The sequence below is a fragment of the Catellatospora sp. TT07R-123 genome, from assembly GCF_018327705.1.
Classification (GTDB): domain Bacteria; phylum Actinomycetota; class Actinomycetes; order Mycobacteriales; family Micromonosporaceae; genus Catellatospora.
Genome location: NZ_BNEM01000002.1, coordinates 3205253 through 3262923, shown reverse-complemented (window position 1 = coordinate 3262923; position 57671 = coordinate 3205253). Strand labels below are relative to the sequence as shown.

Genomic DNA, 57671 nt, shown 5'->3' with positions numbered 1-57671 from the left:
GCAACCGGCCGGCCTCGGCCAGCGCCAGGGTCTGCAGGTCGTCGACGATCCGCTGCTGGAGCAGCACCTCCTCGTGCAGCGAGTGGAACAGGGCCGCGTCGGCCGTCACCAGCCCGTCCTCCAGCGCCTCCAGATAGGCGCGCAGGTTGGCCAGCGGCGTACGCAGCTCGTGCGCCACATCCGCGATCATGCGGCGTTGCTGCTCCTCGCTGCGTTGCAGCGAGTCGGCCATGTGGTTGAAGTCCAGCGCCAGCTGCGCCAGCTCGCCGCCGCCCTCGACGGCGACGCGCCGGTCCAGCTCGCCCCGGCCGAAGCGGCGCGCGGCCAGCGTCAGCTCGCGGATCGGGCGCAGCACCTGCCGGCTCAGCAGCAGCGTGCCCAGGATGATCGGCACGGCGACCACGCTCACCGCCAGCGCGACCGGTGTCGCGGAGATCGTCGTCGCGTCGAGGGCGATCGCGAGCTGCAACGGCGCGGGACCCACGCCGCTGATCCGGGTGAGGTACGCCTCCTGGAGGCACGCCTGCACGGCGATGGGGCCGGACCCGTCGGTACGCGGCGTGCTCTTGTCGCCGGGGCGCGCGGCCTCGGCCGACGGGTCGCACCGCGCCACCTCGGTCTGGTCGAGGGCGAGCACCTGCGGCCTGCTGACCAGGCCCTCCCGGCAGTCCGCGACGGCGACGGACGGGGCGTCGTAGTAGGAGAAGGTCGGCACGCCGCGCTGCACGGAGACGGCGACCGGGTCGACGCCGGTGCGGGTCAGGCAGGCGGCGAAGCGGATCTCCTGCCGGTAGCGCTCGACGGCGTCCAGCACGATCAGGCCGCCCTTGCCCCACTCCGCATCGGTCAGCTCCAACTGCGGCCGGGGGTCGACCGGGGCGGTCAGTTCCGCCACGGGGATGACCGGCTGGCCGAGCAGCAGCGCCGTGTCGACGAGGCCGACCCGGGTCGCCTGCGTCTCCAGGCGGATGCGCCTGCCGGTCTGCTGGGCGAGCTGCTTGGCCAGGTCCGCGACCCGTTCCCAGGTGCCGTGGTCGCGGCCGTACTTGGTGATCCGGTCGGCGATCTCGCGCAGGGTCTGCTGCTGCGTCTGGGTCGAGGCGGCCACCTCGTACTCGGCGAAGCGCAGCGTGAGGTAGGTGCTGACGCCCATGGCCACGAGCGCGACCAGGGCGACGAGGATGAAGACCCGGAGCTTGAAGGTCACGCGGGCGCCTGCGGCATCCGGTAGCCGCGGCCGTAGACCGTCTGCACGTATCGCGGTTCGGCCGGATCCTGTTCGAGCTTGCGGCGTAGGTTCATCACGTGCACGTCGACGGTGCGTTCCAGCACGTCCTGGTCGAAGCCGAAGGCGCGGTCGATGATCTGCGCGCGGGTGAACGCGCGGCCCGGCTCGGCGGCGAGCACCTCCAGGATGCCGAACTCCTTGGCGGTCAGCACGACGGGGCGCCCGTCCACCCGCACCTCGAAGCGGGCCGCGTCGACGACCAGGTCGCCGACGACCAGGGGCGCCCTGGCCTCGGTGGCGAGCACCCCGGTGCGGCGCAGCAGCGCGCGGATGCGCGCGACGAGCTGGCGCGGACTGTACGGCTTGGTGATGTAGTCGTCGGCGCCGACGTCGAGCCCGAGCAGGATGTCGTTCTCGGTGCTGCGGGCGGTGAGCAGGATGATCGGCACGTCCGACTCGGCGCGCAGGATGTGGCACACGTCCAGCCCGTCGACCAGCGGCATCATCACGTCCAGCACGACGAGGTCGGGGCGGCGCGCCCGGCACTGGTCGAGCGCGGCGCGGCCGTCGGCCACGGACAGCACGCTGTGGCCCTCGTGCTCCAGGTACATGCGGATGACGTTGGCCTGTTTGGGATCGTCCTCCGCGACCAGGATCCGAGCCGTCACGCCCCACCTCCCCATAGGTCTGCGGGCATTGTGCCCACCCGGCTGTGAAGGACCTGTTAAGGCCTGAGCCGGTGTCGCCGCACGGAGACTATCGACATCGGTCACACATCAGATCTTGATAACCCCTTAACAGGTTGCCCCCTACCTTCCGCTCGATTGCCTGCAACGGGAGGAGGGCACAGGATGTGCGGCTTCGTGGTCTTCATCAGCGCCTTGGGCCAGGGCGACGCGTGCGACGCGGTATCGGCGGGACTGGACCTGATCCGGCACCGGGGCCCCGACGACATGGTCGTCACGGTCCCGCAGCCCGGCGTGACCATGGGATTCCAGCGGCTGGCCATCATCGACGTCGGCGGCAGCCGCCAGCCGCTGACCCACGAGCAGCGCTGGGACCTGTGCTTCAACGGCGAGGTCTACAACTACCGCGAGCTGCGGGAGGAACTGGCCCGCGAGCACGGCGCCGTGTTCGCCACCGCCGGTGACGCCGAGGTGCTCGCGGCGGCGTTCCACCACTGGGGTCCGCAGGCCGTACGGCGGCTGCGCGGGATGTTCGCGTACGTCCTGTGGGACCGCCGGGAACGCCGCCTGCACGCCGGAAGGGACCCGTTCGGCATCAAGCCGCTGCACTACGCGCTGACCCCCGACGGACTGTGGCTGGCCAGCGAACGCAAGTCGCTGGCGGGCGGCGGCGGCACCCTGGACCCCGACGCGCTGGCCCACTACGTGTCGATGCAGTACGTGCCTGAGCCGTACACGATGAGTGCCGACGTGCGCCGGCTGCCCGCCGGATGCTCGCTCACCTATGAGCCGGGCGGTCAGGTCCAGGTGCACCGGCACTTCCAGCCCGCCTTCACTGCGAGCCCCGCCGCCGATGAGAAGGCGCTGGCGGCGCAGCTCGGCGAGGCGCTGCGCGACAGCGTACGGGCGCACCTGGTCGCCGACGTGCCCGTCGGGGCATTCCTGTCCGGCGGCGTCGACTCCAGCGCCGTCGTCGCGCTCGCCGCCGAGGCCAAGCCGGATCTCCAGGTCTTCTCGGCCGGCTTCGACATCGACGGCTACTCCGAACTGGAACTGGCCCGCGACACCGCCTGGGGGCTCGGGCTGCGGTTCACCCCCACCGTCGTCACCGCCGCCGACGTGCTGCGCGAGCTGCCCCGCATCGTCTGGCACCTGGACGACCCGCTGGCCGACCCGTCCCTGATCCCGCTGTACTTCCTGGCCCGCACCGCGTCCGAGCAGGTGCGGGTGGTGCTGTCCGGCGAGGGCGCCGACGAGCTGTTCGGCGGGTACGAGATCTACCGCGAGCCGTTCGCCACCGCACCGGTGCAGCGGCTGCCCCGCCCCGTCCAGGGCGCGCTGCGCCGCGTCTCCGACGCGATGCCCGAGGGCGTACGCGGCAAGAGCTACCTGGCCCGCGCGACCACCCCGCTGGAACGCCGCTACTACGGCAACGCCCGGATGTTCGACGCCGAGCAGAAGGCGCTGCTGCTGCGCGGCCGGGCGGCGGCACCCCGCACCGACGTGACCGACGAGGTGTACGCCCGCAGCGCGCAGCTCGACCCGGTCAGCCGGATGCAGCTGATCGACCTGCACACCTGGCTGCCCGGCGACATCCTCACCAAGGCCGACCGCATGTCCATGGCGCACTCGCTGGAGCTGCGCGTCCCGTTCCTGGACCGCCGCGTGTACGAGGTCGCCGCCCGCATCCCGGCCTCCCTGCGCGTCTCACCCGACAGCCCGCAGACGAAGAAGCTGCTCCGGGCCGCCGTGGCCGGTCTGCTGCCCGCCTCGGTCGCCCAGCGGCGCAAGGTCGGCTTCGCCACCCCCGCCCGGGTATGGCTGCGCGGCGAGATCGGCGACTGGGCCCACGAGCTGCTGTCCACCTCCGCCGCCGACGAGCACCTCGACCTGTCGTACGCCCGCACGCTCCTCACCGCCCACCAGCGCGGCGAGGCCGACAACTCCCGCAAGGTCTGGACCGTCCTGATGTTCTGCCTCTGGCACGCCACCTTCATCGAACAGTCCACCCCCACCCCCCTCTCCTCCCACCCCACCCCCCTCACCCGTCGATCATGAACCTATGGCACGGCTCGACGGCGCGTCGGCGGCACAGCTTCCTGATCACCGCCGACGGTTAGTCGGGGGGCTGGTCAGAAGGTGCGGAAGGTGCGGAGGGGGTGGCGGGGGCCGTATTTGGGGGCGGTGATGCCGGATAGTTCGATTAGGTGGCAGACGCGGCCGCGGTGGCCGGTGAAGGGGGCCAGGAGTTCCAGCATGCGGGTGTCGGTGCCGCGGGGTTCGCCGGCCAGGGCGTAGCAGACGAAGTTGGGCAGGTGGAAGTCGCCGACGCTGACCGCGTCGGGGTCGCCGTGCACCACCGCGGCCGCCTCGGCCGCCGTCCACGGCCCGATGCCCCGGATCGCGAGCAGCCGCGCGGTCAGCGATGCGCTGTCGGGGCACGCCTCCAGGCGCGCGGCCTGCGCGGCGACCCGCCGCAGCGTGTCGGCCCGCTTCTGCTCCAGCCCCAGCGGATGGAACTCCCAGTACGGCGCCGCCGCGATCACCTCCGGGTCGGGCGGCAGGTAGAGGCGCTCCACCGGACCCGGTGCGGCGGTGCTGAAGTGGCGCACGATCGCCGCGTACGCACGGTAGGCCTCGGTGCCGGTGACCTTCTGCTCGCATACGGCGCGCAGCAGGCGGGAGAAGGCGAGGCCGGTGGCGGGCAGGCGCACTCCGGCGAAGTCGCGGGCCAGGCGGGCGACCAGCGGGTGCGCCTGAGCGAGGGTGCGGAAGCCGGTGAGGTCGTCGCGCAGCCCGGCGATGGCGTCGGCGCGGTCGAGCAGCCAGGCGGCGCCCGGCCCGTACCCGGTGGCGGCCAGCCTGCCGTCCGCCTTGCGCAGGCCGAGCGTGCCGGGTCCGTCCGGGGTGCGCGCGGCCAGCCAGTAGACGCCGTCGACCCAGCGGCTGCACGGGTCGTGGCGGCCGAGGCTGAGCTGCGCGAGCGTGCCGGCGATGTCATACCGCTCCGGCAGCTCCCACTCCCTGCTCACCCCCACGAATCTGCCACCTTCCGCCGCCCTCCCGCCCGTCGGGGTGGTGCAGTTTCGGAGAAAGTGCGGGAATCTTGGTCCGGATTCGTGCACTTTCCCAGAAACTGCACGAATCCGCGGCGCGGCGTCAGGCGGCGGGGGTGGTGCGCTGGGCGGCGATGACCAGGTGGCGGTGCAGGAGCTTGCCGTCGCCGAGCAGGTGGCGCAGCTTGCGCTCCAGACCCGCGATGGGTACGAGGTTCTGCGGCGCCCGCGGATCCTTGTACGGCAGCGACGCGTACCGCGGGATCGTGGCCGTCGACAGGTCGGCCAGCTCCACGGCCTCGTAGTCGGGCACCTCCGCCGAGCACTCCACCCGCACGATGCCCGCCCACGGCGAGCCGCCCGCGTGCGGCAGGCGCAGATACCAGGTCAGGCGCTCGTAGACGCCCGTGATCCGGAAGACGGGGGTGCGCTGCGCCGGGCGCAGGGCCGCGACCACGCTGATCAGCCGGTCCGGCAGGTACTGCTTCTGCTGGGTCTTGATGTAGCCCAGCGTGCGCGGCAGCGCGTCGCGGCTGCGCAGCGGCCCGTCGACGATGAGCAGGTCGCCGTCGGTGCGCAGCTGGCGCGACACCGCGATCTCCAGCTCGGTCAGCGCCCGCTGCACACCGTTGGACAGGTCGCCCTCGTCCGCGCCGATGATGGACTCGGCCCGGTAGCGCGCGGCCTGGCCGCAGTCCACATCAGAGGCCCGCTCGGCGGCGGTGAACAGGGTCCGCTCGACCTTCACGCCGGTGACGCTGGCCCCGGCGCGCTCGCAGCGCACCACGCCCGCCGCGTACGAGCAGGCCAGGCCGGGGCGGGTCACGCCGTCGGCGTCCTCGATCCACAGCCGGGCGTCGGTGCGGCGCACGCCGTCGACGAGCAGCACGGTCTCGGGGGCGGCCACGCCGGGCGGGGTGTCCAGGGGACGCCACGCCCCCGCCGGGAGCTCGATCTCGGCGTCGAGCTTGGCGGAGCTGGTCTCGGCCGGGCCGCGTTCGGCGGCGTCGAGGCTGGTGCCGAACCCCGGATCCCAGGCGTCCACATGGAACTTCATGACAGTCTGTGTACCAGAATCCGGCTAACCCAGCCTTTCCACACGGGCTGTTCGCGCATCCTTCGTGATCTCGAAACGTACCGGAATGCGTTCTGCCAGGGCCTGCACGTGCGTCACCACCCCTACCATCCGGTCGCCGCCGGCGGCCAGGTTCTCCAGAGTCGCGGCCACGGTGTCCAGGGTGGACGCGTCGAGGGTGCCGAAGCCCTCGTCGAGCATGATGGACTCCAGGCTCGCCGTCGGCGACAGGCCGCCGAGCTGGTCGGCCAGCGCCAGTGCCAGCGCCAGCGACGCCTGGAACGTCTCCCCGCCCGACAGCGTCCGCACCGTACGCCGCAGTCCCGCGTCGTGGTGGTCCACCACGAAGAACTCGCGGTCGTCGTGGATCAGGTCGTACTGCCCGGCGGACAGCTCGCGCAGGATCGCCGACGCGCCGTCGACCAGCGCGTCCAGCGCCTCCTGGAGCAGCCACGCCTCGAAGTTGTTGGCCCGCAGGTGCTGGGCCAGCGCCGTGGCCACCTGCCGGTCGGCCTCGACCGCGGCCCGCTGCGCGCGCAGCGCCTCGGCCTGGGCGCGCCGTTCCAGCAGCACGTCGTGGCCGCTGACGGCCCGCTCGACCGCCACGGCGGCGTCGCGCTGGTGCGCACCGGGGCGGGGTACGGGGAGCCCGGCCGCGGTGAACAGCTCGTCGAGCGCGGCCAGCGCCGCGGCGGCCCGCTGCCGGGCGGCGTCCAGCCGGACCCGCTCGCCGTCGCGCTCGGCCTGCGCGGCGGCCGCCTGCTCGCGGGCCCAGCCCGCCAGGGCGGACCAGGCCGCGGCCAGGTCGTCGCGGTCGGCCGGGGGCGGGGTCAGCGCGGCGACCGTGTCGCGTACGCCGTCGAAGTGCCGCCAGGCCGCGGCCAGCCGCTCGGTCGCCTGCTGCGACCGGGCCGCCGCCGCCCGCTGGACCTCGCGGGCCTCGCGCAGCCGCCCGCGCGCCTCGGTGAACTCGGCGCGCAGCCCCTCGACCGAGGCCAGGTCGGCGCGCAGCGTCGGGACCGGCGCCGCGCCCTCCAGCATCCGGGCGACCTCGCCCGCGCGCCGGGCCAGTTCCTCGCGGCGGACCGTGGCCTGGTCCAGGCGCTTGGCCGCCTCCAGCACCCGGCGGTCGAGCTCGGCCCGGCCGGTGCGGGCGTTGGCCAGGGCCTGCTCGGCCTCGGCGACGACCTTCTTCGCCGCGTTCATCGCGGGCTGGTCGGGCATGGCCGGGACCTTGGCCACCGGCTGCGTGCACACCGGGCAGTCGTGCCCGGCGACCAGGTCGCGGCGCAGCCAGGCGGCCCGGTCGGAGGTCTGCGCCACCAGCATCGCCTGCTGGGCGCGGTCGAGGCCGTGCTGCGCGGACTGCTCGCGTTCGGTCGCGGTCCGCTGGGCGGCCAGCGCCGACTCGTGCACCTCGCGGGCCTGCAACGCGACCGCGTCCAGCTCGGCGAGCTTGGCCGCCAGCTGCCCCGACTGGACGTGCGCCTCCAGCAGGCCCCGCAGGACGGTCGGGTCGGGTGCGTCGTCGAGCTGCGTACGCAGCTTGTCCTCGGCCTCCTCGGCGGTGCCCGCGACCACGGCCGCGTCCGCGGCGGCGGTGGACGCCTGCTTCGCCGCCCCGGCCAGCGTCGCCGCCTCGGCGGGGGCGACCACGGCGGTGAGCACCGTCAACCGGCGCTCGGCCAGCGTCGTGGCCTCGGCGACCAGGTCGACGTCGCGCTGGGCCTGGGCCAGCGTGGGCAGGGCCGCCTCGACGTCGGCGGACAGCTTGCGGGCGGCGTCCACCCGCTGCTCGGCGGCGGCCAGGGCCTCGTCGGAGGAGGCGGCGGTCAGCTCGGCCAGCACCGGCTCGGTCGCGGCCAGCTTGCCGGTGGCCTCGGTGACCAGGGCGGCTGCGCGCTCGCGGACCTTGTCGTACACGTCCAGGCCCAGCAGGCGGACCAGGATCTCCTGGCGCTCGGCCGGGCGGGCGTGCAGGAACGCGGCGAACTCGCCCTGCGGCAGCACCACGCACTTGATGAACTGGTCGTAGGGCAGGCCCACCACGTCGGCCACGGCGTGGTCCAGCTCGGCCGGGGTCCCGGCCAGCGCCTCGCCCAGCTCGTCGAGCAGGTCGTCGCCGTCCAGGCTGGACGCGTCGAAGCCCGGCGACAGGGCCTGGAGCCCGGCCGCGCGGGTGGCGACCCGGCCCTTGCCGTCCCGGCGGACCACGCGGGTGGCCGCGTACCGGGTGCCGGCCGCCTCGAAGATCAGCCGGACCGCCGCCTCGGACGCCGACGGGGCCAGCGCGTGCGCGACGCTCTTGCCGCCGCCCCAGCGCGGGGCGGTGCCGTAGAGCGCGAAGCAGATCGCGTCCAGCAGGGTCGACTTGCCCGAACCGGTCGGGCCGACCAGGGCGAAGAAGTCGCAGTCGGTCAGGTCGACCGTGGTCGGCTCCCGGAACACCGTGAAGCCGCGCAGGTCCAGCCGCAGCGGGCGCACTAGCCGCTCACCTCCGTGTACAGCCGCTCGAACAGCGAGCGGGTCGCCTCGTCGGCGTGGCCGCGGTGCTTCAGGTAGTCGCCGAACAGCTCCGGGGCGCTGCGGCCGGTGTGCCGGGGACGGGCGTTGCGGGCCGCCGCGTCGGGCAGCATCGACGGGTCGACCCGGATCTCCAGCGCGCGGGGGAACAGCTCCTGCACCTGCTCGCGCAGGCCGGCGCGGGGCGGCTCGGCCACGTACACCCGCAGCCAGGGTTCGTCGTCGAGCTGCTCGGCCATGACCGCGAGGTCGGCGAGCGTGCCGCGCAGCGTACGCAGCGGGACCGCGTCGGCCAGCGGCACCACCCGCGCCTTGGCGGCCGTCTGCGCGGTGACCTCGACGATCGTCACGCTCGGCCGGTTCTCCTCCTCGCCGAAGTCGACGGCGATCGGCGAGCCGCTGTAGCGGACCGGGCACGGGCCGGGCAGCAGCTGCGCCCGGTGCAGGTGGCCCAGCGCCACGTAGTGCGCGTTGGCCGGGAACACCGTCGCGGGCACCGAGTAGCCGAGGATGCAGTGGGCGTCGCGCTCGCCGCCGCCCATGGTGCCGCCGGTGACGGTCAGGTGGGCGGTGACCAGGTTGACCGTGTCCGGCTCGGTGAACGCCTCGGTCGCCAGCCGCCCCAGCAGCCGCGCCAGGTGATCGGCGTACGTCGCCTGCGCCTCGGCCTCGGTCAGCGAGAACATCTCCAGCGCGCGGATCGCGTACCGCTGGGACAGGAAGGGCAGGGCCACGCAGCGCCACTTCTCGCCGCCGGGCGTGGTGCCGGAGACGACGTGGTCGGCGGGGTGCTCGCTGATCCGGCCGCGCAGGATGATCCCGGCCGCGTCGGCCCAGGAGCGCAGCGCGTCCAGGGCGGCGCCGTTGTCGTGGTTGCCCGCGATGGCGAGCACCTCGGCGCCGGTGGCGCGCAGCGCGCTCAGCGCCCGGGTCACCACCTTCGTCGCCTCCGGCGACGGCGCGGCCACGTCGAACAGGTCGCCGGCGACGATGATCAGGTCGGGGCGTTCGGCCTGGGCGACCTGGACCACCGCGTACAGCGCGGTGATCTGCTCGGACACGCGCGAGCGCCCCTTGAGCACCTTGCCGACATGCCAGTCGGAGGTGTGCAGGATCTTCACAGGCGGCCCTCTCAGAAGGGGATCTCGTCGTCGGACAGGCCGTTGCGGGCGCCGGAGCCGACCACCGCGAACGGGTCGGTGGCGCTGACCAGGCTGGCCAGGGTCGCCCGGGGCGCCGGACCGGCCTCGCTGGGCCGGGTCGCCCAGGCCGGGAACGGGAATTCCACCGCCAGCGGCACCGGGATCTCTGGCTGGCCGACGAACATGGTGCCGGGCTTGGCCAGCAGCACCCGCTGGCGCTGCGCCGGGGGCAGGAAGCCGTATTCCGGGCGCCCGGCCTCGGCCGGGTCGAGGCGGCCGACCACGCGGATCGCCGAGTTGCCGACGATGCGCCGCTCCACCTCCGAGGCGGTCTGCTGGGCGCCGATCAGCACCACGCCCAGCGAGCGGCCGCGCTCGGCGATGTCGAGCAGCACGTCCTTGATCGGACTGGAGCCGTCGCGGGGGGCGTACTTGTTGAGCTCGTCGAGCACCACGAACAGCAGCGGCTTGGCCGTGCCCGCCTTCTCCTTGCGCTCGAACTCGGTCTTGAGGGTGACACCGACCACGAACCGCTGCGCCCGGTCCGGCAGGTTGTGCAGGTCGACCACGGTGACCTGGGCGCTCTCGGCGGTGGAGATGCTGTGCGCGCGGCGCTCGGGCAGGTCGCCCCGGATCAGGCGGGCCAGGTCGCGCTTGCTGTTGATCAGGCGCCGGGCGAACGCGTTGATCGTGCCGACGCCGACCGAGCTGCCCGCCCAGTGACCCCGGGTGTCCTCGTCGTTGAGCTGCTCCACCAGGTGGTCGACCAGCTGCTCGTAGCTGGACAGGCGCTTGCCGTCGAGCGTGATGCCGCCGTCGGCGGGCACCGCGTGCTTGGCCAGCTGCGCGGTCACCGAGTGGACCACCATCGTGTACTGCTGCCGCTCGTCGTCGGCGTCGGCGAACACGTACGGCAGCAGCCGGTCGGTGCAGAACTGGTCCAGCGTCCAGTAGAACGGGTCGACGCCGGTGAGGCGGCTGGCCACGTCCGGGCTGCCCGTGGGGTCCCCGGCCCGCGCCGGGGCGAACACGCTGACCTGCGGGAACGGCGCCGCCTCCAGCCCCAGCCGGTGGTACGCCGCGCGCGTCTTCTCGTCCAGGCGGGTGTTCGGGTGGTCGAGGAACAGCAGGTCCTCGCCCTTCACGTTGAAGATCAGCGCCTTGGTGTTGACCGCGTCGCCGCCGAACACCCCGGACCGGAACACCGAGTACAGCAGGAAGGTGGCGAAGCTCGTCTTGGTGGCGACGCCCGAGATGCCGGAGATGGACACGTGTGCGCCCCGGCTGCCGTCGAGGAAGTCGGCGTTGAGGTAGACCGGCGCCCCGTCGCGGCCGGTGCCGATCGGCAGGCGGCGCTGCATCCGGTCGAACGACAGCGCCCCGTCGCGCGCCGCGCCCTCGGCGCGGTAGGCCACGGAGCCGGGCAGCGGTGGCACGTACACCTCGGGGTCGACGCGGGTCACCGTGACCTCGGCCGCCTCCTGCACCTGGGCGGGGAGCATGCCGTCGGCGATGGCGAACACGTCGGAGTCGAAGCTCGCGCCCTCGTGGCGGGCGCGCACGCTCGTCACCACCCCGGCGATGGTGACCATGCCCTGGTCCGGCAGCGGCCGCTGGGTCACCACCACATCGTCGAGCTGGAGGTATGACCCGTCGGCGACCGCGACCCAGAAGGTCAGCGGGCTCGCGTCCTCGGTACCCAGCACCCGTCCGACGGGTGTGCCCGGCTGCTGTCCACTCACCCGCACGACCATAGCGGGCACCGGTGACAAAGCCAGCCTCGAAGCCCCGCCGCAGTGACCAGTACCGCGAAACTGTCGCCCCTCCGACGCAACCTCCAGGTTGCGGGGCCGGGCGTGCTCCGCCGCCATGATCGGTGTCTGCGGTCAGAAGATAGACCATGAGCGAACCTTCGGACCGCAGACATCGATCATGGAAGCAGGCGGTCAGGGGCGGGGCGGCGGGGGTGCGGGCGGCAGCGGGGTGTCCGCCTGGACCAGCAGTTGCCAGGCGCCGGTCACCTGGTCGGGGGTCACCGTGAGCGTGATGTCCCTGCCCTTGCCCGAGTGGTAGGGCGCCAGGGTCAGGTCGACCGTGTACACGTGCAGGTCGGCGTCGTAGTCCCACCAGTCCTCGGTCCGCACGTCGACCCCGTCGACCCGCAGCCGCAGCGACCCGGGGGTCAGCGACTGGCTGATGAAGGAATAGCGGTCGCCCGAGCGCACCGTCACGGTCCGCGGCAGCAGCGGGTCGTCCGGGTCGCTGCGAAGCCACAGCCGGGTGTCCAGGGTCTTGGTGAACGTCCCCGGGCTGGGCGGTGGCAGCGACTGGGGCTCCCAGGCAGCCAGCAGCTGCTGGGGACCGGCGGGTTCGGCCAGGACGGCGGGCCGTTCGGGCAGCGGGTACGCCGAGCGCAGCACCGGCACCCCCACCGCCACGGCGACGGTCGCCCCGTCGGGGAACGCGGCGGACCTGCCCGTGCCGCGCTCGGTGGCGACCACGCGGAGTCTGATGCTCAGGTCCCGTCCCTTCCGGTCCTCCGCGATCTGCCACGTCATGGTCAGGCCGTCGCCGCAGCGGCCGGTCTGGCGGACCTCGCCGCCGACGACCAGCTCCCCTTCGAGGTCGACGCCGGGCGCCCCGGTGCAGTCGGTGAAGACCAGGTACGTGCCCAGACCGGGCGAGACGAAGTCGAGCGTGACGCTGTTCTGCCAGGGCCGGGAGCGGACCGCCGCGATGACGCGGGCGCCGTGCAGGTGCTGCGGGAAACCGGCGGTCGAGCCGGTCTGCTGTGCCGGGCCGCCGTCGCCTGGCGCGGGAGTGAGGCCGTACCCGATCGCGCCCAGGACGAGCACCGCGGCGACGAGTCCGCCGACCCGCTGGCGGCGCCGGACGTCGATCCGCTGGCGTACGGTGCCCAGTCGCAGGTGCTGGACCAGGTCGGCGGGCGGGGTGGACCGCTGGTCGAGCAGTTCCTTGAGGTCGATCATCGCGCCGCTCCCTCCAGCGTCAGCGAGTCGTCCAGCCGCAGCTTGGACAGGGCTTTGGCGTGCTGGCTCTTGACGGTGCCCACGGACACGCCCATGAGCTCGGCGATCTGCGCCTCGCTGAGGTCGTCGAAATACCGCAGCACCAGCACCGCGCGCTGGCGCCGGGGCAGGCGGCCGAGCGCCCGCCAGATCTCGTCCCGGGCGGCCACCTCGTCGCCGTGGTCGGCGAGCACGGACTCGGCCGGGTGCTCGGTCGGGTGCTCGGCCCGCCAGCGGCGCCGCCACCAGGTGGAATAGGTGTTGATCACGATGCGCCGCACGTACGGTTCCGGATCGGCGTCGATCCGGCGCCACGCGCTCCACGCCTTGGCCAGGCTGGTCTGCAGCAGGTCCTCGGCGAGTCCCCAGTCGTGGGTGAGCAGGTAGGCGGTGCGGAGCAGCCGCGGCGAGCGGGTCGCCACGAACTCCGCGAAGGTGTCGCTGCGCGTCACCGGTCCTCCCAATGGATTAGGTCGCCGGTAATACCAGTCGGCCCGATCCGAGGGTTGCCCGCCGCGGCGGGCTGGCGCGCGGCACCGCCCGGGGCCGGCGGATGCTGGTACGCCGGCCCCGGGCGGTGGACTGCCCGCGCTCAGCTGCCCTGGTCGAACTTCTCCCAGGCGCCGATCGCGGCACGGTTGGCGATGAGCGCGGCCGCTCCCGCGTTCTCCGCCACCACGTACTTGCCGTTGGCCTGGGCGCGCAGGCTGATCGTGCCGTCGCTGTTGCGGACCAGGGCGAACGTCTCCCAGGCGCCGACGGCGGCGCGGTTGGCGATCAGCGGGTTGGCCCCGCCGTTCTCGGCGCAGACGTACATGCCGTTGACCTTGGACTTGAGGGCGACGTTGCCGCTGCCCAGGTCGACGAGGTCGAACCGCTCGGCGAGCGTGCCCGCGGTGGCGGCGCTGGCGATCAGGTTGCCGGTGCCGCCGCCGGGCACGGTCACGAACTTGCTGTTGGCGCGGGCCTTGATGGTGGTGCCGGAGACCGGCTGCGAGACGGGCGAGCAGTCGGCGGCGACGGCGCCCGCGGCGATCTGGAGGCCGCCGAGCAGCATCTTGGTGAAGTTGGGGTCGGTGTAGCTGGCCTCGGTGTGGCCGAGGCCGGTGTACCAGGCGCGGCCGCCGCTGTAGTTCTGGCACCAGGTGATCGGGTGGTCGCCCATGGTGCCGCCGGTGTACGACGCCTCGTTGAGGTTCATCAGCACCCGGACGGCCGACCGGGGGTTGGTGCGGTAGTTGTACCACTCGTCGGAGCGGGTCCACACCGACGGCAGGTGCGCCGTCGACACGTTGACCGGCGTCTCGACGCGCACCTGAGCGGTCTGGATCGCCGGGTGCGACGAGAACCAGGCGCCGACCAGGCCGCCGTACCAGGGCCAGTCGTACTCGGTGTCGGCGGCGGCGTGCACGCCGACGTAGCCGCCGCCGGCCGCGATGTAGTTCTGGAACGCGGTCTGCTGCGTCGCGTCCAGCACGTCGCCGGTGGTCATCAGCCACACCACGACCTGGTACTGGGCCAGGTTCGCGGCGGTGAACTGGGCGGCGTCCTCGGTCGCGGTGACCGTGAACCCGTTGGCCGAGCCGAGGGCCTGGATGGCGGCGATGCCGTTGGGGATGGACGAGTGCCGGAAACCGGCGGTCTTCGAGAAGACCAGCACCTTGGTCAGCGGCGCGGCCGCTGCCGGGGTCGCCGGGCCGACCAGCATCGTCGCGGCCATCGCGACGAGTGCGGCGGCCAGGGACAGGAGGCGTTTGCGCATGTGCCCGCTCCTTCGCAGGGAGGTGCCGCGTCCGGCCGGGCGCCGTACGCGGCGGGAGGGGGACGCGCCGGTCTGGCGGCCGGGGTCGGGGCCGGGCAAAAGGGAACGCGGCGACACAGACACGGAGCATCCTTCATGCCGTTCGCGGGCGGGCGCCCGTGAACCGGAGCCGGGTCGCCGATCCGAGGCTCCAAGTGGACATTGACATCCGTGAAACATCCTATAGGGATCTTGGTCGCGAAGGGAAGAGCGGTTCGAGCGCCGCACGGCCGCCGACGGCAGTGGTCTGCCCTATTTTAGCCGTTTCTTCTGTCAGCTAGGCGCGCAGTATTGCCAGCCAGAGGCCAACTTTTGCTAGATCCTGAAAAAGTACGCTCGTCTATCTAGAAACTTTTACCTAGACGGATTTAATATGGCCGCTACTTAGGCGTAACAGGAGGCCCTGTGCGTACTGGACTGTGGCTCGTCGGAGCGCGTGGAGCCGTGGCGGTGACCGCCATCGTCGGCGCGCTCGCCGTCCGCGCGGGACTCTCCGAACCGACCGGCTGCGTGACCGAACTGCCCCCGCTGCGCGACGCCGCGCTGCCCACCCTGGCCGACCTCGTGATCGGCGGCCATGACGTCGTCGAGCTCGGCCTCGACAAGAAGGCCCAGGCGCTGGTCGCGGCCGGGGTGCTCCCCGCATCCGTGGTCGCCGCCGTCGCCGGCGAGCTCGCCGCCGTCGAAGCCGAGGTGCGCTGCGCCCCGCACGGCGCCACCCAGCACGAGACGGCGGTGCGCATCGCCGCCGACCTGGTGGAGTTCCAGCGGCGGCACGGGCTGGCCCGGGTGGTGGTGGTCAACGTCGCCTCCACCGAGGCGGCCGCCGTGCCGCACCCCGCGCACGCCGACCCCGACGCGCTGGCCGCCGCGCTGCACACCGACCAGGTGCTCCCGCCCAGCTCGCTGTACGCGTACGCGGCCTTCACCGCGGGCTGCTCGTACGTGGACTTCACCCCGTCGACCGGGGCGCGGCTGCCCGCGCTGCACGAGCTGGCGCTGCGGGCCGGCACGCCGTACGCGGGGCACGACGGCAAGACCGGCGAGACGCTGCTGAAGTCGGTGCTCGCACCCATGTTCGCGCTGCGCAACCTGCACGTGCGGTCGTGGTCGGGGCTGAACCTGCTCGGCGGCGGCGACGGGGCCAACCTGGCCCGGCCCGACGCCAACGCGGCCAAGGTCGCCAGCAAGCAGCGGGTGCTCAAGGAGACGCTGGGCTACGAGCCGGAGGGGCAGACCCGCATCGACTACGTGCCCGACATCGGCGACCTCAAGACGGCCTGGGACCTGATCACGTTCAGCGGGTTCCTGGGCAGCCGGATGCGGCTGGAGTTCACCTGGCACGGCTGCGACTCGGCCCTGGCCGCACCGCTGGTGCTGGACCTGGCCCGGCTGACGGCCGCCGCGCACGCGCACGGGCACGCCGGGCCGCTGCCGCAGCTCGCGTTCTTCTTCAAGGACCCGCTCGGCGACGTCCCGCACGGGCTCGCCGACCAGTGGCGCGACCTGTGCGAGTGGGCGGGGGGCTGGGATGCGGCTGCGTGATCTGGCCGAACTGGTCCGGGCGCCCGCCGCGCTGTCGGTGCCCGGCGACGCGATCGCCGGGGCCGCCGCCGCGGACAGCCTCGACGGGCGCACCGCGGGCGTGGCCGCCGCGTCGGTCTGCCTGTACTGGGCCGGGATGGCCGCCAACGACTGGGCCGACCGCGACCTGGACGCGATCGAGCGCCCCGAGCGGCCGATCCCGTCGGGGCGGATCGCGCCGAACACCGCGCTGGCGATCGCCGGCGGGCTGACCGCGGCCGGGCTGGGACTGGCCGCCGCGGCGGGCGGGCGCCGCACGCTGGGCACGGCCGCCGTGCTGGCGGCGGCGGTCTGGGCGTACGACGTGAAGGCCAAGAACACCGCTGCCGGGCCCGCCGCGATGGCGGTGTGCCGGGGGCTGGACGTGCTGCTGGGCGCCAGCACCGGCCGGATGCGCCGGGCCGTGCGCCCGGCGCTGACCGTCGCCGCCCACACCTACGCCGTCACCGCGCTGTCGCGCCGGGAGGTGACCGGCGCCGACCGGTCGCTGCCCGCGCTGACCCTGGCCGGGACCGCCGCCGTCGCGTACACGGCGACCGGGCGGCGCGGCTGGGCGCCCGTCGCGCTGGCGGGCTGGTACGCATTGCGGTTCGGGCGGGCGCAGCGCGACGTGCTGCGCGACCCGGCTGCCCGACGTGTGCGCGCCGCGGTCGGAGCGGGGATCACCTCGCTGCCCGCGTTGCAGGGCGCGCTGATCGCCGCGTCGGGGCGGCCGCTGGCCGGGGCACTGGTCGCGGCCGGTGCCCCGGCCGGGGCGCGGCTGGCCAGGGCGGTGTCGCCGACATGAGCCTGCGCTTCGGCTACGGCACCAACGGCTTCGCCAACCACCGCCTCGACGACGCCCTGGCGGTCATCGCCGACCTCGGCTACCAGGGCGCGGCGCTGACACTCGACCACGGGCACCTCGACCCGTACGCCCCCGACCTGCGCGCCCAGGTCGACCGGACCGCGCACCGGCTCGCGGAGCTCGGCCTGTCCACGGTGATCGAGACCGGTGCCCGCTACCTGCTCGACCCCCGGCGCAAGCACAGCCCGACCTTCCTGCACGACGACCCGGCGCCCCGGATCGACTTCCTGAAGCGGGCCGTCGACATCGCCGCCGACCTGGGCGCCCAGGCGATGTCGTGCTGGTCGGGCGTGCGCCCCGGGCACGTGCCCGAGGCGCTGGCGTGGGACCGGCTGGCCGACGGCTGCGCCCAGGTCCTCGCGTACGCGGCGCAGCGGGGCGTGGTGGTCGGGTTCGAGCCCGAGCCGGGCATGCTCGTCGACACCCTGGCCACCTGGCGTGAGCTGCGCGACCGGGTCGGCGACGGGCTCGGGCTGACCCTCGACATCGGGCACTGCCGGGCCAACGAGCCCGCCGACGTGCCCGAGTGCGTCCGGCAGGCCGGGCCGCACCTGGTCAACGTGCAGATCGACGACATGGTCCGGGGCGTGCACGAGCACCTGGAGTTCGGCGACGGCGAGATCGACTTCCCGCCGGTGCTGCGGGCGCTGGCCGACACCGGCTACGACGGGCTGGTCGCGGTCGAGCTGGCCCGGCACTCGCACGCCGCGCCCGAGGTCGCCGCCCGGTCGATCGCGTTCCTGCGCGCGGCCCGGTGGCTCGGCGACGCCCTGGCCCGGGTGCGCCGCGACCCGGCGGCGCTGGCGGTGCTGCTGCCCGCGGTCCGCCGCCACGTCGGCCGCGACGGCGCCGAGGACGCCCGCGTCCGGCTGCTCCAGGTCGCGCCGCTCTCGCCCGAGCAGTCCGCCGACCTGTACCGCTACGGCGACAACGACGAGAAGCGGGCCGTGCTGCGCACCTGGCCCGCCGCCGACCTGCTGCGCGACGCGCTGCGCAGCAACGACACCCGGCTGGTCGCCGCCGCGCTCGGCCAGGGCGCGCACCTGCTGTCCGACGCCGAATGGCGGCAGGCCGTGCTCAAGAGCGTGTTCATGGGCCTGCCGCTGGCGCAGGTGCACGACCTGGACCGCCGGGCTGACGCCGAGCTCGGCCGGATGCTCGACGGCCTGCGGCGCGAGCGCGAAGCCGCCGGCCGGACCATGCCCGCCGACGCCGTACGCCTGCTGGAAAGGCTGCTGTGATGCGCATCTTCGACCCGCACATCCACATGACCTCGCGCACCACCGACGACTACGCGGCGATGGCCGCCGCGGGCGTGCTCGCCCTGGTCGAGCCTGCCTTCTGGCTCGGCCAGCCGCGCACCAACGCGGGGTCGTTCACCGACTACTTCGACGCGCTGCTGGGCTGGGAGCCGTTCCGGGCCGGCCAGTTCGGCATCCGGCACCACTGCACCATCGCGCTGAACCCGAAGGAGGCCAACGACCCGCGCTGCCGCGAGATCCTGCCGCTGCTGCCGCGATACCTGGCCAAGGACCGGGTCGTCGCGGTCGGCGAGATCGGGTACGACTCGATGACCCCCGAGGAGGACGACGTCTTCGCCGCGCAGCTGGCGATGGCCCTGGAGGCCGACCTGCCCGCCCTCGTGCACACCCCGCACCGCGACAAGCTCATCGGCACCCGGCGCAGCATCGACGTGGTCAAGGAGTCCGGCATCGAGCCCGGCCGGGTGGTGCTGGACCACCTCAACGAGCTGACCGTCGCCGAGGTGGCCGCCTCCGGCTGCTGGATGGGATTCTCGATCTACCCCGACACCAAGATGTCGCCGGAGCGGATGGTCGCCATCCTGCGCGAGCACGGCCTGGAGCGGATGCTGGTCAACTCCGCCGCCGACTGGGGCAAGTCCGACCCGCTGCTGACCCTGCGCACCGGCGAGGCGATGCTCGCGGCCGGGTTCAGCGAGGACGACGTCGACCGGGTGCTGTGGCGCAACCCGGTCGAGTTCTACGGCCAGTCCAAGCGGCTCGACCTCGACGGGGTCGGCGGCGAGGCGACCTACGAGGGCAACTCGATCCTGCGCGGGGGGTCGTGATGCGGCTGAGCAGAGCCGACGGCTCCACCGTGCACCTGGCGTACTGCACGAACGTGCACCCGGCCGACGATCTGCCCGGGGTGCTGGCGCAGCTGGACCGCTTCGCGGTCCCGGTGCGCGAACACCTCGGCGCCGACCTGCTGGGGCTGGGCCTGTGGCTGGCCGCGCCGGTCGCGTCCGCGCTGGCCGCCGACCCGGCGCTGCGGCGCAGGGTGCGCGCCGAACTGACCGCCCGGGGGCTGGAGACGGTGACCCTGAACGGCTTCCCGTACCAGGCGTTCCACGCGCCCGTGGTCAAGCACGACGTCTACCGTCCGGACTGGACCGATCCCCGGCGGCTGCGCTACACCCAGGACCTGGCGATCGTGCTGGCCGACCTGCTGCCCGACGACGCGGCCCGCGGCTCGATCTCGACACTGCCGCTGGCCTGGCGCGAGCCGTGGGACCGGCCCCGCTGGCAGGCCGCGCGGGCGCAGCTGCGGGCGCTCGGGCAGAGCCTGGCGGCGAGCGAGCGCGAGATCCGGGTCGCGCTGGAGCCCGAACCCGGCTGCGTGGTCGAGAACGTCGACCAGGCCGTGGCCGCGCTGTCCGGGGTCGGCAGCGACCGCATCGGCATCTGCGTCGACCTGGCCCACCTCGCCTGCGCCTGGGAGGACCCGCGCGACGCCGTCGCCAAACTCGACGCCGCCGGGGTGCCGGTGGTGAAGGTGCAGGTGTCGGCGGCCCTGGAGGTCGACGACCCGCAGAACGCGGCCGAGGTGCTGGCGACTTACGCCGAGCCGCGGTTCCTGCACCAGACCCGCAGCGCGAACGGCGCCGTCTTCGACGACCTGCCGCAGGCGCTGGCCTCCTCGGCGGGCGGCCCGTGGCGGGTGCACTTCCACGCCCCGCTGCACGCCGCCCCGCCCGCCCCGCTGGCCGCGAGCACGCCCGTGCTGGCCGAGGGGCTGGCGGCGCTGCTCTCGGGCAGCTCGTGCGACCACTTCGAGGTGGAGACGTACACCTGGGAGGTGCTGCCGAAGGCGGCCCGCCCGACCGACGACGCCGGGCTGGCCGCGGGCATCGCCGCCGAGCTCGCGTACGCCCGTGCCCAGATGTCGACCTGTGGGGTGAGCTGAGATGGACCGTCCCGTGGTGGTGCTCGACGTGGTCGGGCTGAGCCCGCGCCTGCTGGAGCACATGCCCCGGCTGCGCGCGGCGTTCGCGACGGGCTTCACCGCCCGGCTCGACCCGGTGCTGCCCGCCGTCACGTGCAGCGTGCAGGCCAGCTTCCTCACCGGGCTGGCCCCGACCGACCACGGCATCGTCGGCAACGGCTGGTACTTCCGCGACCTCGGCGACGTGCTGCTGTGGCGCCAGCACCACGCCCTGGTCCAGGGCGAGCGGGTGTGGGACGCGATCCGGCGTGAGCGCCCCGGCTACACCGTGGCCAACATCTGCTGGTGGTACGCCATGGGCGCCGACGTCGACTGGACCATCACCCCCCGGCCGATCTACCGCGCCGACGGGCGCAAGGAGCCCGACTGCTACACGGTCCCGGCGGAGCTGCACGACGAGCTGCCGGAATTCCCGCTGTTCAGCTACTGGGGGCCCGGGGCGGGGCTCGCGTCGTCGTCGTGGATCGCGGCGGCGGCCGTACACGTGATGCAGACCCGCGACCCGGACCTGACCCTGGTCTACCTGCCGCACCTGGACTACGACCTCCAGCGCTTCGGCGCGTCCGGGCCGCAGGCGGCCAAGGCCGCCGCCGACCTCGACGAGGTGCTCGGCCCGCTGCTGGACGCGACCGCCGCCCGGGGCGCGGCGATCGTGGCCCTGTCCGAGTACGCCATCACCGACGTCTCGAAGCCGGTGCACGTCAACCGCGCCCTGCGCGAGGCCGGGCTGCTGCACGTGCACACCCAGGACGGGATGGAATACCTCGACCCCTGGACCTCCCGCGCCTTCGCCGTCGCCGACCACCAGGCCGCCCACGTGTACGTCCGCGACCCCGCCGACACCGCCGAGGTCGCCAAGCTGTGCGCCGGGCTGCCCGGCGTCGCCCAGGTGCTCGACGAGGCGGGCAAGGCCGCGCACGGCCTGGCCCACGAGCGCAGCGGCGAACTGGTCCTGCTCGCCGAGCCGGACGCCTGGTTCACGTACTACTACTGGCTCGACGACGCCCGCGCGCCCGACTTCGCCACCCACGTCGAGATCCACCGCAAGCCTGGCTACGACCCCGCCGAGCTGCTGTTCGACCCGGCCGGCCCGGGTGCGGCCAAGGCCCGCGCCGCCAAGGCCCTGGTCCGCAAGAAGCTCGGCTTCCGGTACCGCATGAACGTCGTCGGCCTCGACGCGGGCGCCGACGCGATCCGCGGCTCGCACGGCCTGCTGCCCCCGTCGGCCCAGGACGCCCCCGTGCTGCTGTGCTCCGACCCGGCCGCGGCCGTCGACCGCATCGCCGCGACCGAGGTCAAGGCGCTGCTGCTGCGGCTGGCGGGGGTGGCGTCATGACCCTGGCCCCGGCCGTGCCGACGCTGCCCGCCCGGGTGGACGCGGTGCTGGCCCGGTTCCTCACCGCCCGCGCGGTGTTCGGCACCGACGACGACCTGCGCGACCTGCTCGCCACCACGCGCCGGTTCGTCCTGCACGGCGGCAAGCGGCTGCGCCCGGCCCTGTGCTACTGGGCCTGGCACGGCCTGGGCGGCGCCGATTCCGGTGCCGGGACCGGGCTGGCCGGGTTCGACGCCGCCGCGGTGCTGGCCGGGCTGGCCGACACTCCCGCGCCGGGCGGCGACGGTGAGCAGGCGGTGATCGCGGGCGCGGCGCTGGAGCTGTTCCACTGCTTCGCCCTGATCCACGACGACATCATCGACGCGAGCACCTTCCGGCGCGGGCGCCTGTCGTTGCACGAGGAGTTCGCGCAGCGGCACGCCGGGCACGGCTGGGGCGGCGACGCGGCGGCGTTCGGGCGCGGCGCGGCGATGCTCTGCGGCGACCTGTGCGCGATGTGGGCCGAGGAGCTGCTGGCCGAGTGCGGCGCCGCACCCGATCGCCTGCGTACGGCGCAGTCGTTGTTCGCCCTGATGCGCACCGAGGCGATGGCGGGCGAATACCTCGACCTGCTCGGCACCGCCACCGGCCACCGCCCGTCGGGGCCGGACTCGCGGCGGGTGCTGCGGGTGGTGCGGCTGAAGACGGCGCGGTATTCGATCGTGCGGCCGTTGCAGATCGGGGCGGCGCTGGCGGGGGCTGATCAGCGGGAACTGGTGGCGTGCGCGGCGTTCGGGGAGCCGCTGGGGCGGGCGTTCCAGCTGCGGGACGACGTGCTCGGCGTGTTCGGCGACCCGGCGCTGACCGGCAAGTCGGTGCTGGACGACCTGCGGCAGGCCAAGCCGACGATGCTGCTGGCCGAGACGTGGTCGCGGGCGGCGGGGGCGGACCGGGAGGTGCTGCGTACGCACGTGGGGGACGCGGAGCTGGACGAGGCGGGGGCCGACCGGGTGCGGGAGGTGATGACGGGGTGCGGGGCGCTGGCCGCGGTGGAGCGGCGGATCGGCTCGGCGCACCGGCGGGCCCGGCTCGCACTGGCGGCATGGGAGCTCGGCGATCAGGCGCGGCGGGAGCTGTCGGGGCTGGCGGACGCGGCCGTGCACCGATCCCGTTGATAGCACGAAATTTCATGGCGTATCAGAGTTACTTCCGATCACGACTGTAGATCCTATAGGATATTTCATAGATGTGATTCCGGAAACACAGCTGACACCCTCACCCGATCCCCGTCCCCCGGGAGGTCCAGCTCATGCGCCAACGCATTGCCGCGCGCCTGTCGGCCGCCGCCGTGCTGGCGGCGGGCCTGCTCACCGCGGTCCCGGCCAGCCCGGCCACCGCCTCGCCCACCGACGCAGCGTTCAACTCCGGCACCGGCGCCCTCAACGTCGACTACGCCGGCTACCTGTCCAAGCACGACCTCGTCTACAACAAGCCCAACACCAACCCCCTCTACGGCCTGACCGTCGGCAACGGCCGCACCGGTGCCATGGCCTGGTCGGCCAACGGCCTGACCATGCAGGTCTCCGGCGTCGACCTGTCCCAGCAGTCGGCGTTCGCCGCGGGCAACCTGAACTTCAACACCAGCCCGTCGCTCGACAGCGGCTACACCACCTACCAGCAGCGGCTGTCGCTCTATGACGGCACGCTGACCACGAAGTACGACGGCAACCGGACGGTCACCGTCATGGGGTCGCCCAACTCCGAGGTGATGGGCATCCACGTCGACGATTCGCGCGGCGGCGTGGCCGGCGCGACTCTGGAACTGAGCCTGTGGGACCCGAACGGGGTCTCCAACAGCGCCGACGTGCCCAACCTGACCACCTGGCGCACCGTGCAGACCGGCTCGGACTCCTCCGCCGCCTGGTTCAGCCGGGGGCAGGCCGACCCGAACAACTTCGGCTACACCTTCGCCGCCACGGTCGAGGGGGCGTCGTACTCGGCGTCGGTGGTCAACGGGACCCGGGTCCGGCTGAGCATCACCCCGACCAGCAGCTACACCATCTGGTTCACCGCGGCCAGCCGGCTCAACTCGCCGAACCTGGACTCGGTGACCCAGGCCAAGAACCAGCTGGCCTCCGTCAAGTCGACGGGCTACGGCACCACGCTGAACAACTACAAGAACTTCTGGCACTCGTTCTGGCAGAAGTCGTTCGTGCAGTACTCCAACTCCGCCGGCGACGCCGACTACCTGGAGAACGTGTACTACCTGGCCACGTACATGATCGCGGCGGGCGGGTACGGCAACTACCCGTACCACTTCATCAACGGCGTGTTCCGGGCCACCGGCGACCAGACCAAGTGGAGCAACGGCTACTGGTACTGGAACCAGCGCGACGTCTACAACTCGTTCTTCGCCTCCAACCACGCGGACCTGATGGCCGGGTTCAACCGGCTCTACAGCAGGAACTTCAACGCGCTGAAGGCGTACACGCAGACGCGCTACGGCACCGACTCGCTGTGGGTGCCCGAGACGATGGGCTGGGACGGCAACGCCCGCGGCACCGTCGGCAGCGACTTCGTCAACGACATCTACTCCACCGGCACCGAGGCCGCGTACAACATGTACCTCCAGTACCGGTACACCAACGACACCACCTACCTGCGTGATGTCGCGTACCCGTACATGCGCGAGGCGCTGCGGTTCTACCAGAACCGGTTCCAGTTGCAGAACGGCAAGTACCAGATGCCGACGTCGAACGCGCACGAGACCTACTGGGACGTGCACAACGCGATCACGGACCTGGCCGCGGTGCGGCTGCTCGCCCCGCTGACCATCCAGGTCAGCACGCAGCTCGGGCTCGACTCGGGGCTGCGCGCGGGGTGGCAGAACCTGGTCGACAACCTGTGGCCGTACCAGGTGAGCAACAACGCCTGGCTGCCGCACGACCCGCCGACCGCGCAGCAGCGCAACGGCGAGAACGTGTCGGCCGAGCTGATCTGGCCCTACGACCGCACCGGTATCGGCGCCGCCGACTACAGCACGGCGGTCAACACGTGGAACGTGCGGCCCAACCCGTACAGCAACGTGTGGGCCAACGACCACGCGCAGGCGGCCCGCCTGGGCCTGGGCGACCAGGTGCTCAGCGGCATGCGGCTGATGCTCCAGCGCTACCAGAACTACCCCAACGGCATGACCAACAACACCAACGGGGTCTTCGAATACCTGGGCATCCACCTGGTCGCCATGAACGAGTCGCTGCTCCAGAGCTACAACGGCAAGATCCGGGTCTTCCCGGCCGTGCCGACCGACTCCTCCATGGTCACCAGGTTCACCCTGCTCGCCCAGGACGGCTTCCTGGTCAGCAGCGAGCGCGAAGCCGGTGAGATCAAGTACGTCGGCCTGCGCAGCCAGTTCGGCAAGGACGCCCGGGTGGTCAACCCGTGGGGCACCCAGCAGGTCCAGGTGCGGCGGACGTCTGACAACGCGATCATCACCACGTCGTCGGCGGCCGAGGTCACCTTCAGCACCGCGGCCAACGCCGTGTACGTGCTGGAGCGCACCGCCAAGCCGCTGGCGAACTACTCCGCCACCACGCTCACCGGCAGCCCGAACAACGACGTCAAGTCGCTGCGCAACACCGCCTCGACGCTGGGCCTGCCCGGCGGCGCGGTCGGCGGGCTGGTCAACGACACCGAACTCACCTACGACGCGAACTGGTTCCAGACCACGAACCGGGGCTACGGCGACTACAACGACGACACCCACCACACGACCACGGTCAACGCGGCGGCGTCGTACACGTTCACCGGCACCGGGGTCGAGTACCTGTCCGAGCGGTTCAGCGACATGGGCAACGTCGACGTGTACCTGGACAACGTGTTCCAGGCCAACGTCAACCTGAACGTCTCCGGCGCCCGCCAGGCGCAGCAGGTGGTCTGGTCCAAGACCGGGCTGGCCGACGCGCAGCACACGATCCGCATCGTCAACAAGACCACCTCGGTGGCGATCGTGGACGCGCTGCGGATCACCACCGGCGGCACGCAGCCGGGCACCACCTACGTCGCCCTGAAGGCCCAGGCCAACGGGCAGTGGGTGTCCGCGCTCAACGCCACCACCGCGCTCATCGCCAACAAGACCGCGGTCGGCACCACGGAGCAGTTCGAGGTGGTCGACCGGGGCAACGGTTCGGTGTGGCTGCGCTCTCGCGCCAACGGCCAGTACGTCTGTGCCGAGAACGCCGGAGCCAACTCGCTGCTCGCCAACCGGGCCTCGGCCGGGGCCTGGGAGACGTTCACCCTGGTCCGCAACAGCGACGGCACGGTCAGCTTCCTCGCCCAGGTCAACAACCGCTACGTGACGGCGGAGAACGGCGGCGCGGCCGCCCTGATCGCCAACCGCACCGCGATCGGCCCGTGGGAGAAGTTCGACATGATCACCCAATAGCCCCCAAGCCCGCGGGGCCGACCGGCCCACGCGTCAACGACTCTCGGAGCGGTCTTCGGCGACCAGGCTCCGAGGCCGGGACCTCGCCCCGGGTGCAGGCAGCCCTTGCCGCACCCGGGTCGACCCCGGACGTACCGAGGGATCGCGAATGCCATCCGCCTGGTCGCCGTCGCTCCGGACCCTGCCGGTCTCCCGGCTCAGGGGTGCGGGTGGTCCGTGCGTCCTCGGCACGCACCACCACCCCACCCCCACCCCACCGGAGTGTCCCCATGGTCCGAAGTCCACGCCGGGGCCTGGCCGCTACCGCGGCCGCGCTGCTGCTGGCCTCGCTCACGGTCGCCGTCACCGCCGCCCCTGAACCGGCGGTTGCCGCGCCACCGTCCACCACCAGCTTCGAGAAGGTCAAGCTCGACGGCGGCCTGTCGATGGGCGAGCCGATCGAGCTGTCGGTGCTGCCCGACGGCAAGGTTCTGTACATCAACCGGGGCACCAGCTCCGGCGGCGGCCAGGTGCGCCTGTACAACCCCGCCACCGCGACCACGACCGTGGCCCTGACGCTGGCGCTGGACGCCCGCTTCGAGGACGGCCTGATCGGCATCACGCTGCATCCGCAGTTCGCGACCAACCGCTGGGTGTACCTGTTCTACTCCCCGGCGGTGACGCCGCTGGTCAACCGGATCTCGCGGTTCACCTTCAACACCTCGACGCTGGTGCTGGACGCGGCCAGCGAGACGAAGCTGATCGAGTGGCCGACCGAGCGGCGGCTGTGCTGCCACTCCGCCGGGTCGATGACCTGGGACTCCAACGGCAACCTGTACTTCGCCGTGGGCGACAACACCAACTCCGGCGGCGACTCGGCGGGCATGGCCCCGATCGACGAGCGCACCGACCGCGACGCGCAGTACGACGCCCAGCGCACTGCGGGCAACACCAACGACCTGCGGGGCAAGATCAACCGGATCCACCCGGAGAGCAACGGGACCTACACCATCCCGGCGGGCAACCTGTTCCCCGTCGGCACGGCGCAGACCCGGCCCGAGATCTACACCATGGGCAACCGCAACCCGTACCGGATCTGGGTCGACAAGCAGGCGGGCAACACCCTGTACTGGGGCGAGGTCGGGCCGGACGCGGGCGCCACCATCGCCAACCGGGGCCCGGCCGCCTACGACGAGTACAACCGTGCCACCAGCCCCGGCAACTACGGCTGGCCCTACTGCGGCGGCCCGAACACCGCCTACAACGACTGGGACTTCGCGGCCAACGCCCCGCGCGGCTGGTTCCCGTGCGGCGGGTCGACCGGCCCGGTCAACAACTCGCCCCGCAACACCGGCCTCCAGCAGCTCCCGCCGACCCGGTCGGCGCTGGTGTGGGAGCAGCACGGCGGCAGCCGCGAGTGGCCCGCGCTGGACAACCCGGGCGGCTGCGGCTCGCCCAACCACGCCGAGGTCTACCACTACAACGCGGGGCTGAACTCGCCGTACAAGTGGCCGGCCTACTACGACAACAAGCTGATCATCACGGAGTACTGCCGGAGCTGGATCAAGGAGATCCAGTTCGACAACGGCAACCCGGTCACCGGGAACCCGACCGTGATCGAGCCGGTGGTCTCCGGCATGCCGCTGGTGCACCCGATCGACATGGAGTTCGGCCCCGACGGCTCGCTCTACCTGCTGGAGTACGGCAACGGCTACTTCTCCGGAGACGCTGCGGCGGGGCTGTACAAAATCAACTACGTGGCGGGCGGGCGCTCGCCGCTGGCCGTGGCCACGGTCAACCGCGACAACGGCCTGACCCCGCTGACCGTGCAGTTCAACGGCACCGGCAGCTCCGATCCCGATGGCGATCCGCTGACCTACGCCTGGGACTTCGACAACAACGGGACCACCGACTCGACGGCGGCCAACCCGAGCTTCACGTACACCACGGTCGGCGACAAGCGGGCCCGGCTCACCGTCAACGACGGCACCGGCCGCTCCGGCACCACCCTGGTCCCGATCGTGGCCGGCAACGACCGGCCCACGGTGACCGTGGGCGGCGTCCCCGACGGCGGCCTGTTCAACTGGGGCGACAACCTCACCTCGACCGCCGCCGCCACCGACCCGCAGGACGGCACCATCGCCTGCGCCAACGTGGTGGTCCGGGCCGCGCTCGGGCACCAGGAGCACGCGCACGAGGAGGGCCAGGGCACCGGCTGCGGCTTCACCGTCAACACCGGCCCGGTGCACGCCGGGCCCGACTCGGTGCTGTTCTTCGTGCTGCGCGGCAGTTACACCGACCGGGGCGCGAGCGGCACCGTGGCGCTGACCGGCGAGAAGCAGCTCAGCCTGTGGCCCAAGCAGTGGCAGGCCGAGCACTTCGTCACCCTGAACGGGCCGAAGGTGGTCGACCAGGCCGCGGCCGAGGGCGGCAAGCGGCTCGGCGACATCCAGAACGGCGAGAACGTCCGCCACCACGCGGTCAGCCTCAAGGGCATCACCGGGGTCAAGGCCCGGGTGAGCTCGGCCGCCGCCGGAGGCACGGTGTCGTTCCGGTACGACTCGCCGACCGGCCCCGAGGTCGCCCGCCTGACGGTGCCCGGCACCGGCGGCTGGGACAACTACACCGAGGTCAGTGGCGCGGTCACCCGCCCCGACGACGGCACGCACGACCTGTACCTGGTCTTCTCCGGGACCGGCACCGGCGCGCTGTTCGACGTGGACAGCTACACGTTCACCGGCGCGGGCGTCGGCACCCCGGACACCAACCCGGACCGCGCCCAGGGCCGCCCGGTGACGGTGTCCAGCACCGAGGCGGGCGCCAACGTCGCGGGCAACGCCGTCGACGGCGACTCCGCCACCCGCTGGAGCAGCGTGTACGCCAGCGACCCGCAGTGGATCACCGTGGACCTGGGCGCGACCTACGCGCTGGAACGGGTGCGGATCAACTGGGAGGCGGCGTTCGGCCGGGCGTACCAGGTGCAGACCTCGCCTGACAGCAGCGCGTGGACCACGGTCTACTCGACCACCACGGGCGACGGGGGAGTCGACGACCTGACCGTCTCCGGCACCGGCCGCTACGTGCGCGTCTACGGCACCCAGCGCGGGCTGACCCAGTACGGCTACTCGCTGTGGGACCTGAACGTCTACGGGACCCCGGCGACGGGCGGCGGCACGCTGCTGTCGCGCAACCAGCCCACCGCCGTCTCCAGCGTCGCCGACGGCACGGTCGGGGCGAGTGCGGTGGACGGCAACGCGACCACGCGGTGGAGCAGCGCGTACAGCGACCCGCAGTGGATCTCGGTGGACCTGGGTTCGGTGAAGTCGCTGAGCCGGGTGGTGCTGAGCTGGGAGACCGCGTTCGGCAAGGCGTACCAGATCCAGACCTCGCCCGACAACGCCACCTGGACCACGGTCTACAGCACCACCACCGGTGACGGCGGCGGCGACGACATCACGCTGTCCGGCTCCGGCCGCTACGTGCGCGTCTACGGCACCCAGCGCGGCACCCAGTGGGGCTACTCGCTGTGGGAGTTCGACGTCTACGGCTCCTGAGCCGCACCCCTCGGGGAGGCGGCCGCCCGGCCGCCTCCCCACCTCCGAAGGAGAAGTGATGAAGAGGCGAATCCTTTCCCTGCTCACCGGCGTCGCGCTGGTGGCGGGCCTGGCCGCGGCGGCTCCGGCCACCACGGCGCAGGCCGCGCCGCTGACGAAGGTGCTGGTGTTCTCGAAGACCGCCGGTTTCCGGCACTCGTCCATCCCCAACGGCATCGCCGCCATCCAGGCGCTGGGCTCGGCCAACGGCTTCTCGGTCACCGCGACCGAGGACGCGACCCAGTTCAACGCGACCAACCTGGCCCAGTACCAGGCGGTGGTGTGGCTGTCGACGACCGGCGACGTGCTGGACGCCACGCAGCAGACCGCGTTCCAGAACTACATCGCGGCCGGCGGCGGCTACGTCGGCGTGCACGCCGCCGCCGACACCGAGTACGACTGGCCCTGGTACGGCGGCCTGGTCGGTGCCTGGTTCTCGTCGCACCCGGCGACCCAGCAGGCCACGATCGCGGTCGAGGACCGGTCGAACAGCTCGACCTCGCACCTGCCGAGCACCTGGACCCGCACCGACGAGTGGTACAACTACCGCACCAACCCGCGCGCCAACGCGAAGGTGCTGGCCAGCCTGGTCGAGTCGTCGTACTCCGGCGGCACCATGGGCGACCACCCGATCACCTGGTGCCAGAACTACGGCGGCGGCCGCTCCTGGTACACCGGCCTCGGTCACACCGAGGAGACCTACGCCGACCCGCTGTTCCGGACCATGCTGCTGGGCGGCATCCAGATCGCGGCCGGGTCCAAGCCCGCCGACTGCCGCCCGGAGACGGGCTACACGGCGCTGTTCGACGGCACCCAGAACAGCTTCAACCAGTGGCAGATGGCCGGTCCGGGCGGGTTCACCCTGGCCGACGGCACGCTGACCTCGTTCGGCGGCATGGGCCTGCTGTGGTATCCGGTCCGCACGTTCAGCGACTACTCGCTGAAGCTCGACTGGATGATGCCGGGCGACGACAACGGCGGCGTCTTCATCGGCTTCCCCGATCCGCAGGGCGACCCGTGGAACCCGGTCAACCTCGGCCACGAGATCCAGATCGACGCGACCGACGCCGACGTCACCCGCACCACGGGCAGCGTGTACAGCCTCAAGGCGCCGGACACCACGGCCCGCGCGGCCGCGCTGAACCCGCCGGGGCAGTGGAACACGTACGAGATCGGCCTGCACGGCCAGCGGGTGGAGATCTGGCTCAACGGCGTGAAGATCAACGACTACACCAGCACCCGCAACATCGCGACCGGCTACATCGGCGTACAGAACGACGGCGCCGGCGCCGACATCAACTACCGCAACATCCGGATCAAGGCCGGCAGCACGCCGCAGCCCACCGACCTGGCCCAGGGGCGGCCGACCGCCACCTCCAGTGTGGAGAGCGGCAACGTGCTGGTCGGCGCGAACGCGGTCGACGGCAACTCCGCCACCCGCTGGGGCAGCCTGTACGCCGACCCGCAGTGGATCTCCGTCGACCTCGGCGCGAGCTACGCGCTCAACCGGGTGCGGCTGAACTGGGAGACCGCCTACGGCAAGGCGTACCAGATCCAGACCTCGCCCGACAACGCCACCTGGACCACGGTCTACAGCACCACGACCTCCGACGGCGGCGTGGACGACGTCACCCTCACCGGCACCGGCCGCTACGTGCGTGTCTACGGCACCCAGCGCGCCACCCAGTGGGGCTACTCCCTGTTCGACCTCAACGTCTACGGCACCCCGGCCACCGGCCCGCAGCTGCTCTCGCTCAACCGGCCCGTCGCGGTCTCCAGCGTGGAACCCGGCAGCGCCCACAACGGCGCGAACGCCGTCGACGGGAGCGCCACCACCCGCTGGGGCAGCGCCTACGCCGACCCGCAGTGGATCTCGGTCGATCTGGGCGCGAGCAAGAGCGTCCAGCGGGTGAAGCTCACCTGGGAGGCGGCGTACGCCAAGGCGTACCAGATCCAGACCTCGCCCGACAACGCCACCTGGACCACGGTCTACAGCACCACGACCTCCGACGGCGGCGTGGACGACGTCACCCTCACCGGCACCGGCCGCTACGTGCGCGTCTACGGCACCCAGCGCGCCCTCACCCAGTACGGCTACTCCCTCTGGGAGCTAGAGGTCTACGGCAGCTAGCTCCGTCCTCTCCCACCCCCGCCCCGGCGCGTGCCCGAGCGCGCCGGGGCACCCCCCACCGGAAGGAACCCGCATGAGGCACATCCCTCGGCGGCGGCTGTGGTTCACCGCCGTCGCCACCCTCGCGGCCACCGTGGTCGTGTCGGCCGGAGCGCCGACCACCGCGCTGGCGGCGCCGATCCCGGCAGGCGACTACCAGCAGGTGTCGCTGGCGTCCGGCTCGGCCGAACTCGGCGAGCCCATGTCGCTGGCGGTGCTGCCCAACCGCTCGGTCATCCACACCGCCCGGGACGGCACAGTCCGGGTCACCGACGTCAACGGCAACACCAAGCAGGCGGGCAAGCTCACCGTCTACACCCACGACGAGGAGGGCCTCCAGGGCGTCGCGGTCGACCCCGGCTTCGCCACCAACCGCTACGTATGGCTGTACTACTCCCCGACGCTGAGCACCCCCGCCGGGGACGCGCCGACCACCGGCACCGCGGCGGACTTCAACGCGTGGAAGGGCCACCTGAACCTGTCCCGGTTCACCCTCAACGCCGACGACACGCTCAACCTCGGCAGCGAGAAGGTGGTGCTGACCGTCGACAACGACCGCGGCCAGTGCTGCCACGTCGGTGGCGACATCGACTTCGACACCGCGGGCAACCTGTACCTGACCACCGGCGACGACACCAACCCGTTCGACTCGGCCGGGTACAGCCCGATCGACGAGCGGACCGACCGCAACCCGCAGTTCGACGCGCAGCGGTCCGCGGGCAACACCAACGACCTGCGCGGCAAGCTGCTGCGGATCAAGCCGCAGGCCGACGGGACCTACACCATCCCGTCGGGCAACCTGTTCGCGCCCGGCACGGCGAACACCCGCGCCGAGATCTACGCGATGGGCTTCCGCAACCCGTTCCGGATGAGCGTGGACAAGGCCACCGGCATCGTCTACCTCGGCGACTACGGGCCGGACGCGGGCACCACCGACGCCAACCGGGGCCCGCAGGGGCAGGTCGAGTTCGACCGGATCACCGCGCCGGGCAACTACGGCTGGCCGTACTGCACCGGCACGAACACCACCACCGAGACGTACAACGAGTGGAACTTCGCCAGCAACAGCACCGGCGCGAAGTTCAACTGCTCCGGCGGCCCGGCCAACAACTCGTTCCGCAACACGGGCCAGGGCACCCTGCCCGCCGCCAAACCCGCCTGGATCCGGTACGCCGGCGACGCCGGCACGCCGCCGGAGTTCGGCTCCGGCTCGGAGTCGCCGATGGGCGGCCCGGTCTACCGCTACAACGCCTCCTCCACCTCGAACGTCAAGTTCCCGCAGTCGCTGGACGGCCGCTTCTTCGCCGGCGAGTACGGCCGCAAGTGGATCAAGGCGATCGCCGTCAACGCCGACGGCACCCCGGGCGAGATCTCGGCCTTCCCGTGGACCGGCACCCAGGTCATGGACATGGCCTTCGGCCCGGACGGCGCGCTCTACGTGCTCGACTACGGCACCGGCTCCAACAACGCGGGCCTGTTCCGGGTCGAGTACATCGCCGGGGCCAACCGCAACCCGGTCGCGGTCGCCTCGGCGAACAAGACCTCCGGCCCGGCGCCGCTGGCCGTCACCTTCTCCTCGGCGGGCAGCTCCGACCCCGAGGGCGGGGCGCTGAGCTACCTGTGGACCTTCGGCGACGGCACCACCTCGACGGCGGCCAACCCGACCAAGACCTACAGCACCAACGGGACGTACACCCCGACGCTGAAGGTCACCGACCCGGGCGGCCTGTCCGGCACGGCGAGCCTGGTCATCACGGTCGGCAACACCGCGCCCACGGTCAACCTCCAGCTTCCCGGCGACGGGCAGCTGTTCAACTTCGGTGACACCATCCCGTTCCAGGTCAGCGTCACCGACCCGGAGGACGGCACGGTCAACTGCACCAAGGTGACCGTGACCTACTCGCTCGGCCACGACAGCCACGCGCACCAGATCACCTCGAAGACCGGCTGCACCGGCTCGATCACCGTCCCGGTGGACGGCGAGCACGACGCGGCCGCGAACATCTTCGGCGTCTTCGACGCCAGCTACACCGACAACGGCGGGCTGACCTCGCGCACCGTGCGCACCCTGCAGCCCAAGCACCGGCAGGGTGAGCACTTCAGCTCGCAGTCGGGCGTCCAGCTGGCCGACCACGCGGCGGCCGAGGGCGGCCGTACCGCCGGGTTCATCGAGAACGGCGACTGGATCGCGTACACGCCGTACAACCTGTCCAACGCCACCTCGATCACCGTCCGGGCCGCCTCGGCGGGCGCGGGCGGCATCATCGAGGTCCGCACCGGCTCGGCCACCGGCACCCTGCTGGGCACGGTGACCGTCCCGGTCACGGGCAGCTGGGAGACGTTCACCAACGTCACAGCGGGCCTGTCCGGCGCCCCGTCCGGCCCGACCACGCTGTACCTGGTGTTCAAGGGCGGCGCGGGCAACCTGTTCGACGTCGACGCGTTCACCTTCGCCACCGGCGGGGCCACCCCGGTGACGACCTGGAAGGCCCGGGTGAACAGCAAGTACGTCACCGCGGGCAGCACCGCGCTGATCGCCAGCGCGACCACCGTGGCGCTGGCTCAGCAGTACGACCTGGTCAACCTCGGCGGCGGCAACATCGCGCTGCGCGCCAAGGTCAACGGGCTGTACGTCTGCGCCGAGAACAGCGGCGCGGCCGCGCTGATCGCCAACCGCACCGCCGTCGGCCCCTGGGAGACGTTCGCGCTGATCACCAACAGCGACGGCAGCGTCAGCCTGAAGGCGCAGGCCAACGGGCAGTACGTCACCGCCGAGAACAACGGCAACGAGCCGCTGATCGCCAACCGGGCGGCCATCGGGGCGTGGGAGAAGTTCGACCTGGTCACCTCGTGAGGAGGCAGGCGCTCATGAAGCAGCTCTTCCGATTGCTCGCGGCGTGCGCGCTGCTGCTCGGCCTCGCCGTGGTCCTGCCGACCCCGGCGCAGGCGGCGCCGCCCGTCTCGCCGAACGTGCACATCTTCTACTACTCCTGGTACGGCAGCCCGGCGGTCAACGGGTCGTACCGGCACTGGCAGCAGGGCGGGCACACCCCGCCCGGCGACATCGGGGCGAACCTGTACCCGGTGCTCGGGGCGTACGACTCGGGCGCCGTCGCGGCCGTCGACCAGCACATGGCCTGGATCGCCCAGGCCGGGGTCGGCGTCATCGTCTACAGCTGGTGGGGCCAGGGCTCCTACGAGGACCGCCTGGTCCCCATGGTGCTCGACGCGGCCGCCCGGCAGGGCATCAAGGTGGCCTGGCACCTGGAGCCGTACGCGGGGCGCACCGCGGCCTCGACCGTCTCCGACGTCGGCTACCTCAACTCCCGCTACGGCGGCCACCCGGCGTACTACCGCGACGCCGGGCACGGCAACCGGCCCGCGTTCTACGTGTTCGAGAGCCTGCGCATCGCCGACTGGTCGGCGATCGCCCCGCTGAAGAGCGCCAACATCATCCTGGCGCAGACCACCGACACCTCGAAGACGGCCGGCTTCGGCGGGATGTACACGTACGACGCGATCGCCGGGGCGTCCGCGCCGGGCTGGGCGAACGCCGCGGCCTTCTGCAAGGCCAACGGCCTGGTCTGGGCGCCCTCGGTCGGCCCGGGGTACGTCGACGACCGGGCCGTGCCCGGCAACACCACCCCGACCCTGAACCGGGACAACGGCGCCACCTACGACCGGGAATGGGACAACGCCCTGAACCCGGCCAACGGCGGCCCGCCGACCTGGGTCTCGATCACCTCGTTCAACGAGTGGCACGAGGGCTCGGTCATCGAGCCCGCCAGCGCCACCCCGCCCGGCGGCCAGGGCTACCTGACGTACGTCGGCGCCTACGGCACCACGGGCACCGCGTCGCAGACGGCGTACCTGGACCGCACCCGCTACTGGGTGAACAGGTTCAGCCCGCCCCCGCAGCAGTCCTTCCTGGCGCTGCGGGCAAGGGCGAACGGGAGGTTCGTGACGGCGGACAACGCCGGTGCGAGCCCGCTGATCGCCAAGGGCACCGGCATCGGCCCGTGGGAGCAGTACGACCAGATCACCCTGGGCGGCGGCAACATCGCGCTGCGGTCCAAGGCCAACGGCCTGATCGTCACGGCCGACAACGCCGGGGCGGCGCCCCTGATCGCCAACCGCACCGCGGTCGGCGCCTGGGAGACGTTCGCGCTGGTCAACAACGGTGACGGCAGCTTCAGCCTGCGCGCGCAGGCCAACGGCCGCTACGTCACCGCCGAGAACGCCGGGGCGGCGCCCCTGATCGCCAACCGCACCGCCATCGGCACCTGGGAGAAGTTCGAACTGGCCACGAGCTGACCCCCGTACCGCGGACGCCCGGACCGGCCACATCGGCCAGTCCGGGCGTTCGTGCTGCTCGGGGCATATGCAAGTGATCACTGAGAATTGCGCGCCCGGGAAGGGGTTGACGTCGCCGACGTGACCGAGTAAACATCTAGGAAATATCCTATAGGATCGTGGATTTCCAAGACCCGCTGCTCGTCCCCCCGATAACCCGATCATTCATCCAGGGAGGAACCGGTCATGAGACCGTTGGTTCGACTGGGCTCCACCATCGGCGTCGCGATGCTGCTCACCCTCGCCGCCGCCGCGTGTACCAAGAAGTCCGACGACCCGGACAAGGGGTCGTCGGCGCTCACCCCGGCCCAGGTCAAGGTCGCGCTCGTCCCCGGCGGCGCACACCCGTACTTCCAGCCGTGGAAGAGCGCCGGCGACAAGGCCAAGGCCGACTTCGGCCTCGGCGACGTCACCTACAACGAGACCGCCGGCTGGGACCAGACCAAGCAGAACGACGTGCTGACCTCGCTCGCCGCGCAGGGCTACAACGCGTTCGGCATCTTCGGCGTCGCGCCGGAGAACATCAACGCCACCTTCACCAACCTCAAGGGCAAGGGCTTCCACGTCGCGTCGCTGGCGTCCTGCCCGGCCGGCGACAAGAACGAGGCCGACTTCTGCCTGTCGACCGACGTGCAGGAGGCCGCGTACAAGGCGGCCAAGGCGGCGATCGAGGCCATGGGCGGCCAGGGCAACCTGGTCCACCTCACCGGTAACAAGGTCGACTCCAACACCCAGCGCCGCATCGCGGGCGTGCAGAAGGCCGTCGACGAGACCGGCGGCAAGGTGAAGCTGCTCGACACCATCACCGACATCGACAAGGACCTGCAGACCGCGCAGAAGGCCGTCGCCGACCTGCTCGCGGCCAAGGGCACCCAGGTCAACGGCATCGTCACCACCGCGTACAACCCGGCGGTCGCGGCGGCCGGCGGCGTCAAGCAGGCCAAGCTGCCGATCAAGGTCATCGCGATCGACGACGACCCGACCATCATCGACGGCATCAAGGACGGCTCGGTGGCCGCCACCGTGCTCCAGAACCCGCTGGGCCAGGGCTACGTCGGCTCGTACGCGCTGGAGAAGCTGGCCGGGGGCTGCACGATGGCCACCCCCGGGGTCATCATCGACTCCGGATCGTTCGTGGTCACCACGGCCAACGTCGGCACCTACGACAACGACCGCCAGGCCAAGACCGACTCCCTGAAGCAGGACTTCGACTCCAAGTACCTCACCTGCAAGTAGTACCGCCCCGGCGCGTCGGCGCGCGCTGATCGCTGTTTGCGCAAGTTGCCGGGCAATCGGGGCAATGATCCCGCAAGATACGCCCGATCGCCCGGCAACTCGGCTGATCAACGACGTCGCCGCGCCGTCCCGACCCCCTCCCGGAGACCGCCGTGACCGACGCCGCGCCACCCGCACCATCCCCGCCGCCGCCCCGAGCCCTGCCGCTGTGGGCCAACCCCCGCATCGGCCTGGTCGTACTGCTGATCGCCCTGGTCGCGCTGTTCGCCACGCTGCGACCGGGCTTCCTCAACACCTACCTGACCCTGGTGCCGCTACAGGCCGACATCAGCGTGTACGCCGTGGTCGGCCTCGCCCAGCTGTCCGTCCTCTCGCTGGGGCACATGAACATGGCCGTCGGCCGGATGGCCGCGTTCAGCGCGTTCACCGCCGGGCTCGTGCACGACCGGTTCGACGTGTCGCTGCCGGTCGCGCTGCTGGCCGGGATGGCCGCGGCCGGGCTGCTCGGCGCGCTGGCCGGGCTGATCGTCACCACCACCGGAGTCAACTCCTTCGTGGTGACCCTCGCGCTCGACTTCGCCCTGATCGGCCTGGTCTCCCTGCTGTACGCCACGTTCACCGAGGGCGTCGCCTTCGCCGGGCAGCCCGCCGGGATGGCCGAGATGCGCAGCGACACCTTCGCCGACTACTGCGTCGGCGACGTGTGCGGCCCGCCGATCCCGTTGCAGGTCCCGTACGCCCTGGTCGCCGTACTGCTGGTGGGCCTGCTGTTCCGCTGGTCGCGGGTCGGCCGCGAGGTGCTGATGATCGGGGCCAGCGAGAAGGCCGCGACGCTGTCGGGCATCCCGGTGCGGTCCCGGATCATCCAGGCGCACGCGCTGTCGGGTGTGCTCGCGGGCCTGGCCGGGTTCCTGCTCGCCGCCAACAACGGCGCCTTCTCCGCCAGCATCGGCGACGGGTTCCTGCTGCCCTCGTTCCTGGCCCCGGTGCTGGGCGGCACGCTGCTGGTCGGCGGTGCCGTGAGCGTCCTGGGCACGGTGCTCGGCACCGCCATCGTCCAGGTCATCTATAAGGGCCTGAACCTGCTCCAGTTCCAGGTGGACGAGCTGAAGCTCTACATCGGCCTCATCCTGCTGCTCGCGCTGTCGCTGGACCGGGTGCGCCACGTGGTGGCCGAGAAGCGGGGAGTTCCGGCATGACCGCCTCCGAGACCCTGGCGGCGGACGCCGCCGTGCCGACCTCGGCAACCGCGCCCCGGCGCGGCTGGCGCCGTGCCGTCCGCGGCTCCGAGTTCACCCTGGTCACGATCGCGCTGATCGGGTTCGTGGCGCTGACGATCGCCACCGACGGCAACATGCTCACCTCCGGCACGCTCGCCGCGTTCTTCCGCTTCCTGGCCGTGCCGATGGTGATCGGGCTGGCGCAGATGACGGTGCTGGCGATCGGGCAGATGAACCTGTCGGTGGGCGTGCTCACCGGCTTCTGCGCCATGGTGTCGGCCTGGCTCATGCTGGAGGCGGGCTGGCCCGCCGTGCTGGCGGTGCCGGGGGCGCTCCTGCTGGGCGCGCTGGTCGGCCTGGCCAACGGCATTCTCGTGGTACGGACCAGGATCAACGCCTTCATCGTCACCCTGGCCACGATGACCATCGTCGACGGGCTGCGCTACGGCGTGAACGGTCCCCGGACGTATCAGGACTACTCGCCCGGCCTGCAACGGCTCGGGCAGGCCTCGCTGGCGGGCATCCCGGTCGTGTTCCTCGCGGCGGTGCTGGTCGCCGTCGCGGTGTGGCTGTTCTTCGCGCGCACCGTCGCCGGGCGGCACCTGCTGGCCAGCGGCGGCAGCCCGTTCGCGGCCCGGCTGTCCGGCGTCTCCAACGACCGGTCGATCCTGGTCGCGCACACCGTCTCCGGCCTGCTCGCCGGGGTCGCCGCGGTGCTCACCCTGGCCCAGTCGGGCTCGGTCAACGCCACCATCGGCGACGACCTGCTGCTGCCCAGCTTCGCCGCCCCGATCATCGGCGGCGTCGCGCTGGCCGGGGGCGTGGTCAGCGTGCTCGGGACCAGCGTCGCCGCGTTCATCGTGCGGCTGGTCGACGTGACCCAGGCCCAGTTCGGCATCAACCGGCGCTGGGTCGACCTGATCGTCGGGGCGGTGGTCCTCGGCGCGGTGCTGGTCGGGGCCGTACGCCAGAAACTCTCCCGGAGGTCGTCGTGACGCTGCTGGCCGAGGGCCTGACCAAGTCCTTCCCCGGCGTACGGGCCCTGTCCGGCGCCACCCTGTCCGTGCGCCCCGGCAGCGTGCACGCGCTGCTGGGCGAGAACGGCGCCGGCAAGAGCACCCTGGTCAAGATCCTGACCGGGGTGTACCGCCCCGACGCCGGGCGGGTGCTGCTCGACGGCGTGCCCGTGCAGTTCGGCAGCCCGCTGGAGGCGCTGCGGGCCGGGATCGGCGTGGTGCACCAGGAACGCAACCTGGTGCCCGAGTTCTCCGTCGCCGAGAACATCGCGCTCCAGCACCTGCCCCGCAGGCTGGGCATGGTCGACCGCAGGCGGATGCGGACCGAGGCCCGCCGCTGCCTGGACCAGCTCGACCTGGACCTCGACCCGGACACCCGGGTCGGCGACCTGTCGGTGGCGCAGGCCCAGCTCGTCGAGATCGCCAAGGCGCTGTCGGTGGACACACGGGTGCTGCTGCTGGACGAGCCGACCGCGTCGCTGACCGGCGACGAGGCCGACCGGCTGTACCGCATCGTGACCCGGCTGACCGCCACCGGCCACGCGGTGGTGCTGGTCAGCCACAAACTCGAAGAGGTGTTCGCGGTCGCCGACACGGTCACCGTGCTGCGCGACGGGCACAGCGTCGCCGAGGGGCAGCCGCTGGCCGACTACACCCGCGACCAGGTCGTCGACCTGATGGTCGGCCGGGCGCACGCCGCCGCCGAGCTCGGCGCCCGCACCGTCGACCGCGACGCCGTGCCCGCGCTGGCGCTGACCGGCGTCAGCACCGGCCACGGCCACCGCGACCTCGACCTGACCGTCGCCAAGGGCGAGATCGTGGGGCTCTACGGCCTGGTCGGCGCGGGCCGCACCGAGCTGGCCCGCGCCCTGCTCGGCCTGGACACGATCACGGCGGGACAGGTCGCCGTGCACGGCACCCCCGCCCGGATCACCGGCGTCGGGCAGGCGCTGCGCGAGCACCGCCTCGGCTACGTGTCCGAGGACCGCAAGGGCGAGGGCGTGTTCCTGGAGCAGCCGATCACCCGCAACGTCGGCGTCACCGTGTGGCGGCGGCTGGCCAAGGGCGGCCTGCTGGCCGACCGGTCCGAACGCGACCTCGTCGACCGGTACACCGAGCTGCTCGGCATCCGGCTCGCGTCGCCGCGCCAGCTCGCCGGGCAGCTGTCCGGCGGCAACCAGCAGAAGGTGAGCCTGGCCAAGTGGCTGGCCGCCGACTGCGACATCCTCATCGTCGACGAGCCGACCGTCGGCATCGACGTGCGCACCAAGGCGGCGTTCCACGAGCTGCTGGCGGACCTGGCCGCGCAGGGCAGGGCGATCCTGCTGATCTCCTCGGACCTGCCCGAGATCGTGACGCTGGCCGACCGGATCGCGGTCATGGCCGACCGCCGCATCCAGGGCACGCTGCCCAACACCCGCGCCTACGACGAGATGTCGCAGCGCATCATCCGGCTCATCCACGCGCCGCTGCCGCAGGAGGTCCGATGAGGATCAGGGCCGTCGAGACCCACGACATCCGCTTCCCGACCTCGCGGGACCTGGACGGGTCCGACGCGATGAACCCGGACCCGGACTACTCGGCCGCGTACGTCGTGCTGTCCACCGACACCGAGCTGGAGGGGCACGGGTTCACCTTCACCATCGGGCGCGGCAACGAGGTCGTCTGCGCCGCGATCGACTCGCTGACCCCGCTGGTGATCGGGCAGGGCGTCGACGACCTGGGCGAGTTCGCCCGCCGGCTCACCCACGACTCGCAGACCCGGTGGCTGGGCCCGGAGAAGGGCGTGATGCACCTGGCCGCCGCCGCGCTGATCAACGCGGCGTGGGACCTGGCCGCCCGGTTCGCCCGCAAGCCGGTCTGGCGGCTGCTCGCGGAGATGCCTCCCGACCAGCTGCTGGACCTGGTCGACTGGCGCTACCTGTCCGACGCGCTGCCCCGCTCGCAGGCCCGCGACATCCTCGTCGCGGCCGAGCCGGGGCGGGCGCGGCGGACCGAGGAGATCATCGCGAGCGGCTACCCGGCGTACCACACCTCGGCCGGGTGGCTCGGCTACGACGACGCGAAGCTGACCCGGCTGGCGAAGGAGGCCGTCGCCGACGGGTACGGCCAGCTCAAGCTCAAGGTCGGGGCCGACCTCGATGACGACGTGCGCCGGCTGGCGCTGGTGCGCAAGGCGGTCGGCAGCCGGGTGCGCATCGCCGTCGACGCCAACCAGCGGTGGGACGTCGACGAGGCGGTGACCTGGATGCGGGCGCTCGCGCCGTACGACCCCTGGTGGATCGAGGAGCCGACCAGCCCCGACGACATCCTCGGCCACGCCGACATCCGCCGTGCCCTGGCCACGGCCGGTCCCGGCGGCGGCCCGATCCGGGTCGCCACCGGCGAGCACGTCGCCAACCGGGTGGTGTTCAAGCAGCTGCTGCGCGCCGACGCCGTCGACGTGGTGCAGCTCGACGCGTGCCGGGTCGGCGGCGTCAACGAGAACGTGGCGATCCTGCTGCTGGCCGCCGCGTTCGGCCGCCCCGTCTGCCCGCACGCCGGGGGAGTGGGCCTGTGCGAGCTGGTCCAGCACCTGGCGGTCTTCGACTACGTGGCCGTCTCCGCCGACCTCACCGACCGCGCGATCGAGTACGTCGACCACCTGCACGAGCACTTCGTCGACCCGGTCGTGGTGCACCGCGGGGCCTACCGGGTGCCGCTCACGCCCGGCTTCTCGGCGCAACTGCGGCCGCAGACGCTGGCCCGGTTCGCGTACCCCGAGGGCGTCGCCTGGCGCGGCCGCGCGCTCTCATGATCGTGGATGGACGAACCTAGGATGCTTCCCATGGCCCAACCCGCTCCGATCCCGCGCCTGCGCCGATCGACCCTGGGCGACGACGTCTACGAGACCATGACCGCACTGATCATGGAACACACCCTCGCCCCCGGCGACCGCGTCAACATCGACTCGCTCGCCCGGCAGCTGGAGGTGTCGGCGACCCCGGTCCGCGAGGCCCTGGCCCGGCTGGAGTCCGACGGCCTGGTCCGCAAGCGCGCCCTGGCCGGATACACGGTGTCGCCGCTGCTCACCCGGCAGGAGTTCATGGACATGTTCGACATGCGCATCCTGCTGGAGTCGGCCGCCGCGCGCTGGGCCGCCCAGCGGGCCACCGCCGACGCCCGCGACGGCATCGTCGCCGACGCGGCGCCCGAGGCCGCCCCGGCCGCGCCCGACTCCGACGCGTGGCGGGCACACGCCGCGTTCACCACGCTCGACGCGGCCTTCCACGACCGGATCGCACAGGCCGCCGGGAACACGCTGCTGCGCGACGGCATCGTGCGGCTGCACGCCCACCTGCACATCCACCGGCTGTTCTTCCCGTACGCCCAGGCGGGCACGACCGCCGACGAGCACCGGCGCATCGCCGCCGCGATCGCCGCCGGGGACGCCGACGGCGCCGAGACGGCGATGCGCGACCACCTCACCCTCGCCCGCGAACGCCACCTCGGCGGCTTCGCCCGCCCCCACTAACCCCACTAACCCGCCGACCACCCACCACCACAGCGCCCCGCCCACCCGACGCGTCCCGGCCCGCTCCCGCTCCCGGCCCGCCCCGCTCCCGCTCCGTTTTAAATCGACGCTGGCCTATTACATCGAAGATGATCGCGAAAAACTCTTCGTAATAGGCCAATGTCTATGAAAGTCGGGGTGGCGCGAGCCGCGCAGCGGCGTGTCGGCGGGCTGCCGGGCGGATGATCGGCGTTCGCGGTCAGAAGGTGGAGCTGGGGAGCCGGAAATGACCGGAGACAGCGATCTCGCAGTGAGCTCGCCGGTCGCGGGCAGCTTGCCTCGCAGGGAGCTCACCGGTCGGGGGCGGGCTGCCTCGCAGGGAGTTCAGTGGTCGGGGCGGCCGGAGCTCAGCGGTCGTGGGCAGGCTGCGGGGACGCGGGGCGGGTGTAGCGCAGGTAGAGGAAGCCTTCCGGGTCGGTGTGGGCGTGCACCTGCGTCAGGGGACGCGGGGGGTGCGGTGATCCGGCGGTGATCCGGCTCGCCCCTGCCCCGGCCAGCAGCGGGGACACGGTCAGGCACAGCTCGTCGACCAGGTCGGCCGCGGTGAGCGCGCCGAGCAGCGTCGGCCCGCCCTCGCACAGCAGCTGCCCCAGGCCCTGCCCGCGCAGCAGGGCCAGCCCCGCCCGCAGATCGGGCGCGGCCACGACCTCGGCGACCTCGGCGAGCCGCTCCTGCCGGGCCGCCGGCGCGTCCGGCCCGGTCAGCACCAGGGGCCGGACCGGGGCGCCGGCCAGCGCGGGCAGGTCGGGGTCGAGATCGAGCGAGCCGGACACGACCACCAGCCGGGGGTACGGCACCAGCCCGCGCGCCTCCCGCCACCCCCTGCGGTCGGCGTCCAGGGTCAGCGGCCGATACTGCTCGGCCCGCAGTGTGTTCGCCCCCACGAGCAGCCCGTCGCAGAGCATCCGCAGCAGTTTCAGCAGCCGCCGGTCCTGCGCACCGGACAGCCCCGCCGACAGCCCGGCGACCGCCACGGCCCCGTCCACGCTGGTCACGAAGTTGGCCCGCAGCCATGGCCGGTCGGCCCGGCCGTACCACGCCGCCAGCTCGCCGTCGTCGACATCCGCCGCAGACCGCATCCGCTCTCCATCCCTCAGCCGGGTCCCCGTGCGGGGCGCCATGGTCGAGTGCACTTTCGGGGAAAGTGCACGAATCTTGCACCGGATTCCAGCACTTTCCCCGAAACTGCACTCGACCATGCCCGGCGCGGCCCGCGGGCGACGCAGGGGCGCGGGCGGGCCGAGGAGCGGCGGGCGGAGTCATTCGCCGGGCGGGCCGGTGACCGGGGGCGTGGGTTCGGCGGGACGGTGCTGGCAGTCGCACCAGGTGCCGCCGCGGCAGCGGTCGTGGCGCTGCTCGCGGCACTCCTTGCAGATCATGGCAACTCCCTCGGCGGCGAGGCAGGGTGGCTCGGGACTGCGGCTCAGGGCTGCGGGCTCAGGGCTGGTCGGGCTCGACGGCGACGACGACGGTCTCCGGCGGCGGGCCGACCCGGGGACGGCTGCCGACGACGACCACCCGATCGCCCTCAGTCAGTAAGCTGACCTGCGGATACGGTATCGCCCTGCCGTGCCGGAGCACCGCGACCACCGGTTCGGGGCAGTCGCGCGGCGCGCGGCCGACCTCCTCGGGCCGCACCGGTCGCTCGGCCAGCTCCAGCCCGTCGCCGTGGACGAGCAGGTCGGCGAAGACCTCCCCGACCAGCGGCGACTGGGCGGCGACGCCGAGCAGCCGCCCGGCGGCGGCCGAGGAGGTGATGACGGCGTCGGCGCCGGAGCGCAACAGCAGGGGCTCGTTCTCGGCCTCGCGGACCGAGGCGGCGACCAGGCAGGTCGGGTTGAGCTGGCGGGCGCTGAGGGTGGCCAGGACGGCGGTGTCGTCGCGGTTGGCGGCGATGATGACCCGCTCGGCGGTGGGCACGCCGGCCTGCCGGAGGACCGCGTCGCGGGTGGCGTCGCCGAGGACGGCGGCGTATCCGTCGCGGTTGGCCTCGGCGACGTTGTCCGGCCGGGTGTCGACGACGACGACGCGGTCCGGGCTGAGCCCGGTGGCGAGCAGCTGCTTGATGGCGTTGACGCCCTTGGTGCCGTATCCGATGACGACGGTGTGCCCCTGCAAGGTGGTCCTCCAGCGGTCGCGGCGGCGCTGATCGCGGTAGCGGCGGGTGAGCACCTCGAACGCGGTGCCGACCAGGATGGCCACGAACGCGATGCGCAGCGGGGTGATGACGACGGCGTTGACGAGGCGGGCGCTGGGGCTGACCGGCACGATGTCGCCGTAGCCGGTGGTCGAGAGGGTGACGGTGGCGTAGTAGAGGGCGTCCAGCCAGCTCATCTTCCCGTCGGCGCCGTCCCGGTAGCCGTTGCGGTCGGCCATGACGAGCAGCACGACGGCGGCGAGGATGGCCAGGCCGTAGCAGACGCGGCTGCGGATCTGGCGTACGGGGTCGTACCGCCGCTCGGGCAGGTTGATCAGCCCGACCGCGATCTCGTCGGGGGTCGCTCGGCGCGCTGCGGCCATGCTCGGAGCGTATCGGACGAACGGCCGAGCACCGGGTGGCCACTCGTACGAATAAAACTGGCCCGCAACCTCCCTCATGGCGGAAACACGCTGCGTACGCCCGGATGATCATGCAGTGACATAGGTAACAGAATGGGAACGCTCCCATCACTCCCCTTGACACCTGCGTAACCTGACGGCAATCTCATGGGAGCGCTCCCGGACTCTGTGGTCCAGGCCACAGAACAGGGTTGTGCTGATCTCTACGAAACAGCCCCCACCTGCACATTCGACGACCTGAGAGGGGTCAGGATGGGCGTCACCCCGCGCCGCCGCACGTTCGCGGTGGCCGCACTCGCCGCGATCACCGCCATTGGCGGCCTTGCTGCGTGCACCAAGAAGAACGATGAGCCGAGCACTCCCGGCGAGATCAAGCTTGTGGTCGACACCTTCGGTGAGTTCGGCTACGACGACCTGGTGAAGCAGTACGAGGCTTCCCACCCCGGCATCAAGATCGAGCTGCGGAAGACCGCCCAGCTGGGCGACTACCGGCCGAAGCTGGTCCGCTACCTGGCGACCAACAAGGGCGCCGGCGACGTGACCGCCCTGGAAGAGGGCATCATCACCGAGTTCAAGGCCAACGCGGCCAACTGGGTGGACCTCTCGCAGTACGTCGGCGACAAGTCGGCCGACTACCTGCCGTGGAAGTACGAGATCGGCAAGACCTCGGACGGCAAGCTGCTCGGTCTGCCGACCGACGTGGGCGGCCTGGCCATGTGCTACCGCAAGGACCTGCTGGAGGCGGCGGGCTTCAAGTCCGACCGCGAGGCTGTCTCCGCGCTGTGGCCGACCTGGGACGACTTCATCAAGGTCGGCCAGGAGTACCGGACCAAGACCGGCAAGGGCCTGCTCGACACCGTGACCACGGCGTTCAGCGCGAGCCTGTCGCAGGTCGGTGGCGACCTGTTCTACGACAAGGACTTCAACGTCGTGGCTGACACCAGCCCGGCCGTGAAGACCTCGTGGGACCTGGCCCTCAAGCTGGCCGACGCCAAGGTGACCGCCAAGACCAACACCTGGTCCGCCGAGTGGCAGGCCGGTTTCCAGCAGGGCACCTTCGCCGCGACCCTGTGCCCGTCGTGGATGCTCGGCATCATCGAGCAGAACTCGGGCGCCGCGAACAAGGGCAAGTGGGACGTCGCCTCGGTTCCCGGCGGCGGCGGCAACTGGGGCGGCTCCTGGCTGTCCGTGCCGACCCAGAGCAAGCACCCGAAGGAGGCTGCCGAGCTGGCCGCGTTCCTGACCAACGCTGACAGCCAGGTCGCCGCGTTCAAGGCCAAGGGCCCGCTGCCCTCGAACCTGAAGGCGCTGGGCAACGCCGACTTCCAGGCGTACCAGAACCCGTACTTCAACAACGCGCCGGTCGGCAAGATCTTCGGTGAGGGCGCCAAGACCCTCAAGCCGGTGACCATCGGCCCGAAGCACTCCTCGGTGAAGGAGCGGGCGTTCGAGCCCGCGCTGCAGGCCTACGAGGCCGGACGCCTGTCCGCCCAGGCGGCCTGGGACCAGGCGATCAAGGACGCGAAGGTTCAGGGCGCGTTCTGATCTGAGTTGAACCGCACAGCGGCCCCGGTGGCGCTCTTCCCGAGCGCCACCGGGTCTGTTCACCGCCTCCTGTGCAGTCACGAGCAAGGGAATCACCATGAGCCTCTCGGCACCTCCCGCGCCGCCTCAGCTGGTCAAGCCGGATACCCACCGCGCGTCGTCCAGCAGCCGCCGCTTCAAGCTCTCGCGCTGGGACATCAAGTACTCGCCGTACATCTACGTCGCGCCGTTCTTCCTCCTGTTCGCCGTCTTCGGCATCTACCCGGTGCTCCAGACCGCCCGGATGGCGCTGTACGACTGGAACCTGATCGGTGACCACACCTTCACCGGGTTCGACAACTTCACCGCCCTGATGGGCGACGAATACTTCTGGAACGCCGTCAAGAACACGTTCGGCATCTTCCTGCTGGCGACCATCCCGCAGCTGTTCGGCGCGCTGTTCCTGGCCAACCTGCTGAACCAGAACATGCGCGGGCGCATGTTCTTCCGCCTGATGATCGTCGCGCCGAACGTCACCTCGGTGGCGGCGGTCGCGATCGTCTTCGCGGTGCTGTTCCGCCGCGACTTCGGCCTGGTCAACTGGGTGCTCGGCTTCTTCGGCGTCGACGCGATCGACTGGAAGGGCGAGACGTGGAGCTCCTGGTCCGCGATCGCCACCATGGTCGACTGGCGCTGGACCGGCTACAACACGCTGATCCTGCTGGCCGCGATGCAGGCGATCCCGAAGGACATCTACGAGTCCGCGTCGCTGGACGGCGCCGGCAAGTGGCGCCAGTTCTGGTCGATCACGCTGCCGCAGCTGCGGCCGACCCTGATCTTCGTGGTCACGGTGTCGACCATCGGCGGCCTGCAGCTGTTCACCGAGCCGGTGATCTTCGGCGACGGCCGCATCCTGGGCGGCGCGCAGCGCGAATTCCAGACCATCGCGATGTACATGTACGAGAAGGGCTTCAACGACCTTCAGTTCGGGTACGGATCCGCGATCGCCTGGGCCCTGTTCATCATGATCATCCTTGTGTCCGGCGTGAACTACCTGCTGATCCGCCGCTCGGTCAAGTGAGGAGCCTGACATGACCTCTGGTTCGAAACGGCTGTGGCAGGCCAGTCCCCTGACGTACGGTGCCCTGATCCTGGCGTCGTTGCTGTCGCTGTTCCCGTTCTACTTCATGTTCATCGTGGCCACCCGCAAGCTGGAGGTCATCAACGCGGTCCCGCCGCCGTTCACCCCCGGCGCGGACTTCGGTGAGAACTTCGGCCGGGTGCTCGACAACGAGCACGCCGCGTTCATCTACGGCCTGGTCAACTCCGTGATCGTGTCGTGCGCGGTCACGATCAGCGTGGTGTTCTTCTCCGCGCTGTCCGGCTTCGCCTTCGCCAAGCTGCGATTCAAGGGCCGCAACCTGCTGCTGCTGGCTATCGTCGGAACCATGATGGTGCCCACGCAGCTGGCCATCATCCCGCTGTACGGCATGATGCAGGACTGGGGCTGGGGAGCCACCCTGCAGGCCGTCATCGTGCCGTTCATGGTGACCGCGTTCGGCGTGTTCATGATGCGCCAGTACGCGAGCTCGGCGATCTCCGACGAGCTGATCGAGGCCGCCCGCGTCGACGGGTGCAGCACCTTCCGCATCTTCTGGAGTGTCGTCGCACCGGCGCTGCGTCCCGCCGCGGGTGTGCTCGGCCTGCTGACGTTCATGGACACCTGGAACTCGTTCCTGTGGCCGTACGCGATCCTCGACTCCGACACGCCTACCGTGCAGGTGTCACTGGCGCTGCTGTCGTCGGCGTACTACACCGATTACGCACAGGTGTTCGCGGCGACGGCGGTGGCGACGGTGCCGCTGCTGCTCGTCTTCGTCGTTTTCGGTCGCCAGATCATCGGCGGCATCATGGAAGGTGCAGTAAAAGCGTGACCACTCAGCAACACCCCCAGCTCGCCGCGCCGGCCGTGGCCTTCCCCCAGGACTTCCTCTGGGGGGCGGCCACCGCCTCCTACCAGATCGAGGGCGGCGCTTTCGAGGACGGGCGGACGCCGTCCATCTGGGACACCTACGCCCGCACCCCGGGCAAGGTGCTCAACGGGGACAACGGCGACGTCGCCTGCGACCACTACCACCGCAGGGCCGACGACGTCCGCCTCATGGCCGAGCTGGGGCTGCGGTCGTACCGCTTCTCGGTGGCCTGGCCCCGGGTGCAGCCCGGCGGCCGCGGTCCGGCCAACCAGAAAGGCCTCGACTTCTACCGGGGCCTGGTCGACGACCTGCTCAGCAAGGGCATCGAGCCCTGGCTGACCCTGTACCACTGGGACCTGCCCCAGGAGCTGGAGGACGCCGGCGGCTGGCCCGCCCGCGACACCGCCTACCGCTTCGCCGAGTACGCCGGGCTCGTGCACGACGCCCTCGGTGACCGGGTCAAGTTCTGGACCACCCACAACGAGCCCTGGTGCAGCGCCTTCCTCGGGTACGGCTCGGGCGTGCACGCCCCGGGCCGCACCGACGGCGCGGCGGCGCTCGCGGCGGCGCACCACCTCAACCTGGGCCACGGCCTGGCCGTCCAGGCGATCCGCGCCGCGGTGCCCGACCGGCAGATCGGCCTCACGCTGAACCTGCACTCGCTGGCGCCGTACACGGACTCCCCGGAGGACCACGACGCCGTGCGCCGCATCGACGGCGTCGGCAACCGGGTGTTCCTGGACCCGGTCTTCCGGGGCGAGTACCCGGCGGACCTGCTGGCCGACACGGCCGAGGTCACCGACTGGGGCTTCGTGCACGACGGCGACCTGGCCGTGATCAGCCAGCCGCTGAGCATGCTGGGCGTGAACTACTACACCCGGCAGATCGTGGCCGGTCCGGCCGACGACGGCCTGCCGCAGTCGCACTGGCGCGCGGCGTCGGCGTGGCCGGGCAGCGGGCATGTCCGATTCCTGACCCGGGATCTGCCGGTGACCGAGATGGGCTGGGAGGTCGACCCGGACGGCCTGGTCGACCTGCTGACCCGCACGCACCGCGAGTACGGCCCGATCCCGATGTACATCACCGAGAACGGCGCCGCCTACGACGACCAGGTCGCGGCCGATGGGAGCGTTCCCGACCCGGATCGCGTAGCCTACCTGGACGCCCACCTGAAGGCGTGCCACCAGGCGATGGCGGCGGGGGTGCCCCTGCGTGGATACTTCGCGTGGTCGCTGCTTGACAACTACGAGTGGGCCTGGGGCTACTCGCGGCGGTTCGGCATCGTCCATGTTGACTATGACACTCAGGTTCGTACGCCCAAGACCAGTGCACACTGGTACGCGGACGTGATCCGGCGCGGCGGGCTCGCCGCCTGACGACAGCGGTCCGGGGGCCGTGACGATCGGCCCCCGGACGGCTAGACATGAATAAGGAGCAGCAATGACGACGCAGCGCACGAGGTCTGCGGGCAGACCGACGCTGGACGAGGTCGCCGCGCTGGCCGGTGTGGGCCGCGGCACGGTCTCGCGCGTCGTCAACGGCTCGCCCCAGGTCAGCCCCGAGGCCCGCTCCGCGGTCCAGGAGGCGATCAAGGAGCTCGGATACGTCCCCAACCGCGCCGCCCGCGCCCTGGTCACCCAGCGCACCGACTCGGTGGCGCTGGTCGTGTCGGAGTCGCAGGAGCGGGTCTTCGCCGAGCCGTTCTTCGCCGGAATAGTGCGCGGCGTCTCCTCGGCCCTGGCCGACACCTCGCTCCAGCTGTGGCTGGCCATGGCCCAGTCGCCCGCCGAGCGCCAGCGCATCGAGCACCACCTGACCAGCCAGCACGTCGACGGCGTGCTGCTGCTGTCGCTGCACGAGACCGACGCGCTGCCGCAGCTGCTGCGCCAGCGCGGCCTGCCCGCCGTGCTCGGCGGCCGCCCGGTCAGCATCGACCAGCAGATCTCCTACGTCGACATGGACAACGTCAACGGCGCCCGGATCGCGGTGGAATACCTGCTCAACGCGGGCCGCCGCCGGGTCGCCACCATCGCCGGCCCGCAGGACCTCGGCGTGGGCGTGGACCGCCTGGTCGGCTACCGGGCCGGCGTCCAGGCCGCCGCGGGCGAGCCGCTGATCGAGTTCGGCGACTTCAGCGAGTACAGCGGGGTCGAGGCGATGCGCCGGCTGCTGGCCCGCCGCCCCGATCTCGACGCGGTCTTCGTCGCCTCCGACCTGATGGCCGCCGGTGCCCTCCGCGCGCTGCGCGACGCCGGGCGGCGCGTGCCCGAGGACGTCGCGGTGGTCGGCTTCGAGGACTCGCCGGTCGCCCGCCAGACCGAGCCGCCGCTGACCACGGTGTACCAGCCCGTCGAGGACATGGGCCGGCACATGGCGCGCCTGCTGCTCTCCCGCATCCGCGGCGAGGAGGAGCCCAACCACATCCTCCTCGACACCCACCTGGTCCACCGCAACTCGGCCTGACCCACCGCACCCACCCCGCGCCCTCCACCGGGCCGCCGCCGCATTAAAGATCAGCCGAGTTGCCTGGCAACTGGGCGTATCTTGAGGGGTCTTTCGCCCGATTGCCCGGCAACTCGGCTGATCTTCGGGCCGGGGGTCGGGGTGATCTTTGGGGGATCTTCGGGGGGTTCGCCCGCTAGATGGACGTTCGGTTGACGGGGATCGACGCGGGCGTGGAAGATGATGGTCCGCCCGGTGACGGGCGGGTGAGGCATTCACCCCGGTCGTTGCGAGGCGACGGCGTTCGGGGGTGGGGCCGGGTGGCGGCAATGGCGGCGCTTCCCCGTTCGGGCGGCGCTGACCTGCGATTCTCACTGATCGAGATTCTTCCTCGCGGATACGGCGCCGCAATACGTACGAAACGGTAATAGAGCAAGCTCGGGCAGAGTTCCGGCGCTTGCGCGCCGCTCGTCCGGAGGGAGCCGCCATGTTGCTGAGGGTCCGCGTCGCACTGCCTGACCGTCCGGGCTCGCTCGGCCAGGTCGCGCGCACGCTCGGCGTCGCCGGTGCCGACATCGTCCAGGTCGTGGTGCTGGAGCGCCTCGGTGGCCGGGCGATCGACGACTTCACCGTGGTGTGGCCGGGCGGGGCCGGGGTCGAGCGCCTGCGGGCCGGGCTGGGCGCCATGCCGGGCGTGCGGGTCGACGGCATCTGGCGGGCCATCGGCGCGCCGGTGGCCGGGGCCTTCGACGCCGAGCTGCTCACCCAGATCGCCGCCAACCCGAACGAGGGCCTGGCCACGCTGGTCGACACCGTCCCGGCACTGCTGGCCGCCGACTGGGCCATGGCGATCCGCGTGCCCGCCGACTGGGCGGTGCGCAGCGGCTCGTCGGTCGGGGTCGAGGTGCGCCAGGGCGTCGACGACGTGCTGGCCCTCGGGGCGCTGCGGCACAAGCCGGTCACCCCGCCGGTGCTGTACGCCAGCTGGCGCGCCCCGCAGCAGCTGCGGCTGCCCGAGGTGACGCCACTGCGCGCCCGGGCGATGACCGGCGTCGACGGCACCCGGTATGCGGTGGCGCCGTTCGGCCGGTCCGGGCTGGTGCTGGTGGTGGCCCGTTCGGCCGACGCCGAGCTGCCGGTCGCCGCCTTCCACGCCACCGAGGTCGACCGGGTCGCCCAGCTGGTGCGCGCCGCCGCCGTGATCGTGGGCGACCGGCTGGACACCGCCAAGGCCCCCGCGCCGCGCACCGCCGTCGGCGAGCGCTCGTCGGAGGAGCCCGCGTCGGCCGTCTGACCTGCTTTACCACGCCGCAACCTGTGACCTCGGGCATAGTTAGATCTTGATAAAGACGTGTAACCGCCCGGAAACACGGCGGGCGCACGCTGAGTTCCTGACGCCGGAGGTCGCCCAGACCGGGCGGCTGCTCCGGCGGGAATAGGAGCGGGTCATGGCGCTGTGGCGGGTACGGGCGACCGTCGACGATCGTCCCGGGTTTCTGGCGGTGCTGACGGCGAGTCTGGCACTGCGGTCGGTCAACATCCTCGCGGTCCAGGTGCTCACGACCGAGTTCGGTGCCGTCGACGACCTGGTCGTGGACGCACCCGACGCGATGAGCGAGGCCGAGCTGCTGGCCGCGATCGAGCGCGGCCGGGGCCGCGACGCATGGGTCAGCCGCACCGACGCGTACGGCCTGATCGACCCGCCCACCCAGGCCCTGACCCTGGCCGCCCGCCTGGCCGCCGACCCCGAGTCGCTGCCCACGGCGCTGACCGCGCTGCTCGGCGGCAGCCTGGTCCGGCGCGAGCCGGGTGGCGCCGCCGCCAGCGGCCACTCCGACACCACGATGCGCCTGCCCGACCCGTGCAGCGACGGCGGCTCGCTCGTGCTGACCCGGCTGGCCCCGGCGTTCACTCCGGCCGAGTTCGCCCGCGCCCACGCGCTGGTCGAGGTGTGCCGGGCCGTGGTGACCCGGCGCCTGGCCGCCGCCACCGTGCTGCTGCCCGACGGCACCGAGGTGGCGCTGCGCCCGGCGGGCGCCCACGACCTGGGCGCGGTCGACGCGATGCACGGCCGCTGCGGCGAGCGCAGCCTCTACCTGCGCTACCTGTGCGGCACCCGGGGTCCGGGCCGCAGCCGCCTGGCCCGGCTGCTGACCCCGGCGCGCGGGGTCAGCATGGTCGCCGAGGTGGCCGCGGCCGACGGCCCGCACGTGGTGGCCGTGGCCAACCTGGTCGGCGAGGGCGAGACCGCCGAGATCGCGCTGCTGGTCGAGGACGGTTGGCAGCGGCGGGGCATCGGCACCGCGCTGCTGCGGCGGCTGGTCGGGCTGGCCGCACCGTCCGGGTTCCGCTCGGTCACGCTGCACACCCACGCCGAGAACGACGCCATGCTGCGCACCATGCGGCGGCTGCCGAGCCCGTCCCGCCTCGACCGGGACGGCACCCTGCTGAGCGCCACCATCGCCGTTTCCGAGACGGCCGCGCTGAACTCCCAGTGACTGCTGTCATCCGAGTAGGCGGTCGCACACATTGTGCGACCGCCATGCTTGTACCTGGTCAAACATTCATTCATGAGCGCCCCTCACACGCCGCCGACCGGATACCGTGATGCGCCGCTGAGCGAGTGGGATCCGGACCGGCCCGTCGACTTCGCCGAGGCCGAGGACTTCCTGCGGGCCTGCTACGCCGAGCTGCCGAAGCTGGGGCCGGTCGAGCCCCGGCTGGCCGCGGTGCGCGAGCAGATCGACGCGCTGGGCACGTACACGCACACCCATACCGAGCTGGTGCACGGGGCCCGGATGGCCTGGCGCAACGCCAGCCGCTGCATCGGGCGGGTGTACTGGCGCAGCCTGAGCGTGCTGGACCGGCGGACCCGCCGCGGCGAGGACCAGATCTTCGACGACCTCGTCACGCACCTGCGCCTGGCCACCGGTGAAGGGCACAATCGGGGCAGGCTGCGCGCCGTGATCTCCGTCTTCGGGCAGGCGGTCCCCGGCCGCCCAGTCACCCGCACCTGGAACGATCAGCTCATCCGGTACGCCGGGCACCGCCGGGACGGCGCGCTCGTGGGCGACCCGCAGTACGAGCAGTTCACCGAGGCGGTGGGGAAGCTCGGCTGGACCGGCAAGGGCAGCGCCTTCGACCTGCTGCCGATCGTGCTCCAGACCGGCGACGCCGAGCCCAGGCTCTACGAGCTGCCCGAGTCCTCGGTGCTGGAGGTGCCCCTGGCCCACCCCGAGTACGGCTGGTTCGCCGAGCTGGGCCTGCGCTGGCACGCCGTGCCGGCGATCTCGAACATGCGGCTGTCGATCGGCGGGGTCGACTATCCGCTCGCGCCGTTCTCGGGCTGGTACATGGGCACCGAGATCGGGGCGCGCAACCTCGCCGACGCCGACCGCTACGACCAGCTCCCGGTCGTCGCGGCCCGGCTGGGCCTGGACACCGGCAGCGAGGCCACGCTGTGGCGCGACCGCGCACTGCTGGAGCTCAACCGGGCGGTGCTGTGGTCGTTCGAGCGTTCGGGGGTACGGATCACCGACCACCACAGCGAGTCGCGCCTGTTCCTGACGCATGTCGAACGGGAGCTGCGGGCCGGCCGGCAGACGCCGGGGGACTGGACGTGGCTGGTCCCGCCGATGTCAGGCGGCCTGAGCCCGATCTTCCACCAGTACTTCCCGGAGACCGACCAGCGGCCGAACTTCTACCTGGACAGCGCCGCCCGCTGCCCGTGGCAGGCCGCCGCACCGGCGATCCCCGCCCAGCGCACCGTCGCCGCCGGCGCCCGCTGCCCGGTCACCGGCCAGTCCACGCCCACGGTCACCGGCCAGTCCACGCCGCCGGTCACCGGCCAGTCCACGCCGCCGGTCACCGGCCAGTCCGCGCCGCCGGTCACCGGCCCGGTGCCCCCGGTGACGGTGCGCGCCGCCGCCCCCGCTGCCGCTTCCGCCGCCGCGCCCGTTTCGGCGCCCGCTCCCGCGCCCGCTCCCGCGACCGCTCCCACGGCCGCTCCCACGGCCGCTCCCACGGCCGCTCCCACGGCCGCTCCCACGGCCGCTCCCACGGCCGCTCCCACGGCCGCTCCCACGGCCGCTCCCACGGCCGCTCCTGCTTCCGTCGCCGCGCCAGCCGGGGAGGTGGCTGTGGCGGTGGCTGCGGCCGAGGCGGAACCGGTGCGCAAGCGCGGCCTGCGCCGTCTACTCGGCTGACCGCGTCCGATGATGCGGACGCCCGCGGGCTCACACCTCATCTCGCGGGCTCACACCTCATACGGTGTGAGTACAACCCATGAGGTGTGAGCCCGCGACAGGGGATGCCTGGCAGACCGCTCCGGCGGCCCCGGCGGCGATGGTTCAGCCGGGGCTGTTCAGCAGCTCCGGGCGGTACACCTCCACGCGCAGGCGGCGTACGCGGTCGAGCTGGTCGCGCACGACGCTGTCGGCCGCCTCCGCGGCCCGTGCCGCGAACTCGGCCTCGTTGCACCGGCGCAGCGTGCCGTCGCTGATGCGGACCTGCCACTCCCGCATGCCGTGCGTCGCGACCACCGAGACGCTGCCGTCGGCGCTGCCGCCCCGCGCCTCGATCGCCGCCAGGCCCTGGAAGTAGGCCTGGCCGGCCGGGTCCTGGACCCGGGCCGGGGTCAGCGTCTCGCCGCCCGAGGCGCTGACCAGCGCCTCGGCCTCGCGGGTGCGGGCCACCCACAGCAGGCGGCACAGCGCCGCGAGCTGCCCCTCCAGGGCGTTCTCGGACGTCCGGTCGTAGTACCCGGGCATGAACTCCAGCCGCAGCGCGCGGCGTCCGGTCAGCTCGGCCCAGATCTCGCCGTTGGGAGAGCGGGCGCTGACCCGCATCTCGTCGAGCTGGTCACCCAGACCCATGCTCGCACCGCCTTCGTCAGTCGGAGTAACCCATGTACTCGGGCCTGGTGATGTTCTGCTTGGTGGCCCCGGCCAGCGACGGCCGCGGCGCGACGAAGTAGTCGCGGTGGCTGTGGATCGCGTCCAGGATGCTGTCCATCGCCTTGGCGATCCGCTGCTCGGTCTCGCTGATGACCTGGCTCGCCTTGTCCACGGCGGCGTGCATCGAGTCGAGCACGGCGTTGGTGTGGTCGCCGGTGATGTTCAGCGTCGGCGGGCTGGGCGGCAGCGCGGCGGCCACCCAGGCGGCGGCGCCGACCGTCGAGATCGAGATCGCTGCCACCGCCGACGTGCCCAGGGTGGGGATCGTCAGCAGGATGCCGGTGATCGCGGCGGCCGCCGTGAAGGTGACCGCCCACTCCTTGGGTGAGCAGTCGTCCATGCAGTCCAGCGCCTTGAGCGTGTTCTCGGCGATCTGGTCGATGTCCTTGCGCGCGGCCTCCCACATGGCCTGCTCGGCCTCCAGCCCCGCCTTCAGCGCCGAGATCAGCAGGAACTGGTTGCGCGCCACCGACGGGAACGGGTCGATGAAGTTGGCCTTGAACTCCATCGCGGCCTTGCCGGTCCACGACTCGATGTAGTCGCCCGAGGCGCTGAGCTTGTCCAGCACCGGGTTGGCGTAGTAGTTGGAGCCGTTGGTGGAGATCGGGTCGCGGGTGTCCTGGCCGGTGCAGAGCCTGCCCAGCGCCCGCTTGAGCGACTCGATCGCCGGCGTGTACGACGCCGGGTCAGGGATCTGGCTGAACGGCTGGAACAGCTGCGGCACCTCGCCGTAGCAGCGGTTGATCAGCTTCGGCTGCTCCTGGGCGACGAGGGTGGGCGACTGGGTGCCCATCAGCTCCCCCAGCCCCTCCTCGAACGCCTTGTTGCCGATGTCGGTGGCGTGCTGCATGAGCTGGTCGAAACTCACCGCGGTCCCCCCGTCGCACCCGGTCCGGTGTGGATCGTCGTCATCACGGCACCTGGCTCTCTCGCTTCAGCCGATCGAGCTCCACCTTGGCGGTGTAGTCGCTCGTCGCATAGGCGTCGGTGGCCAGCAGCAGCGCCTGCGCCGTCTCGCCGAGGTTCTCGTCGGTGTCGGCGAGGAACCGCTTCACGGTGTCGCGCAGTTCCACCCACGACTGGTAGGCCGTGCCCTGCGGACCGCCGAACTGGGCGGGCCGG

Annotated in this window: 42 protein-coding genes (2 of these 42 running past the window's edge); 27 read left to right on the top strand and 15 right to left on the bottom strand. The window is 72.1% G+C overall.

Going from position 1 to position 57671, the window contains the following annotated elements; translation table 11 throughout:
* Both Cs7R123_RS34240 and Cs7R123_RS34235 read right to left on the bottom strand, forming a co-directional pair.
* Window positions 1-1207, bottom strand: partial view of a cell wall metabolism sensor histidine kinase WalK gene (locus Cs7R123_RS34240; protein ID WP_212832758.1) — the 5' portion only. Its footprint begins 494 nt before the window's first position; the window shows 1207 of its 1701 coding nt (coding positions 1-1207); the start codon lies at window positions 1205-1207; its stop codon lies beyond the left edge, outside the window.
* A complete protein-coding gene (locus tag Cs7R123_RS34235; RefSeq protein ID WP_212832757.1) occupies window positions 1204-1911 on the bottom strand; it encodes a response regulator transcription factor in 708 nt (235 codons plus the stop codon). Before Cs7R123_RS34235 ends, Cs7R123_RS34240 begins: the two co-directional genes overlap by 4 nt.
* Before the next feature lie 168 nt (window positions 1912-2079).
* Here Cs7R123_RS34235 and asnB point away from each other — a divergent pair, with 168 nt between their 5' ends.
* On the top strand, window positions 2080-3972 hold the full coding sequence (asnB, locus tag Cs7R123_RS34230; RefSeq protein WP_212832756.1) for an asparagine synthase (glutamine-hydrolyzing): 1893 nt from the start codon (window positions 2080-2082) through the stop codon (window positions 3970-3972).
* A 74-nt stretch (window positions 3973-4046) separates the two neighbouring features.
* On the opposite strand, the gene Cs7R123_RS34225 is transcribed toward asnB, so the two are convergent.
* The 8 genes from Cs7R123_RS34225 to Cs7R123_RS34190 form a co-directional block, all read right to left on the bottom strand.
* Window positions 4047-4952, bottom strand: a complete 906-nt coding sequence (locus tag Cs7R123_RS34225) for a DNA-3-methyladenine glycosylase (protein WP_212832755.1) — start codon at window positions 4950-4952, stop codon at window positions 4047-4049.
* 121 nt (window positions 4953-5073) lie between these two features.
* Window positions 5074-6027, bottom strand: coding sequence for a hypothetical protein (locus Cs7R123_RS34220; RefSeq protein WP_212832754.1), 954 nt, complete (start codon window positions 6025-6027; stop codon window positions 5074-5076).
* Window positions 6028-6051: 24 nt separating this feature from the next.
* A complete protein-coding gene (locus Cs7R123_RS34215) occupies window positions 6052-8529 on the bottom strand; it encodes an AAA family ATPase (protein ID WP_212832753.1) in 2478 nt (825 codons plus the stop codon).
* A complete protein-coding gene (locus Cs7R123_RS34210) occupies window positions 8529-9689 on the bottom strand; it encodes an exonuclease SbcCD subunit D (RefSeq protein WP_212832752.1) in 1161 nt (386 codons plus the stop codon). The genes Cs7R123_RS34215 and Cs7R123_RS34210 overlap by 1 nt, the downstream gene beginning before the upstream one ends.
* An 11-nt stretch (window positions 9690-9700) precedes the next feature.
* Window positions 9701-11452: an ATP-binding protein gene (locus Cs7R123_RS34205; RefSeq protein WP_374707054.1), complete on the bottom strand. Its 1752-nt coding sequence runs from the start codon at window positions 11450-11452 to the stop codon at window positions 9701-9703.
* Window positions 11453-11656: 204 nt separating this feature from the next.
* Window positions 11657-12700, bottom strand: coding sequence for a hypothetical protein (locus tag Cs7R123_RS34200; protein WP_212832750.1), 1044 nt, complete (start codon window positions 12698-12700; stop codon window positions 11657-11659).
* Window positions 12697-13191, bottom strand: a complete 495-nt coding sequence (locus tag Cs7R123_RS34195; protein ID WP_212832748.1) for a SigE family RNA polymerase sigma factor — start codon at window positions 13189-13191, stop codon at window positions 12697-12699. Before Cs7R123_RS34195 ends, Cs7R123_RS34200 begins: the two co-directional genes overlap by 4 nt.
* Window positions 13192-13331: 140 nt before the next feature.
* Entirely contained in the window at window positions 13332-14501 is a 1170-nt protein-coding gene (locus Cs7R123_RS34190; RefSeq protein ID WP_212832746.1) for a ThuA domain-containing protein, read from the bottom strand.
* A 444-nt stretch (window positions 14502-14945) separates the two neighbouring features.
* Between Cs7R123_RS34190 and Cs7R123_RS34185 the strand changes: the two genes are divergently transcribed.
* The 18 genes from Cs7R123_RS34185 (at window position 14946) to Cs7R123_RS34095 (ending at window position 43057) form a co-directional block, all read left to right on the top strand.
* Window positions 14946-16085, top strand: a complete 1140-nt coding sequence (locus Cs7R123_RS34185; protein ID WP_212832744.1) for an inositol-3-phosphate synthase — start codon at window positions 14946-14948, stop codon at window positions 16083-16085.
* Complete coding sequence (locus Cs7R123_RS34180) at window positions 16072-16911, top strand: SCO3242 family prenyltransferase (RefSeq protein ID WP_212832742.1); 840 nt, start codon at window positions 16072-16074, stop codon at window positions 16909-16911. Before Cs7R123_RS34185 ends, Cs7R123_RS34180 begins: the two co-directional genes overlap by 14 nt.
* Window positions 16908-18212, top strand: coding sequence for a TIM barrel protein (locus Cs7R123_RS40560; protein WP_244872320.1), 1305 nt, complete (start codon window positions 16908-16910; stop codon window positions 18210-18212). The genes Cs7R123_RS34180 and Cs7R123_RS40560 overlap by 4 nt, the downstream gene beginning before the upstream one ends.
* Window positions 18212-19060: a TatD family hydrolase gene (locus Cs7R123_RS34165; protein ID WP_212832740.1), complete on the top strand. Its 849-nt coding sequence runs from the start codon at window positions 18212-18214 to the stop codon at window positions 19058-19060. The genes Cs7R123_RS40560 and Cs7R123_RS34165 overlap by 1 nt, the downstream gene beginning before the upstream one ends.
* Window positions 19060-20178, top strand: a complete 1119-nt coding sequence (gene eboE, locus Cs7R123_RS34160) for a metabolite traffic protein EboE (protein ID WP_212832738.1) — start codon at window positions 19060-19062, stop codon at window positions 20176-20178. The genes Cs7R123_RS34165 and eboE overlap by 1 nt, the downstream gene beginning before the upstream one ends.
* Window position 20179: 1 nt before the next feature.
* Window positions 20180-21553: an alkaline phosphatase family protein gene (locus Cs7R123_RS34155; RefSeq protein ID WP_212832736.1), complete on the top strand. Its 1374-nt coding sequence runs from the start codon at window positions 20180-20182 to the stop codon at window positions 21551-21553.
* Window positions 21550-22707 (top strand): polyprenyl synthetase family protein, encoded by a 1158-nt coding sequence (locus tag Cs7R123_RS34150; RefSeq protein ID WP_212832734.1) that lies wholly within the window; start codon window positions 21550-21552, stop codon window positions 22705-22707. The genes Cs7R123_RS34155 and Cs7R123_RS34150 overlap by 4 nt, the downstream gene beginning before the upstream one ends.
* Window positions 22708-22841: 134 nt before the next feature.
* Window positions 22842-25976, top strand: coding sequence for a glycoside hydrolase family 95-like protein (locus Cs7R123_RS34145; protein ID WP_244872319.1), 3135 nt, complete (start codon window positions 22842-22844; stop codon window positions 25974-25976).
* A 269-nt stretch (window positions 25977-26245) separates the two neighbouring features.
* On the top strand, window positions 26246-29509 hold the full coding sequence (locus Cs7R123_RS34140) for a discoidin domain-containing protein (RefSeq protein ID WP_212832732.1): 3264 nt from the start codon (window positions 26246-26248) through the stop codon (window positions 29507-29509).
* A 58-nt stretch (window positions 29510-29567) separates the two neighbouring features.
* Entirely contained in the window at window positions 29568-31679 is a 2112-nt protein-coding gene (locus Cs7R123_RS34135) for a ThuA domain-containing protein (protein ID WP_212832730.1), read from the top strand.
* A 73-nt stretch (window positions 31680-31752) separates the two neighbouring features.
* Complete coding sequence (locus Cs7R123_RS34130; RefSeq protein ID WP_212832727.1) at window positions 31753-34572, top strand: PQQ-dependent sugar dehydrogenase; 2820 nt, start codon at window positions 31753-31755, stop codon at window positions 34570-34572.
* 14 nt (window positions 34573-34586) lie between these two features.
* On the top strand, window positions 34587-36032 hold the full coding sequence (locus tag Cs7R123_RS34125; RefSeq protein WP_212832725.1) for a glycoside hydrolase family 99 protein: 1446 nt from the start codon (window positions 34587-34589) through the stop codon (window positions 36030-36032).
* A gap of 225 nt (window positions 36033-36257) precedes the next feature.
* Entirely contained in the window at window positions 36258-37307 is a 1050-nt protein-coding gene (locus Cs7R123_RS34120) for a substrate-binding domain-containing protein (RefSeq protein WP_212832723.1), read from the top strand.
* A 152-nt stretch (window positions 37308-37459) separates the two neighbouring features.
* Window positions 37460-38506 (top strand): ABC transporter permease, encoded by a 1047-nt coding sequence (locus Cs7R123_RS34115; protein ID WP_212832722.1) that lies wholly within the window; start codon window positions 37460-37462, stop codon window positions 38504-38506.
* Window positions 38503-39522: an ABC transporter permease gene (locus Cs7R123_RS34110; protein WP_212832721.1), complete on the top strand. Its 1020-nt coding sequence runs from the start codon at window positions 38503-38505 to the stop codon at window positions 39520-39522. The genes Cs7R123_RS34115 and Cs7R123_RS34110 overlap by 4 nt, the downstream gene beginning before the upstream one ends.
* On the top strand, window positions 39519-41033 hold the full coding sequence (locus Cs7R123_RS34105; protein WP_212832720.1) for a sugar ABC transporter ATP-binding protein: 1515 nt from the start codon (window positions 39519-39521) through the stop codon (window positions 41031-41033). Before Cs7R123_RS34110 ends, Cs7R123_RS34105 begins: the two co-directional genes overlap by 4 nt.
* Window positions 41030-42340, top strand: coding sequence for an enolase C-terminal domain-like protein (locus Cs7R123_RS34100; RefSeq protein WP_212832719.1), 1311 nt, complete (start codon window positions 41030-41032; stop codon window positions 42338-42340). Before Cs7R123_RS34105 ends, Cs7R123_RS34100 begins: the two co-directional genes overlap by 4 nt.
* A gap of 30 nt (window positions 42341-42370) precedes the next feature.
* Window positions 42371-43057, top strand: a complete 687-nt coding sequence (locus Cs7R123_RS34095; protein ID WP_212832718.1) for a GntR family transcriptional regulator — start codon at window positions 42371-42373, stop codon at window positions 43055-43057.
* 386 nt (window positions 43058-43443) lie between these two features.
* On the opposite strand, the gene Cs7R123_RS34090 is transcribed toward Cs7R123_RS34095, so the two are convergent.
* Both Cs7R123_RS34090 and Cs7R123_RS34085 read right to left on the bottom strand, forming a co-directional pair.
* Window positions 43444-44175 carry a pyrimidine reductase family protein gene (locus tag Cs7R123_RS34090; protein WP_212832717.1) on the bottom strand — a complete coding sequence of 244 codons (732 nt, stop codon included), beginning with the start codon at window positions 44173-44175 and terminating at the stop codon, window positions 43444-43446.
* A gap of 358 nt (window positions 44176-44533) precedes the next feature.
* Window positions 44534-45616 (bottom strand): TrkA family potassium uptake protein, encoded by a 1083-nt coding sequence (locus Cs7R123_RS34085; protein WP_212832715.1) that lies wholly within the window; start codon window positions 45614-45616, stop codon window positions 44534-44536.
* A 291-nt stretch (window positions 45617-45907) separates the two neighbouring features.
* Here Cs7R123_RS34085 and Cs7R123_RS34080 point away from each other — a divergent pair, with 291 nt between their 5' ends.
* From Cs7R123_RS34080 to Cs7R123_RS34045, 8 genes are all read left to right on the top strand, one after another.
* Window positions 45908-47200, top strand: a complete 1293-nt coding sequence (locus tag Cs7R123_RS34080) for an ABC transporter substrate-binding protein (protein ID WP_212832713.1) — start codon at window positions 45908-45910, stop codon at window positions 47198-47200.
* A gap of 97 nt (window positions 47201-47297) precedes the next feature.
* Complete coding sequence (locus Cs7R123_RS34075) at window positions 47298-48260, top strand: carbohydrate ABC transporter permease (protein WP_212832711.1); 963 nt, start codon at window positions 47298-47300, stop codon at window positions 48258-48260.
* A gap of 10 nt (window positions 48261-48270) precedes the next feature.
* Window positions 48271-49113, top strand: coding sequence for a carbohydrate ABC transporter permease (locus Cs7R123_RS34070; RefSeq protein WP_212832709.1), 843 nt, complete (start codon window positions 48271-48273; stop codon window positions 49111-49113).
* Window positions 49110-50528: a GH1 family beta-glucosidase gene (locus Cs7R123_RS34065; protein WP_244872318.1), complete on the top strand. Its 1419-nt coding sequence runs from the start codon at window positions 49110-49112 to the stop codon at window positions 50526-50528. The genes Cs7R123_RS34070 and Cs7R123_RS34065 overlap by 4 nt, the downstream gene beginning before the upstream one ends.
* 64 nt (window positions 50529-50592) lie before the next feature.
* Complete coding sequence (locus tag Cs7R123_RS34060) at window positions 50593-51615, top strand: LacI family DNA-binding transcriptional regulator (protein WP_212832707.1); 1023 nt, start codon at window positions 50593-50595, stop codon at window positions 51613-51615.
* A 466-nt stretch (window positions 51616-52081) separates the two neighbouring features.
* Window positions 52082-52888, top strand: a complete 807-nt coding sequence (locus tag Cs7R123_RS34055) for an amino acid-binding protein (RefSeq protein ID WP_212832705.1) — start codon at window positions 52082-52084, stop codon at window positions 52886-52888.
* Between the two features lie 154 nt (window positions 52889-53042).
* Window positions 53043-54092, top strand: a complete 1050-nt coding sequence (locus Cs7R123_RS34050; RefSeq protein ID WP_212832703.1) for a GNAT family N-acetyltransferase — start codon at window positions 53043-53045, stop codon at window positions 54090-54092.
* Between the two features lie 72 nt (window positions 54093-54164).
* Window positions 54165-55799: a nitric oxide synthase oxygenase gene (locus Cs7R123_RS34045; RefSeq protein ID WP_244872317.1), complete on the top strand. Its 1635-nt coding sequence runs from the start codon at window positions 54165-54167 to the stop codon at window positions 55797-55799.
* A 144-nt stretch (window positions 55800-55943) separates the two neighbouring features.
* Here the strand turns inward: Cs7R123_RS34045 and Cs7R123_RS34040 are convergent, their stop codons facing one another.
* The 3 genes in view from Cs7R123_RS34040 to Cs7R123_RS34030 are tightly spaced (at most 43 nt apart) and all read right to left on the bottom strand, a layout consistent with a single transcriptional unit that may run on beyond the window.
* Window positions 55944-56468 (bottom strand): hypothetical protein, encoded by a 525-nt coding sequence (locus Cs7R123_RS34040; protein ID WP_212832701.1) that lies wholly within the window; start codon window positions 56466-56468, stop codon window positions 55944-55946.
* 16 nt (window positions 56469-56484) lie between these two features.
* Window positions 56485-57417 carry a hypothetical protein gene (locus tag Cs7R123_RS34035; RefSeq protein ID WP_212832699.1) on the bottom strand — a complete coding sequence of 311 codons (933 nt, stop codon included), beginning with the start codon at window positions 57415-57417 and terminating at the stop codon, window positions 56485-56487.
* 43 nt (window positions 57418-57460) lie between these two features.
* Window positions 57461-57671, bottom strand: partial view of a hypothetical protein gene (locus Cs7R123_RS34030; protein WP_212832698.1) — the 3' portion only. Its footprint extends 146 nt past the window's final position; the window shows 211 of its 357 coding nt (coding positions 147-357); its start codon lies beyond the right edge, outside the window; it ends in the stop codon at window positions 57461-57463.

Bases quoted from the DNA above. Each gene is read 5' to 3' on its own strand.
- Cs7R123_RS34235 (WP_212832757.1), bottom strand. From the start codon at position 1,911: ATGGGGAGGTGGGGCGTGACGGCTCGGATCCTGGTCGCGGAGGACGAT.
- asnB (WP_212832756.1), top strand. From the start codon at position 2,080: ATGTGCGGCTTCGTGGTCTTCATCAGCGCCTTGGGCCAGGGCGACGCG.
- Cs7R123_RS34220 (WP_212832754.1), bottom strand. From the start codon at position 6,027: ATGAAGTTCCATGTGGACGCCTGGGATCCGGGGTTCGGCACCAGCCTC.
- Cs7R123_RS34200 (WP_212832750.1), bottom strand. From the start codon at position 12,700: ATGATCGACCTCAAGGAACTGCTCGACCAGCGGTCCACCCCGCCCGCC.
- Cs7R123_RS34190 (WP_212832746.1), bottom strand. From the start codon at position 14,501: ATGCGCAAACGCCTCCTGTCCCTGGCCGCCGCACTCGTCGCGATGGCC.
- Cs7R123_RS34180 (WP_212832742.1), top strand. From the start codon at position 16,072: ATGCGGCTGCGTGATCTGGCCGAACTGGTCCGGGCGCCCGCCGCGCTG.
- Cs7R123_RS40560 (WP_244872320.1), top strand. From the start codon at position 16,908: ATGAGCCTGCGCTTCGGCTACGGCACCAACGGCTTCGCCAACCACCGC.
- Cs7R123_RS34165 (WP_212832740.1), top strand. From the start codon at position 18,212: ATGCGCATCTTCGACCCGCACATCCACATGACCTCGCGCACCACCGAC.
- eboE (WP_212832738.1), top strand. From the start codon at position 19,060: ATGCGGCTGAGCAGAGCCGACGGCTCCACCGTGCACCTGGCGTACTGC.
- Cs7R123_RS34155 (WP_212832736.1), top strand. From the start codon at position 20,180: ATGGACCGTCCCGTGGTGGTGCTCGACGTGGTCGGGCTGAGCCCGCGC.
- Cs7R123_RS34150 (WP_212832734.1), top strand. From the start codon at position 21,550: ATGACCCTGGCCCCGGCCGTGCCGACGCTGCCCGCCCGGGTGGACGCG.
- Cs7R123_RS34145 (WP_244872319.1), top strand. From the start codon at position 22,842: ATGCGCCAACGCATTGCCGCGCGCCTGTCGGCCGCCGCCGTGCTGGCG.
- Cs7R123_RS34140 (WP_212832732.1), top strand. From the start codon at position 26,246: ATGGTCCGAAGTCCACGCCGGGGCCTGGCCGCTACCGCGGCCGCGCTG.
- Cs7R123_RS34135 (WP_212832730.1), top strand. From the start codon at position 29,568: ATGAAGAGGCGAATCCTTTCCCTGCTCACCGGCGTCGCGCTGGTGGCG.
- Cs7R123_RS34130 (WP_212832727.1), top strand. From the start codon at position 31,753: ATGAGGCACATCCCTCGGCGGCGGCTGTGGTTCACCGCCGTCGCCACC.
- Cs7R123_RS34125 (WP_212832725.1), top strand. From the start codon at position 34,587: ATGAAGCAGCTCTTCCGATTGCTCGCGGCGTGCGCGCTGCTGCTCGGC.
- Cs7R123_RS34120 (WP_212832723.1), top strand. From the start codon at position 36,258: ATGAGACCGTTGGTTCGACTGGGCTCCACCATCGGCGTCGCGATGCTG.
- Cs7R123_RS34110 (WP_212832721.1), top strand. From the start codon at position 38,503: ATGACCGCCTCCGAGACCCTGGCGGCGGACGCCGCCGTGCCGACCTCG.
- Cs7R123_RS34100 (WP_212832719.1), top strand. From the start codon at position 41,030: ATGAGGATCAGGGCCGTCGAGACCCACGACATCCGCTTCCCGACCTCG.
- Cs7R123_RS34095 (WP_212832718.1), top strand. From the start codon at position 42,371: ATGGCCCAACCCGCTCCGATCCCGCGCCTGCGCCGATCGACCCTGGGC.
- Cs7R123_RS34090 (WP_212832717.1), bottom strand. From the start codon at position 44,175: ATGCGGTCTGCGGCGGATGTCGACGACGGCGAGCTGGCGGCGTGGTAC.
- Cs7R123_RS34085 (WP_212832715.1), bottom strand. From the start codon at position 45,616: ATGGCCGCAGCGCGCCGAGCGACCCCCGACGAGATCGCGGTCGGGCTG.
- Cs7R123_RS34080 (WP_212832713.1), top strand. From the start codon at position 45,908: ATGGGCGTCACCCCGCGCCGCCGCACGTTCGCGGTGGCCGCACTCGCC.
- Cs7R123_RS34075 (WP_212832711.1), top strand. From the start codon at position 47,298: ATGAGCCTCTCGGCACCTCCCGCGCCGCCTCAGCTGGTCAAGCCGGAT.
- Cs7R123_RS34070 (WP_212832709.1), top strand. From the start codon at position 48,271: ATGACCTCTGGTTCGAAACGGCTGTGGCAGGCCAGTCCCCTGACGTAC.
- Cs7R123_RS34060 (WP_212832707.1), top strand. From the start codon at position 50,593: ATGACGACGCAGCGCACGAGGTCTGCGGGCAGACCGACGCTGGACGAG.
- Cs7R123_RS34055 (WP_212832705.1), top strand. From the start codon at position 52,082: ATGTTGCTGAGGGTCCGCGTCGCACTGCCTGACCGTCCGGGCTCGCTC.
- Cs7R123_RS34050 (WP_212832703.1), top strand. From the start codon at position 53,043: ATGGCGCTGTGGCGGGTACGGGCGACCGTCGACGATCGTCCCGGGTTT.
- Cs7R123_RS34045 (WP_244872317.1), top strand. From the start codon at position 54,165: ATGAGCGCCCCTCACACGCCGCCGACCGGATACCGTGATGCGCCGCTG.
- Cs7R123_RS34040 (WP_212832701.1), bottom strand. From the start codon at position 56,468: ATGGGTCTGGGTGACCAGCTCGACGAGATGCGGGTCAGCGCCCGCTCT.